This is a genomic window from Myxococcus sp. AB025B (assembly GCF_006518215.1).
Taxonomy (GTDB): Bacteria; Myxococcota; Myxococcia; order Myxococcales; family Myxococcaceae; genus Myxococcus; species Myxococcus fulvus.
In genome coordinates this window covers 1-41,069 of sequence record NZ_SRLW01000054.1, presented here as the reverse complement: position 1 = coordinate 41,069, position 41,069 = coordinate 1, and the positions used below count along the sequence as shown (strand labels likewise).

The following is a 41,069-nucleotide window of genomic DNA, read 5'->3' as shown; positions in this document are numbered from 1 at the left end:
GGGGAGGACGTGGCCGAGGAGGTGGAGGTGGAGGTGAAGTACGAGGGCTACATCGCCCAGGCCGCGCGGGCGGCGGCGCGCGAGTCGGAGGCCACGGACCGGTGGCGGATTCCGGAGGGCTTCCGCTTCGGCGAGGTGCGGGGGCTGAGCAAGGAGGCGGCGGAGAAGCTGGCCTCGCACCGGCCCTCGACGGTAGGGCAGGCCCGGAGGATTCCCGGGCTGACGCCCACCGCGGTGTCCCTGCTGCTGGTGGCGCTCAAGCGCGTCTCGGGGCCCTCGGGCGGCGGGGACGGACACCCCCTGGAGTGATCAGGACTGGGGGTGTGGATAACGTGTGGGAAACTTTGGGGATGAAAATCCCCTGAATGATTCCGGGGGGTTGCGACTCCGCCGGCTGTGGAGGGGCTGTGGATAACACGCGGTTCGACGATCTGCTGGCATCCGGTTGCCAGGCGCTGGGCGTGTCGGTGGGGCAGGACGTGGGGCCCCGGTTGCAGCAGCTGATGGCGGAGCTGCTCAAGTGGAACGCCAAGGTGAACCTGACGGCGATTACCGCGCCGGAGGAGGTGCTGGAGAAGCACTTCCTGGACTCGCTGGCGGTGCTGCCGGAGGTGACGGGCGCGGCGTCGCTGTTGGATTTGGGCGCGGGTGCGGGCTTCCCGGGACTGCCGTTGAAGATTGCGCTGCCGTCGCTCGGCGTGACGCTGGTGGACACGGTGGGTAAGAAGGTCGCGTTCATCAAGGCGGCGGCGGCGAGCCTGAGGTTGCAGGGCGTGCGCGGGCTGCATGCGCGCGCGGAGGGACAGCCGGAGACGGAGGGCATCCCCCGCGCGGAGCTGTTGATTGCCCGCGCGTTCATGGACCTGCCGGATTGGTTGGGATTGGCGCCCGCGTACGTGGCGGAGGGCGGGCGCGTGGTGGCGATGCTCGGCAAGGCGCAGACGGACGCGGAGCTGGCGGCGCGCGCGGAGGAGCGCGAGCTGCGCGTGGTGTCCTCCCGCGCGTACCGGCTGCCGTTCTCCGGCGCCGAGCGCCAGGTCGCGGTGTTCGCGCGGCGGTAGGGGAGGGGAGGCGAATGCGTTCGCCAACGCTCCCTCCCAGGTGAGCCGATTCCCTCGTCCAGAGGGAGAGGCTCACGACGAACGCCACGTTGGCCGGGTAACTCGCGAGCCACGGTGGTGTCGTCGGCACTGTCTTCGCGGCGGCGGCGATGGGTTTTCCCATCCACCCGCGGAGCTGGGAGTCGCTTCGGTGACGCGGGGTTCTCACCCTGCGCCCCGGAAGATGCGGGCCGTGCTCCTCGACTTGTGACGCCCTGGGAGATGGCTATCTCCCGGCGGACCGGAAGGAGGACGTGCTGGAGGTCTTCGAGCGCGCCATCCGACGGGTTCTCGAGGACGCCGTGAGCGACACCGGTTCCGGGCCTCGTTCCTCGTGGAACCCACCCGGAAGTGGAAGGCGCTGAACCCTTGAGCATGGTGGGGGAGGGGAGGGGTTGTGAGGCCCTTCTCCTGAGTCGTGTGCGTGAGTGGGCGCATCGGACAACGGTCATCGGGTTGCGATGGATTGGGGTGGACCGAGGGCTCATTCGAGCAACTGTTGTGAGGTTTCAGCGGTCGTCGCCGGAGTGAGGAGCCCCTACTGAAGACCGTGGATGTCGACGTTAGGTTCGAGGTGGAGGTGTCCTGGATGAAGCCGCTTCCGACGGACCGCCCCGTGGTGTGGGGCGATGACGAGCCCTCGAATCGTTTCATTGTCGCCGCCGCGGAAGTCCCGCTCGCGGACTTCGAGCGACGCTGGGGGCCCGCGCATCAGCGGGATGCGGATGGCGACGGATGGGGACCCACTCGTTATTGGGGTTGGCGCGCGGACTGTGGCTTCAAGTTCGTCGTCGCATACCTGGAAGTGAAGAACTTCTTCCAAGTCATCGCGCGAGAGGACGAACTGGACCATGCGCTCGCGCACCTCGACTGGTGGCGGGGTGAGGTGGTGTGGCGATTGGATGCCGACGAGCCTCGCGCAAAGGACGGTTGGGCGGTGTACCGGCAGGACGATACGGGCAATCGCCATGATGTCTGTGTGATGGGCCAGCGAAGTCATGCCGAGTGCCTGGCGCGCAGGTTGGAAGCGCGGGCGCACAAGCAGTGGTACGCGGTGGAGGCGCGTGGAACACCGCCGGTTCCTCCGCCGCGTCCGCGTGAGGGTTGGGCCGTGGTCCGACAGGATGAGCACGGCAATCGCGCGGAGGTGGCCGTGTTCTCGAGTGAGACGCGCGCCCGGGAGCTCGCCGCCGCATACGACGCGGAGCCTCGACACAAGCAGGCCTACTTCGTGGAGCACGTGCCCCCAGAGTCCTGAGCCGTGGGGAGGACCTTCAGGGTCGGATGCTCGCTCGCTGTTCTTCGCGAGCTGCGCTGATGATGGAGTGGATTCCTGCCAGCGCATTGCCGTTCGGGAACCTGGAGGCACCGGACAGCGCCAAGCTGCGTGCACCTCGTCGAGCGCGTGGTGCGCGCAGCAGCGCTGTCACGCGGATGGATGCCGTCCTCGACGAGAGGATGGAGCTGGCATGGACATGGGGAAGATGCGGGTGGCGCGTCCGACGAAGAGTCTCGCGCCCGTGGTGAGGTTCTATCGGGAGGGGCTCGGCTTCGAGCTGCGAGGTGGCTTCGAGGACCACGCGGGCTTCGACGGAGTGATGCTCGGTTGTCCGGGCCTGCCCTACCACTTGGAGTTCACGGTGGAGAGAGGCCATGAAGCTCCGCGTGCGCCGTCGAAGGAACACCTGCTGGTCTTCTACGTGCCGCAGCGGGACGAGTGGAAGGCGAGGGTGAAGCGCATGGTCCAAGCGGGCTTCGAACCGGTGCGCTCGCACAATCCCTATTGGGACGTGAATGGGATGACCTTCGAGGACCCGGATGGCTACTGTTAATGCGCACGCTATTTGATGGTTCCACGGCGTTCCACGGACCGGCTCGTTGATGGGCACCTTCAGCAAGCGTGCGGAACCACTGGAGTCCATCACGAGCGTGCGCGACCGGGTGTCACCGCCGATGATGGGCGCGTCTCCAGGCGATTCCCCTTGGGGAATCGACGGTTGCAGCCTGAGCCGGAGCACGAGGCGGCTCAAGGCTGCCCGGAGGGCACCGCCGCCAGGCGGCCGTAGGGCCTTGAACCGACTCGGGATTCCGGCCTCCATCAGCCAGTCGGCTCACTCGCCCATCAACAAGCGCGCTCGGTAACAGCTACCGCGTGGTGCTCTATCAAGGTGAGTGGACGCGGTAGTGCCGTGCATGCGTCGGCTCGGTGAAGCGTCACTGCTCGCGTGGGACGGGCTCCGGTACGAGTGCTCGCGAACGCGCGAGGTGTTCGTGTTCTTCGCGCGCCTCTGGTGAGCGAGGCTTGGACGCGCATCATCTCCGTGGTGATGAGGGCACGGGCCGTGGCGGAGCAGCCAAGGTGCCGAGCGCTCTCCGAAGTGAATCGGCGCACGTACGAGGAGCCCATGGGTCGCTGCAGCGACGCGCGCGCCAGCCAGTGCTCCATGGTGCCAGACAGAGCCTTGCTCCAACGCCAACACGTGAAGCGTGCGTGCATCCGCTCCGTTGGATTCGGCGGGGTGCGGTGTGCCTGGCGCAGCGTCGAACGGCATGCGTCGAGGGCATGCGAGCGTTGCCTGACTTCGCGTTGCCGAGAGGTTGACGTGGTCACACGATCACCGTCGATGCGGTGGTCTTGGATGAAGCCTCGAAGAGGGCGGTGGAGACTTCGTCAGCCAGCGCGGGCAGGGTGGCCGTGATGAGGTCCGCCTACCCGCACGCGTCGAGACATTGATGGGAGCACCACCGCGCGAGTTCTCCCATGAGGTCCTCGGGCGCGAGTGTGAGCGATGGCCACTGACTCATGCATGAGGCGATGCTCTCGCCGGACTGGAGAAATCAGCCGCGGGGTGATGGAGCTCTACGACTCCGTGGAGACGGTCCAGGGCCCGCTCGCACCACTGCATCGGGAGCAGTTGAATCCAGCGAGTTGTGCGGCCAGGTGCAACGCGTGTGAGCGAGCTTCGACCGTGTCGGATGCGTCAGCCCTTCGAGTGGCTGGGTCCATGCCTTCAACCAACCGATGATGGGCTCGGTCTGTTGCGCAGGGACCAGGCTTCCCGTGAATCGGATGTCCGCGGGCTCCGCGAGCTGTCGACGCGGAGCGATGGGTAACGCAGTCCCTTTCATCCTTGCCCGTGACGGGCGCCGCATGAACCGCTGTCGTGACGACACGACGAACTGATGCAGGTGAGTGCGCGGCCGATGACCGAGCTGGGTTCCACGTGGAACGCGGGTGAAGGCGGAGTCAGGTCCCACGCAGGAACAGTGAGCGGCTTCTCGATGGAAGCCCCTGTTCATGAAGTGGAGGTGGCGCGGAGTGGGGGAGGGGAGTTTTGGCGCTGCTGAGTGCACGCTGAAGCACTGCACCGGACGAGGTTGTCGACGTCAGCGGAGCAGCCGATGGCGTTGCGTGTGGCTCTCGGTTGGGCACCGAGCAGACAAGCCCCGCTTCCGTCGACGCACGCCTCTTCAAGGATGCGAGCCAGCAAGGAGTTGGGGGTGGTTCCTGGAGAAGGCACCCGAGCAGCGCCATGCCGCGGCGGAGGGTCGACGAGCCGTCGTGCGAGCTGAGCCCCGTTCCAGCCGGGAGCACTCCGGGCCCGAAGGGCGGCCCCCTTGCTTGCTCTCAGCGGTTTCGAAGTGCCGGCCGATGACAGGTCACCAGCCGCGGAGAGCGGACGCGGACCGAGACGCCCCCGAGCGGAGCCACCCATGCTTTCGCGTAGCGGTCCGGAATGTGTCGGCCGAAGGCTGGACGCCGCCCATGGGGAGCGCGGATGCGGACCGAGCCGCTGACCTGGCGTGGAGACCGCCGGGTCCCCATGCGTCGGGTCCGGGATGTCGGTCGGTGGATGCCAGCCTCGCTGCATGTGGAGCGAGGCCTCGGTCCATGAAGGGGAAGCGCGCCGTCAGTGCCTTCGGGTGACGATTCGAGATGTGGGCCGTTGCCAACTCACGTTCGACTGGGTCCGAGACTGCGGCACGGGTGGCAGCGACGTGCGGCTGGTGGTGGTCCCCACTCTCGCGATGCGCTTCAGTCGGATGAGGGAGTGCGAGTCGATGGTCGTCTTCGCGGAGGGCGCAGACACCGCAACGAAGACTCAGGCCACCACGGGGTGGATGCGAAGCAGGTCGGGCAGTCCGCCGATGACCACGAGGCGTTCCAAGTGGAACGCGATGTGGCCATGCAGGTGGGCCATTCGGTTGATGGAGGTCGAAGCCTTCGCGATGACCATCGACGGGATGAGGGACGGGCGACGGACTTCTTCATGGAAGGCGCCGGGCAGCAGGAGTCAGTCCTCACGCTGTCACCACGCTGGAAGTGACGAGGGCCGATTGGCAGCCGATGACCGCGTGGTGTTCCACGTGGAACGCGCACCTCCATGTGGCGTGTGCCAGCGGTCTCGCTGACCCCGAAGCCGCGAAGGTGAAGAGGTCCGCGCCGAAGCCATGCCGTGGTCCAGGTGGAAACCGCACATCCTCATGAAGCATGTGCAGACGCTCCGCGAGCCTCACTGCCACGAAGGTGGGGGCGTCCGCAGCGGTGCCATGTCCTGTTCCACGTGGAACGCGCATCCGCAGGCGGCGTATGCCGTCGCCTCGCGGGTCTCCCCGTAACGAAGGTGGAAGCGTCCGCAGCGGTGCCATGGCCTGTTCCACGTGGAACCGTGCATCCCCATGTGGCGTGTGCCGTCGCCTCGCGGGTCTCCCCGTTACCAAGGCGGAGGCGTCCGCAGCGGGACCGTGGCCTGTTCCACGTGGAACCGTGCATCCCCATGTGGCGTGTGCCGTCGCCTCGCGGGTCTCCCCGCCACGAAGGTGGAGGCTCCGCCGCGGTGCCATGGCCTGTTCCACGTGGAACCGCGCCGCTCCAGGTGGCGTATGCCGTCGCCTCGCGGGTCTCGCTGTTACGAAGGTGGAGGCGTCCGCAGCGGGACCGTGGCCTGTTCCACGTGGAACCCTGCATCCGCATGAAGCGGTGCTGTCGCCATGCTGGTAGCGCCGCCATGAAGGTGAATCGGTCCGCACCGAGCTCGTGCCGTGTTCCACGTGGAACCACGCACCCTCGTGCAGCGCGTGCCGGTACTGCCTCACCTGGTCCTGTCGCCACAACGCGAAGCGGTCCGAACCAAGGTCGTGCCGTGTTCCATGTGGAACGAGGATGAGCACCGCGAAGACGTCAGCCGAGGGTCTGACCGTTCCACGTGGAACGTGGACGCGGGCCATGAAGGCACGGGCCTGCCGAGCTCTCACCACGAACCAGGAAGAAGAGCAGGGGTGTCCTGTCCGCATCGCGGTTGAGCAAGGCGCAGCAACGTGAAGAACAGCGGACGGTGCACGTGGATGGAGAGCTGTGAAGGCGAGGCCTGTTCCACGTGGAACGTGGATGCACCGGTGAAGGTGGCATCACGTTCGAGGTCGCATCGTCATGAAGCACGAAGACGGATGCGGCGACCTCGCGTGTTCCACGTGGAACGTGGATGGGCTCCACGGGGGCCGCCCGCATCGATGTGGGGAGGCGCGGGATGCAGGTGGGGGGCCTGTTCGTGTTCCACGTGGAACAAGGACGGACTCCAGCCAGCGGGTGCGCGTACGCCCATCATGTGGAGCATCACGAGAAGCAGGTGGAGACCTGTTCGTGTTCCACGTGGAACGTGGAGGGCCATCACGGATGCACGCAGGCACCCCTTCGAAGTGGTGCAGCCTGGACAGCAGGCGGAGACCTGTTCGTGTTCCACGTGGAACGTGGATGCGCATCACGGATGCACGCAGGCACCCCTTCGAAGTGGCGCAGCCCGGGCTGCAGGCGGAGGCCTGTTCGTGTTCCACGTGGAACGTGGAGGGCCATCACGGATGCACGCAGGCACCCCTTCGAAGTAGCGCAGCCTGGGCAGCAGGTGGACGCATGTTCGTGTTCCACGTGGAGCTTGGGTGGCGCCTCAAGGGTGCACGCAGGCACCCCTTCGAAGTGGCGCGGCCTGGACAGCAGGTGGAGGCCGGTTCGTGTTCCACGTGGAACGTGGATGCGCATCACGATCGGGTGCTCGCACTGGTGTCACCAGGTCCGGAGCCGTGAAGGTTCGAGCCGTGTTCCACGTGGAACGTGGGCCGGACGTCATCTGGTTGAGCACCGCGAGGCGCTGCATCCATGAAGGCTGCGGTGGCCGCTCCGCCGTTCCACGTGGAACGGCGATGAGCGTCACGCGGCGGTGCTCGCGCAGGTCGTCATCTGGATTCGAGCGTTGAAAGGCAAGCCGTGTTCCGCGTGGAACGTGGCTCGGACGTCATCGGGTGGAGGACCACAAGGCGGCCTGGAGGAAGGCTTCGATGGTGGCTCCACCGTTCCACGTGGAACGTGGATGAGCGTCGCGCGGCAGTGGTCGCGCAGGTGGTCACCTGGGTTCGAACGTGGAGAGGCGTGGCGTGTTCCACGTGGAACGCGGGAGGGAGGCCGTCCGGTCGAACCCGGCACGCCACCACATCGATGAAGGCTCCGATGGTGGCTGCACCGTTCCACCTGGAACGTGGATGAGCGTCACGCGGCAGTGGTCGCGCAGGTCCTCACCTGGGTTCGAGTGTGAAGGGCATGCCGTGTTCCACGTGGAACGTGGATGAACATCACGCGGTTGTGCTGGCGCACGTCGCCAGCTGGGTTCGAGCGTGGGCGGCTGTGCCGTGTTCCATGTGGAACGGGGAACGAACACCCCCAGGTCGTGTGCGGCTCGAACGCAGCCATGAGGTTGGCGAGGAGGCGCTGATGGCGACTCCTCCGTTCCACGGGAACACGCATGGGCGTCGCGAAGCCACCGCATGCGTGGCGTGGCAGCCGTGTGGACTGGTTCGAGAAGTGGCGGAAGGTCGAACCCGCGTTCCACGTGGAACGCCGCGGGGTGAGTCCGCGCACGGCCCCGGCCATGGGCACGCCAGGAGCTGGCGATGTCAGGACGCGTTCCACGTGGAACCTGGATGCGCACCGCGAGGTGAGTGGATGACGACGTCGCAGCGGTGAGGCGCGACACGACACGCCAACGGGTGGCGGCACGGTTCCACGTGGAACGTGGAGGTTGGACCTGGAGCCACGCGGTGACCGAACGGCATCGGCGCGAAGTGACGATGGAGGGCCATCCCGGTCCCGGGCGGAGCGTGGCGCGGGCCCAGGCGTTTCGAGGCGCATCGCCGCGAAGCAGTGAGAAGCCAGTGGAGGCCCGTTCTTGTTCCATGTGGAACGCGGATGCCTTCGAAGCAGGTTCCGTGGTGCCGGCCGCGCATCGGTTGCTGAATGCGGCCAGGAGCAAGGTCGACGCTGCCCGGGCTTTGGTCCACGTGGACACATGGACGTGTGGATGTCCACGCGTGGCGCCGCATCAGGTCCTGAGCGGGACGTGAGGCCAACGAAGGCCGCGGTGTCTGCTCCTCGTGGAACGTGAACGAAGGCAGGGAGGCTCTGCCGCGCGCGCGTCGGCTGCGAAGCGGCAAGAGACGTCGACGGATGTCAGTCCACGGTCCAGGTGCAACGCGGGCCGCGGCATGAAGGTCCGGACCTGGGTGCCGGTGCATCGGTTCACATGCAGGGCCTGGGTCTGATGTCGGCGGGTGCCTGTTCCATCTGGAACGTGGACGAGGTCGTTGCAGGCCGTGGTTCGGATGCGACATCGGCGCGGAGTCCGAGCAAGGTCGGTGGAAGGTCAGTCCCTGCCTCCGTGGATGGAGCGCATGACAGCCCAGCCAGCGGCGAGGCGGCGGCGATGCGCGGCAGCGAAGGCGAGTGGGTCGCTGTCTCGCATGAACGTGGAGGAGGTGATGCAGGTCCGTGGCTCGGCTGCGGCATCGGCGCGAACCCGGGGGAGGGCGATGGGCGGTCGTTCCGCTCGAACGAGGTCGATGGAGGCGGGCTCCTGTCCCGTGTGGCCCCGGACCCGGAAGAAGGAAAGGAAGGTCCAGCCACGTGTGACCTTGCATCCGTGCGGCGCAACGAGAAGTCGATGGAGGTCGGTCCCTGCTCCACATCGAACGCGGATGCGCGGCATGAAGAAGGTCCAGCCCTCCATGACTCGGCATCGGCGCGACGCGGAAGCGAGGTCGATGGCGGTCGGTCCGTGGTCCATGTGGAGGGCCACTGGAAAGCGATGCGTTGCACGGCCTGGGAGCGAAGCGGCGTGAGCTCACGTCGACGCGCCGAACCGAGCTTCGCGGGGACGGGCCTCACCGAGGTCTGCGCGACCTGTCACGACATCGGTCTGAAACGCGGGTGGACGTCGCGAAGGCGGGTCCTCGTGGCGCCGCGTCGGTGAGACGCAGCTCGAGAAGCCGGCCGCGGGCTTCGTCGAACCTCACATGAACTCCCCTCAAGAGCCACGCTGCGCTGTTCACGTGATGAGGCCAGGCCCTCGTTCAGGAGGTGCTCGAGGTGCGCGCCGACAGGTCATCGTGTTCCGCGTGGAACGCCCGCCCGGTTCGCGTGACGGAAACACCCACCCACGCTCCACGCGGAACCTCGTGTCCGGACTCCTCCCGTCCCCGCGTCCACGCGCGGCCACCCGCTCCGGATGGAAGGAAGACCCCATGCCGCCCCACGACGACGCGACGCTGTCCGACATCTCCAAGCGATGGAAGTCCGCGCTGCTCATCGAGAGCTGGCGGTCACTCCCCGCCGCGTCGCGCGAAGAAGTCCTCGCCGACATGGAGGACTCAGCTCGCACGCTCCGCGACCACGACCCCAAGCTGTCCGAGTCCTACGTCGCCGCGATGGACGCACTCGATGTCGTCGGCCTCGATGGAACCCTGCTCCTCTGGACCCAGGCCACGGACGACGTGCGGCACCTGCTCGACGAAATCACGCGCCTGCGCGCCGAGCTCCAACGCGAACGCACCCGCCTCAAGTAACCCATGCGCCTCCTTATAAGGAGGGCATCCGAGCGAGCCCGTTGCGGCACCGTGGACCCAGGATGCCAGGGCACCGCTCGCCGGGTTCTCCAGCATGAAGACGGCTCTTCCAAGTCTTCGGAATCAGGCCGTTTGGAAGGCTGGCAGGCCCTCGGAGGAAGCGTTCGCGCAACGTGCGCCGCGAATTTGATCCGACACCGAGGCGCATGTTAGCAGCGGGATCAGCGTGCAACCGTGCACCGCATCACGCACGGCGCCTGGCTCTCGCCGGGCATGAGAGAGGATGGGGCTCGTGGGTCGAATCATCTGCATCTCCAATCAGAAGGGCGGCGTGGGCAAGACGACCACCGCCATCAACCTGGCCGCGAGCCTGGCCTCCGCCGAGCGCCGCACGCTCCTGGTGGACATGGACCCGCAGGGCAACGCCGGCAGCGGCCTGGGCCTCAAGCAGGACAAGCTCCACGGCACCATCTACGACGCGCTCCTCAACGGTCGCCCCATGAAGGAGCTGTTCCACCCCACTGAGCTGCGCTACCTCCAGGTCGTCCCCGCCACGCCCGACCTCACCGGCGCCGAGGTGGAGCTCGTCGGCCAGGAGAACCGCGAGTTCCGCCTGCGCGACGCCCTGCGCCCGCTCGCCGCCGAGTTCGACTACATCATCATCGACTGCCCGCCCTCGCTCGGGCTGCTCACCCTCAACGCGCTGTCCGCCGCGGACTCCGTCCTCATCCCGCTGCAGTGCGAGTACTACGCGCTCGAGGGCCTCTCCCAGCTGACGCACACCATCGACCTGGTGAAGCAGGGCCTCAACCCGGACCTGAAGATGGAGGGCATCCTGCTCACCATGTTCGACGCGCGCGCCAACATCGCCCACCAGGTGGTGGAAGAGGTGCGCGGCTACTTCAAGGACCAGGTCTTCCAGGTCGTCGTCCCGCGCAACGTGCGCCTGTCCGAGTGCCCGTCCTTCGGCAAGCCCATCATCCTCTATGACATCAAGTCGAAGGGCTGCGAGAGCTACCTGGCGCTCGGCCGCGAGTTGATGAAGCGCGACACCCCCAAGTCCCCCCGTCAGGCGCCTCGTCGTCGGGTGGCCTGAAACCTTGCCGCGCGTCGTGCGCCACCGTCACGCCCGGTCCGCTCGCGCCGCCCATGCCCGCCGTGAGTCGACTCACGGCGCCGGAGTCATGTCTTGGTGAAAGCAGACACGCAGAAACGCGCTCTCGGTCGCGGTCTCTCCGCGCTCATCCCCCAGGCCGCTCCCGGTGGCGGCAAGGCCGCCGAGCAGGCCGCGCTCAAGGCGGGCGTCCTCAAGCTCCCGATCGAGTCCATCCACCGGGACAAGGACCAGCCCCGCCATCACTTCGACGAGGAGAAGCTCAAGGAGCTCACCGAGTCCATCCGCGTGCAGGGCGTCATCCAGCCCATCCTCGTGCGCAAGGACCAGGACGGCTACCGCATCATCGCGGGTGAGCGCCGCTGGCGCGCGTCCCAGGCCGCGGGCCTCAAGGAGGTCCCCGCCATCGTCAAGGAGGTGACGGAGGTCCAGGCCTTCGAGCTGGCCCTGGTCGAGAACCTCCAGCGCGCGGACCTCAACCCGATTGAAGAGGCGGAGGGCTACAAGCGCCTCACCGACGAGTTCAAGCTGACGCAGGAGCAGATCAGCCAGCGCGTGGGCAAGGAGCGCTCCACGGTGGCCAACGCCCTGCGCCTGTTGGCCCTGCCCGCGGACGTCAAGGGCATGGTGGCCGACGGCTCGCTGAGCATGGGACACGCGCGCGCGCTGTTGGGCGTGCCCCGGCTGCCGGAGCTGCAGAACCTGGCCAGGCAGGTGGCCGAGAAGAAGCTGTCCGTGCGTGACACGGAGCGGCTGGTCCAGCAGAGTCGCTCCAACGGCAAGAAGGATGCGGGCAAGACGCCGCCGAAGCAGAGCCCGCAGGTGAAGTCCCTGGTGGAGGAGCTCCAACGTCGATTGGGGACGAAGGTCCGGTTGACCGAACGAAGCCCGGGAAAGGGCACCATCGAGGTGGACTTCTTCTCCTACGATGACCTGGACCGGCTGTTGAAGCTGCTCAGGAAGGAGTAGCGCGTGGCGCTCCTTGGCGGGAAGAAAGACGAAGCACCCAGCAGGCCCTTGTTCAAGCGGGAGGAGGAATCCGTGTCGCAGCGCTCTGGTGAGGTCCATACGCTTCTGGGCAAGGGAAGCGAGTTCGAGGGGAAGCTCACCTTCGAGGGGCAGGTCCGTATCGACGGGAAGTTCCAGGGGCAGATCATCACCAAGGACGTGCTCGTCATCGGGGATGGCGCCAAGGTCCAGGCCGAAATCCAGGCCGGCACCGTCATCATCAACGGGCAGGTCGAAGGCAACGTGAAGGCGACGCAGATCATCGAGCTCAAGACGCCCGGCCGCGTGAAGGGCAACCTGGAGACGCCGTCCCTGTCGATGGACCGGGGCGTCATCTTCGAGGGCTCGCTGAAGATGGAGAACCTGGGCGGCAACACCCGTCCTCCTCCTCCTGGCGGCGAGAAGAAGTAGCCGGTGCGGCGCGCCAGGCACATCGCGTCCGGCGTGGTGCTGGCGCTGCTGTCCGGGTGCAAGGGCTGCGACGGGGGGAAGGACTCCCCCGACGCGTCCCCCCCGGAGCAGACCTCACGCTCGGGCGTGAAGGTGCCGCTGCCGGAGGGCTGGTCCGCGCAGGTCGCTCCCGATGACAGCTTCCAGGCGGGCCCTCCCGGCCGCCCGGTGCTCCGGGTGGACCTGCGACGCGGCAAGGGTGAGGAGATGCCCTCCGTGGAGGACCTGGCCGACCGGGTGCGCGCGGAGTCGAAGAACTTCGAGGTGTCCCTCGACCAGGAAGAGGAGAAGGACACCTACGCGCTGCTGCGCGTGACGCTGGCGCCCAAGCAGGGTGACGGCGGCATCGGCGCCGCGGCGCCCGCGCTGTTCGGCGCGCGTCGCGTGGGCAACGACCTGTTCCTCTGCGCGACGCTGCCGGGGGCCACGCCGGAGGATGTGCGGCTGGCCACCGAGGCGTGCCGCGAAATCGAGGTCCAGGCGGCGCAGCCGCGCTGAGCCTCACGGCGCACCGGGGGCTCCCGGGCGCGCTGCCCACGCTCATCACCGCGAGCCTTCCTCCGACGCGCCGTCATGCCTCGGCGGGTGGGCGCATCGTGGCGCGCGGCTGTCTCCTCGCGGCGTGACCTCCGACGGAGCGTCCCCCTGCTCCTCGTGGAACAGCGGCCTCCGTGCCGGCTGTCCGACACAGGTGGCGACCCCTCTCGCCCCTTCGAGCAGGCGAGCGGCAGGGCCCCGCTCGGCTCGTATCCCCCACGAGCGCAACGCCGCCTGTCCTGGGGCGTCTGTGGCTGGGACTCGGCCCTCGCGGGTGCGCTGTTCCCCGAAGGTGGACGGCTTCGCGAGAATGGGCGCGTCGCTGCTCGCGGCCGATGTGGCACGGTGGCTCGTGGTGGAGGTGGTCATGGACTGGAGAGCGAATCTCATCGAGGACGACGCGGGCGTCTGGGACGTGCTCACGCGCTCCCGACGGGTGGCGGTGCTGGGCATCCGCCCGGAGAGTCACGCGCACAAGCCCGCGCACTCGGTGCCCGCGTATCTGCAGAAGCACGGCTACGACATCGTGCCCGTGCCCGTGCACGGCGAGACGGAGCCCATCCTCGGGCGGCCCGTGTACCGCGCGGTCGCGGACATCCCCGGACAGGTGGACCTGGTGCAGGTGTTCCGTCGCCCGGAGGACATCGACGCGCACGTGGCGGACCTGCTCGCCAAGAAGCCGCACGCGGTGTGGTTCCAGCTGGGCATCCGCAATGACGCCGCGGCCGAAAAGCTCGCGCGCGCGGGCATCCGCGTGGTGCAGGACCGGTGCATGAAGGTGGAGCTGGCGCGGCTGTCCCAGGAGCGGGAGCTGTCCGGAGCGAGTCCGGCGTGACGCCCGGGAGCAAGCAGGCGTGGCGCGGTCCTGAACATTCCGCGAGCGCCAAGCGTCCCACGCATTATGGAAGGATGGAGTGGGGACTTCCCCATTCCGTCGCGAGTCCTTAACCTTGTCGTTACCCCGGCCCGTGGTGGGTGAACACCCCGACCCATCCCAGGACCTCCACGCAGCGCCCAGCAAGGAGTCCCCGCATGTCGTTCACCGGAATGCTCCCCCTCCACCTTGCCACCGTGGACCTCAGCCCCGTGGGTGAGCGGCTGTTCGCCGCTGGCGGGCTGGCCGTCACCGTGCTGGCCGCGCTCTGGTACGCGTGGACGCGCCCCGTGGCGCAGCCCGTGCCCGTGCGCGTCTCCTCGCGTCGCAACCCGCGCCGTTAGTCGTCGCGCGGTGGTTGAAGCCCTCGGGCCCGAGGGCAGGGTGACACCCGACCCCAGGCCCGAGTCCGGACGTCTCAGCCGCGCTTGAGCGCGAGCGACAGGGCGAAGTCACCCGCCTCGTCCGTCCACCACGCGGCAAGCCCCAGCCCGGCCGCGTCCAGCTCCGCCTCCACGCGGTGCTGTTCGAACTTGCAGCTGACCTCCGTGCGCAGCACCTCGCCCGCGGCGAAGTCCACGCGGCGCTTGAGCGACTGCATCCACACGGACTGCTCGCGCCGCGACACCAGGCGCATCTCCACCCAGCGGTTGTGCTCGTCGAAGGGCGCGAAGTGCTCGAACCCGTTCGGGTCGAAGTCCGCGCCCAGCTCGCGGTTGAGCACGCGCAGCACGTTGCGGTTGAACTCCGCCGTCACGCCCGCGCTGTCGTTGTACGCGGCGTACAGCCGCTCGCGGTCCTTGATGAGGTCGGTGCCCAGCAAGAGGCCGTCACCCGGGCGCAGGCCCGAGGACAGCTCCGCGAGGAAGCGCGCGCGCTGCGCGGGCTTCAGGTTGCCGATGGTGCCTCCGAGGAAGGCCACCAGCCGCCGTCCGCCCTGGGGCAGCCGGTTGAGGTGGTGCTCGAAGTCGCCCACCACCGCGTGCACGCTGATACCCGGGTACTCGCGCGCCAGCGTCCCCGCCGCGCGGCGCAGGAAGGACTCGCTCACGTCGAAGGGCACGAAGCGCGACAGCTGCCCCGCCTCCTCCATCGCGTCCAGCAAGAGGCGCGTCTTCTCGCTGGTGCCGCTGCCCAGCTCGATGAGCGTCGTGGCGCCGCTCAGCCGCGCCACGTCCCCGGCGTGGGCGAGCAGGATTTCGCGCTCGCGCCGCGTGGGGTAGTACTCCGGCAGGCGGGTGATGTCGTCGAAGAGCTGGCTGCCGCGCTCGTCATAGAGCCACTTCGGCGACAGCTCCTTGGGCGTGTTGCACAGCCCCTCGAGCACCTCCTGCTTGAGCGCGCGCCGGGCGTCCCCCGGCCTCACGTAGACCTCCACCTTCACCCCGGGGAAGCCGTTCGGCTTCTCCTCGAGCGTCGTCGTCTCCACCGCCTCCACCATCGAGCTCATCGCCTCTCCTCACGCCTCTGACGCACAACGAAAGCCGGCGAAAATCTGCCGGCGGATGGGGTAGTCCCAGTTGCGGAATCCGTTGCGGACCGCCACCGGTGCGCTCGCCCACGCTCCTCCTCGCAGCACCTTGTAGTCCTCGCCGAAGAACACCTCCGAGTACTCGCGATACGGGAACGCGCCGAAGCCCGCGTAGGGCTGGAAGTCGCTCGCCGTCCATTCCCACACGTCGCCCAGCAGGCCCCAGACCCCCTCGGCGCTCACGCCCTGGGGGTGGCTGCCCACCGGCAACGGGCCCCACGTGTCTCCACCCAGGTTGGCGTGCGCGGCCGTGGGAGGTGCGTCACCCCACGGGTGCTCGCGTGTCACGTCGCAGGCGCCGTGCGCGGCGCGCTCCCACTCGGTCTCCGTGGGCAGGCGCTTGCCGGCCCAGCGTGCGTAGGCGTCCGCTTCGTACCAGCACACGTGCTGCACGGGCTCGTCCGCGGGCAGCGGCTCCACGTGAGCGAAGCGCCTGCGCAGCCACCGTCCTCCCCGCTGCGGCAGCCAGAACTGCGGATGGGCGAGCGCCTGTGCGCGCACGAAGTCCCAGCCCTTCGGGTGCCACCAGCGCGGCTCGGCGTAGCCACCGTCCTCGATGAAGGCCTGGTACTCGCCGTTGGTGACGGGGTGCGCGTCCAGCAAGAAGGGGCGCACCTCGCGGGTGTGCATGGGGCGCTCGTTGTCGAAGGCCCACGGGTGGGTGCTGCCCAGCCGCGCGACGCCGCCTGCGATGAGCACGGGGCGTCGCGAGACAGGCGCGGGCGCGGGGCGCGCGGGCACCGGCGGCAGGCGGTACTCCACCTCCGTCATCAACTGGAGCGTGGCCGCGAGCGTCTCCGCGTGCTGCTGCTCGTGCTGCGCCACCATGCCGAAGACGTAGCCCCCGGCGAGCAGCGGCGTGTCGCCGTCCTCGGGGACGTGCTCGGACAGGTGCTCGCGCACGGCCTCGCGCACGCGCGCGGCGTAGGCGAAGGCGGACTCGGGCGGGAGCAGCGGGAGCGTGGAGCGCGTGCTCCTGGGATGTCGGAAGGCGTCGTAGATGGTGTCGAAGGCCGGGTCCGTCAGGGCCGGGGCCCCGAGCGCGCGCAAGAGCCACTGCTCCTCGTAGTTGGCCACGTGCGCGACGTCCCAGATGAGCGGCGACATCAGCGGCGAGTGCTGGTTCATCAACACCCGCTCGGGAAGCCCGGCGAGCATGCGCAGCACCCGGGCGCGCGCGGCCTCCAACTGCGCCCACGCGCGCGCCTTCCACGCCGGCCTCGTTCCATCCCCTGTCGGTGCTGTCGTCGAGCGGCCCATCGTGCGGGACATGGCGGACTCAACCTAGGGAGTGCCTGGGCGAGGAGGTAAGTCCCAGGCCCCCCGGGCCCGAGTCCCCCGTGCTGGAATGTACGCTTCTGGAGCACGCGGGACGTCTGGCCTCCCCCGCGGGCCGTGCCGACTTCTGTCCACTATCCCCGCGTCGTACAGGACCCCCGGTCGCCGCGAGGGGGAGGGGGCCTCTATGCTGCGTGCCATGTCCAGTGCTGCGAAGCACCGCACCGTGCTCGTCGTGGAGGACGAGGACGACATCCGGGCCGCCATCGCGGAAATCCTCGAGGGCGAGGGCTACGACGTCACCGTGGCCTGCAACGGCCGCGAGGCGATGGAGGAGCTGACGGACGTGCGCTATGTCCCGAGCCTCATCCTGCTCGACCTGATGATGCCGGAGATGAACGGACACGAGTTCCTCGAGCGGCGCAAGGCCATCGCCAGGCTGCGCAACGTGCCGGTGATGGTGCTCACCGCGGTGACGACGGACATCCCCCCGGGGGCCAACGGCCTGTTGCGAAAGCCCTTCTCCGTGGAGGAGCTGCTGGACGCGGTGCGGAGCATGCTGCCCATCGCGGCGTGAACCCGGCTGTGCTCACGGCTCACGCTCCAGCGACAGGAGCGTCAGCGTGCGCGAGCGGTCCTCCCACGCGTAGCCCAGCACCAGCCCGTGGCGTGAGAGCCGGTGGCGTCCCGCCCCGCCGCCCTCCGGCAACGGCCCCCGGACGGACGCGTCCCCCAGCCGCTCCAGCGCGCCCTGGAGCTCGCCGAAGGCCTCCGCGCTCATACGGCCCACCTCTCGCCACGCTTGGGGCGAGTAGTGGATCCGATGAGGTCCTTGCGGACGATGGCGAAGCTGCGCGGGCATCGACCGGAGCCCCATGCCAATGCCGTGCCCACGCGATGTCGCCTGGGACTCGGAGCATGGGTGCGGGGGAGATGGTTTGAGCCTGAAGGAGTTACCGCTCAACACCCTGGGAGACGGAAGAAACGACAGGTGGCGAGCGGGCGTGGGCTCGCGAGTCCAGGTGGGGGCAGGGCGAGCGCCGGGGCCGCCCTGGAGCGCCGTCCGCGTGCCCGAGGGGGAGGCGACATCCCGAGCCGTCGCCGTGTGCTGGCTGCCCGTGGATGGCGAACGTGCTCAGGTTGACACAAGGGGCGGACAGCGGCCCCGGACAAGGAGAAGCCAATGGCGGCACGGAGGCGGTACACCCCCTGGTCTGCCACGAACGGGCTGCTGTTCGGAGTGGCCGCGGGCGTGGTGCTGGCGCTCGCGGAAGTGGTGATGGCCCTGGCCTCGGGTGACAGCCCGTGGCGGCCGGTGCGCATGTCCGCGAGCGTGGTGTTGGGGCCACGGGCCTTCGGCGAGGACTACCCGCTGGGGACGTTGGTGATGCTGGGCGTGGGGATGCACCTGGCGGTGTCCGCCATCGTCGGGGTGTTCTACTCGTTCCTGGACGCGATGCTGCCGCCGGATGGACGCGGGCGTTGGGAGTTCCAGGCCGCGGTGGGGATGCTGTTCGGCATCGGCGTGTGGCTGGTGGACTTCCAGTTCGTCGCGCGTGGCTACTACCCGTGGTTCCTCGACGTGCCGCAGTTCGCCCAAATCGTGTTGCACGCCGTCTTCCTGGGGCTGCCGCTGGCGATGCTCTTCACGGCGGCGGAGCGGCGTCGCGCGTTGATGGACATCGCGGAGAGCACACCGTCGTCGGCGCCGTGAGGCGGGGGCTCGCCAGAGCGCGTGGGAGGCGTGCCACAGAGGCGCGGGCGGGTGCGACGCGAGGCGTCGCGCGTGTTTGAAAAAACGCTGAAGGTATGGTGAAAGTACCCGACCTTCAGGGTTATCCAGGGGCCTTCGGGGTGCCTGGAGCACGGCCCCTCCTTTCGTGGACGACTGACACAGGCATGGACACAGAACTGGCGAGCATGCTGGGCGCGGCGGCGAGGGCCGCCCGGGTGCGGATGGGACTGACGCAGGCGGATGTGGCGGAGCGCATCGGCATGGCGTCGGAGGTGTACGGGCGCCTGGAGCGGGGCCACATGCTCCCCAGCGTGCAGAACCTGCGGCGACTGTGCGTGGTGCTCAACGTGCCGCCGCACCAGCTGCTGGGGTTGGGGGATGACCTGGCGGCGCCGCCTCCCGCGAAGGACAAGTCGGGCGCGAAGGCCCGCGAGGACGACACGCCGGAGATGCGGCGGCTGATGCGCAACCTGCGCAAGCTGTCCCCGGTGCAGCTCAAGCTGATGAACCTGGTCGCCTCGGCGATGCAGCAGAAGAAGAAGTGACGCCTCGCGGCCCCGGTGCACGGGGCCGTGGGTGACGGCGCCCTCCTCGCGAGCCTCGTGGGTTCGCTGGAGGAGGGGCCGAGGGGGGCTGCCGACCTGAATCGCCGAGGAGGTCGTCACGGGCGCCGGTCGCGGATCCGCTCGGGGCGGGGCGACTGGAGGGAGGCGCCGGGGTGCGCGGCGCTCTCCAGGGCGGACTCCAGGGTGCAGCGCAGGGCGGCGAAGGTGCCCCCGAACAGGAACAACAGGCCGAGCCACGTGCCCGCCACCCAGAGCTTCCGCGCGCGGCTCCAGTGGGCCGGGTCCACCCGGCGCAGCCACGCGAGCGCAAGGGCCTCTTCTGTCGGAGTGATGCGCCTGGGGAGCGCGCGGGTCCCTCGGGGTGGGGTGGAACGCGGGTGGGCGCGCCTCGCCTCGGAGGAGGGGCGCGGGTGCGAGTAGGCTCCCTCGGACGGCGTCCTCGTGCGACGACGCGCCGCCTCATGTGGATCCGCGGTGTGCCCGAAGGTCCCCTCGGAAGGGGTCCTCGGGCGCGGGCGTCCACCCGCGCGAGGCTCCGCGCCGCGCTCGTGTGAGTGGGCGCCCTCGGAAGGGGTTCTCGCGGGACGACGCGCCGCCCCGTGTGGCTCCTCGCCGCGCTCGTGCGAGTGGGCGTTCTCCGACGGGGGCCTCGAGTGGAGACGGGTCGCATCGTGCGGCTCCTCGCCGCGCTCGTGCGGGTGGGCGTTCTCCGCAGGGGGCCTTGCGTGGGGATGCACCGCCTCGTGTGAGTCCACGGAGTGCTCGTGAGGGAGTGCCTCCGCGGAAGAGGTCCTCGCCTGGAGATGCGCACCCTCGTGTGAGTCCACGGAGTGCTCGTGAGGGTGGGCCCCCGCGGAAGAGGCCCCCGCTTGGAGATGCGCACCCTCATGTGGATCCACGATGTACTCGTTAGGGTGGGGCCCCGCGGAAGAGGTCCTCGCCTGGAGATGCGCACCCTCGAGTGGATCCACGATGTGCTCGTGCGTCTGGGGGGCCTCGGATCCGAGGACCACACGGGAACCTCCCGACGAGGTCGCATGCCGCAGGTGCCGTCGAGCCAGTCGCACGGGCCACGGACTCTCGGAGGCGTCGTCCGGTGACACCTTCCTCCGTGTCGCCTCGGAGGCCGAGGGCGACGTCGTCCGTGGGAACAGCGGCCGGTCCCACTCGGGCGTCGCCGAGCGCAGCGCCGCCTCCAGCGCCGCGTGCAGCGAGCCGCCTTCCTGGAAGCGCTCCTCGGGCTTCTTGCGCAGCAGCCGCTGGGTGATGGCGTCCAGCTCCATCGGGACGCGCTCGTTCAGCGAGGACGCGGGCGCGGGCATGCGCGTCTCGATGTGCTCGGAGAGGACCTCGCGCGGCAGCGTGAGCGAGAACGCCGGCGCGCCCGTGAGCATCTCGTGCAGCGAGACGCCCAGCGCATAGAGGTCATCCGTGGCGCGGAAGGCATAGCGCGCGGCGCGCTGAGCGTGGTGCTCGCGGTGGAAGCGCAGGGCCTCCGGGCTCCGGTACTGGGGCGTGCCCGGAGGCAGCGGGCCTTCGGTGAGGGGCTGCGACTCCGCGTGGTTGGCGCTGCCGAAGTCCACCAGCACGGGCGACTCGTCCGAGGCGCGCACGAGGATGTTGGAGGGCTTGAGGTCCCGGTGGAAGACGTGGCGCGCGTGCAGCTCCCCCAGCGTCCACGCGAGCTGGGAGAACAGCCGGGCCACCCGCCGCGCGGAGGGGGCCTCGCGCTTCACCCACGTGGCCAGGGTGGCACCCTCCACGTAGTCGAGCACCACGTAGTGGTACCCCGTCCGTACATCCGGCCAGCGCCCGTGCGCCCAGACGCGCACGACATGTGGATGCACCGCGTGCAGCAGACACGCGAGCTCCCGGACGGCGCGCGCGTCCGTGCGGTCCAGGTCCTCGCTGCCCGGTCCTCGCAGCGCGAACTTGAGCGCGTGCAGGCGCCCGCCCTGCTCCACCTGGAACACCGCGCCGAAGGCGCCCTGGCCCAGCCGGGCCCGGACGCGCCACGGGCCCACCTTCATCCCGGGACGCAGCGCGAGGGGATGGCCCGTCGTCATGGCGTGCCTCGGGGGCTGTGGGCCATGCGGGTGACGGGGGATGCAACGGGCCACGGAGCAAAGGGGGCAATCATCGGCATGACCCGGGGGTAGGGTTGGAACACTGGGTGACGACCTCCTGGGTAACGAACCTAACAGGGAGGGACCACATTCAGTGATGGAACAGGTCGTGTCCTGTCACGCCGTGGATGAAACCCCCGGAAATCCCCGGGCTGTAACCCGCGGGTGCGCCCCGGCGTAGCGAGGGTGTCCCCGCGCGGGCCGGCTCCGGTCCGCGCCTCTGCTCACGAGGCCCCCCATGCGTCCCTCCTGCCTGCCGTGCACCGTGCTCCTGGCCCTGGTCGCCTGTGGACCCTCGTCCTCCGTCGACGAGGGCCTGGGGGAGGTGGGAGGCCTGGACACGTCCGAGGCGGGCATCACCGCCTTCGTGCGGGAGGGGCGCTATCGGGAGTGGCTCGCGGAGCCGGCGCCCCGTCGCTCGGTGCGCTCCCATGGCGACCGGGTGCGGGTGTTCTTCAACGACGTGCTGGCCCGCTCCATGGCGGAGGGCAACCGCGTCCACCCCGTGGGCAGCATCACCGTGAAGGAGCTGTTCGAGTCGGACGGCCGCACGACGCGAGGCCACGCCCTCGACATCAAGGTGGCCGAGGGCACCGGCAAGGACACCTGGGTCTTCTACGAGGGCTTCGGCCCCGACTACGACGACAACTACTACGGCCGGGGCCACGACACGTGCCACGGCTGCCACGCGGACCAGGGGACGGACTACGTGGCCACGCCCCTGCCGCGCTGACGTCGCGCTACGGCTGGTTGCGGGTGACGAAGGGGAAGGTCTGGATGATGAAGTTCCCCGCGGAGTCCTCCATCCACACCTCCACGGTGTGAGGGCCGTCCAGCAGCTCGCGCGTGTCCAGCTCCGCCGTCCACACGCCATCACCCTGGTCCGTCCCCGCGCGGATGCCCGAGCCGTCCCGCGTGAAGGCCACGCTCCTCACGCCGCTCACGTCGTCCGTCACCCGGGCCTCCAGCACCACGATGCCGGAGACGGCCTCGTCCGGTCCGGGTGAGAGCAGCTGGGCGCGCGGGGGCGTGTCGTCGTAGCGCACCGTGCGGGTGAGGGTGGTGCTCAGGCCCGTCTCGCTCGTCGCGACCATCGTGAAGACGTTGTCCCCAGGCACCAGGGGCAGCCGGGCCACGAAGACGCCTCCGCCGCGCGGCACCTCGTACGAGCCCCCGCCGGGCGTCACCTCCACCCGCGTGGCGGACTCCGAGTACACGGCCAGCTCGTAGTCCATCATGTCCCCGGGCTGCGGCCCCACGAGCCACCCGTCCGGAAGGCCCGCCACGAGCCACGGCGCCTCGGCGTCCACCCAGAAGGTGAGCACGTGCTCCGTGACGTGGCCCGCCGCGTCCGTCGCGCGAATCAGCACCTCGTTGGCCCCGGGGGTGAGCGCCAGCTCGTGCGCCACCAGTCCTCCGCCCGCGGGCACCTCCGTGACGTGCACCCAGTTGGTCTCCACGCGCACGGGGGAGGCATCGTCCACCCACACGCGGACCTCCGTCAGCAGCGAGCCCACCATCGAGCCCTCCGCGGGGTACAGCACGGTGATGCCAGGCGCCACCGCGTCCACGCGCACCGTGGCCTGCTGGCTGGAGCGTCCGCCGAACGTGTCGGTGGCCACCAGCTGGATGACGTTGAGGCCGTCGCGCAGCGGGAGCTCCGTCCACACGAAGCCGCCGCTTTCCTCGGGCACCACCGGGTACTGCTCACCGTGGAGGATGAACGCGGCGGACTCGATGGTGGCCCCGGGCGCCAGCGCCGTCACGAAGCCGCACACGCCCAGGCTCGTCTCGCCCATGAAGTCGGGCAGTCCGCACAGCGTCACCGAGGGCAGCGGGTCCGGCGATGGCAGAATCTCCACCGCGCGCGTCCCGCTGCTGCCCAGGCGGTTCGCCTCGCGAGGCTGGAGCGTCACGCCCGAGTACACCGCGCGCACCTCCGAGGCGCCCAGCATCTCCCAGCTCCCTCGCGGCCGCCACACCACCGAGTACACCCCATCCCCATCCGCGTCGTGGTCCGTCCCCACGGTGACGCCGGCCACCTGGAACGTCACCTGCCCCTGTCCCGGGCCCCGTGCGCGCCAGCCATCGGCGCTCGTCACGCGGGCCGACAGCGGGTTGTCCCGGCCCACCGTGAGCTGCGCACCCGCGAGCACCGTGGTGGTGGTCTCCAGGCCCTCGGTGGGAGGCGGAGGATTCGTGTACGCGGTGACCCACGTCGCGCCCGAAACGCCCGGCCTGCTCATCGACGTGGCCGTCACCTGGACCTCCGAGGTGAGGGATGGGGCGAGCTCGACGGGCGTTCCCACCGAGAGCGTCACGGAGGTCCGCTCACCCGGAGCGAGCGTCACGGTGGTGCGGTCCAGCGTCGCCGTCCAGCCCGGCAGCCCGCCCGAGGCCTCGAGCGTGAACGTGTCCGCGCGCGCGCCCTCGTGGAGGATCCAGAGCGTGTACATGACGCGCTGGGGATGGGGCAGGGCCTGGGCCACGGGTTTGTTCGCGGCGTCGTCCACGGTGACGCTGACGCCATCACCCTTGTCGGGGAAGCAGGACAGCGCGAGCGTGGCGAAGGTGGTGGGGATGTCCGGGTGGCGCGAGGTGCCCACGCCCCAGCCTCCGTCCTCGGCCTGCCGTGAGATGAGCCACTCGAGCGCCCGCGCGACGCGAGGCTCCTGCTCCGGCGTGCGGCCCGCGAGGCACAGCGCGTACAGGGCGAAGCTGGTGGAGGTCTCGTCCGGTGCCTCACCGTCGAGGCCGCCCCAGCCCGGCGCATCGCCGAGCGTGCGCGTGGCGAGCAGCCGTGTGGCCACGGACTCCAGCGCGGCCGTGTTCTCGCCCTGCTCACCGGGGCCCGCGGCCTTCAGGCCCACGGCCGTCCACGCCACCTGGTACGTGTAGCGCTGGGCGTCGTCGAAGGGCCCTTCCGACAGGTCGCTCAGGTGCTCGCGCAGGTACGCGGCGGCGCGGCGGAGCGCGTCCTGGTACCGGGCGGCGCGAGCCGGGTCGGCGTGCACGCGGGCCTGGGCGAGCGCCGTCATCAGCCGCGCGGTGACGCCCATGTTGGAGGCGCCTACGGGCCGGAGCGGATAGTCCTCCACCCAGCGCCCGCTCAGCTCCTGCGTGCTCACGGCCCAGTCCGCCGCGCGCGCGAGCGCCTCCGCGTGCCGGTGGCCCACCTTCGCGTCGTAGCCCGCGAGCCCGAAGGCCGCGTAGCTGGTGTACGCGTTGCGGTAGTGCACGCCCTCCAGGACCCACGAGCCGCTCGCGTCCTGGCCCACGAGCAAGTCGCGCGCGAGCCGCTCCATGTTCTCGCGGTTGGTGCGCCCGTTGGTCGTGACGGTGTCCAGGTCGAAGCCGTTGGCGCTGGCCTGGGTGAGGCCGAAGAGCGTGGCGCCGTGGCGGTGGCATGAGGTGCAGCCCTGGTCCTTCGTCCACGTGACGGCGTCCGCGCTGACGAAGTCGAGCGCGCGCTGGGCCGTCGCCACGCGCTCGTTCGCGCGAGAGGCCGTGGCCGACAGCAGCGTGACGAGCACGAGCCCCCAGAGCGAGGACGAGACGGAGCGAAGCGAGCGCGCGCGGATGGACATCGGACGTGTTCCCATGGAGCCGGGCCCGCGCGCGGTGCACGCCCAGAGACTCGGCGCCCGGGACGAATCATGACCGGCACGCGCTCAATCACAAACAAAGGAGCCCGCACTTTCGCGCCTGCCTGCAGGGCAGGTGTAGAAGGTGTCATCAGACCCAGCACCGGGTCATGAAGAGGGGGTCCGCGAGAGCGGCATACTGGGTGAACACAGGGGATTTGCTCGGGAATCCGCGAGTCGATTCCTCCTGTCCATGGAATCCCGAATGACAGTCATTGTGTAACGTGCCCGAGCCCCGCCTCGGTGGGCGAGCGAGGCGCCGGGCCCTGTGGCTCTCGCGGCTCGCGAGACGGGGCTCTCACAATGTCAGACTCCAGGGTGTGTCCAGTCTCGTGAGGTCCGTGTGCACTGCTCGCGGCGATGGATGCATCGTGTCATCGCGGTTGGCTGCTGACCGTGCACGCTGAAACATGCGAGGAAGGCGGCCTGTCTCACGCCTCTTCTCGTGGCCCATCCCGGTGCTCGTCGCTCTCGTGCGTGGGGACAGGAAGGAGAATCCTCGAATGTCTCAAGCGCTGCTCGAAGCCATCTCCCAGGACGATGTCGCCGCCGTGAAGACGCAGGTCGCGACGGCGGATTGGAGTGTCCGCGATGGGTTCGGTCGGGCGCCGCTCGCCGTGGCGGCCTCGCGCGAAGGCACGAAGGCGCGGGACATCCTGACGGTCCTGCTGGACGCGGGCGCGGACGTGAACGCGGCGCAGGGCGAGGAGGGTGACGAGGAGGAGGGCTGGACGGCGCTGCACCAGGCCTGTGTGCGCGGCACGTCGGCGGCGGCGCTGGGCGCGGTGGAGGTGCTGCTCGCGCGGGGGGCGAAGGCGGACGGGGTGAGCGCCAAGGCGTCGGTGACGCCGCTGGAGCTGGCGCTGCGCACGCACCACCTGGGCATCGCGGAGGCGCTGTTGAAGGCGGGGGCGAACCCGGACGCGGTGGGCACGTCCGGCATGGCGCCGCTGCACCTGCTGGTGCAGCTGTACCGCGAGCGCGAGGGGGACCGGTACAAGAAGGGCGAGCGCGAGCACATGGCGGGGGCGGCGGTGAAGCTGCTGCTCGCGCACGGCGCGAAGCCGGGCACGAAGGACCAGAAGGGTGAGACGGCGCTGGCGAAGGCGCTCCTGCACCGGCTGCCGGAGGAGTTCGTCCTGGCGCTCGTCGCCGCGGGCGCGCCGCTGGACGAGTGGGTGGACCTGGGCACGCCGCCGGAGCAGGTGCTCGTCACGCCCGCCTCCATGGCGGTGGGGCTGGGGCAGCCGCCCTCGGTCATCAAGGCGATGCTGGAGACGGGGCTCGACACCACGAGGCCCGTGGCGCCAGACCAGCAGAACCTGCTGCACTACGCGGCGATGAAGCGCTTCGCGGCGCTGGCGCTGGTGCTCGAGCACCGGCCCTCCCAGGACGTCGACGCGCGCGACGCGTCGGGCGCGACGCCCCTGTTCCTTGCGTCGTGGAAGGGGCTCGTGAGCAGCGTGCAGGCGCTGCTGGCGCGCAAGGCCAACCCGGACATCCCGGACCTGGATGGGAACACGCCCCTGCACACGGCGGCGCGCAACGGTCTGCAGGAGGTGGTGGAGGTGCTGCTCGCCGCGGGCGCGAACAAGTCGCTGCGCAACCTGGAGGGGGAGACGGCGGCGGACCGCGCCCGGCAGAAGGGCCACGCGACGCTGGCCGCGCTGCTGGGCTGAGCGGTCCGGCGTGGGGCCACGGGCGCGACGGCTCGGGGTGGCCTGGCGGACCACGCGTCGCGCCGCGGGCCTGAGACGGCCGCGCGGCCGGGCCCACCCGGAGCAACGGGGTGGCCTCCTGCGAAGAGGCCACCCCGGACCTACGGGGGCATCAGTTGTCGACGAAGAAGTTGAAGCGCTGGACGGTGGAGTTGCCCACGCCGTCGCTCATCCACACGTCGACGGTGTGCGAGCCATCCAGCAGCTCGGTGGTGTCGAGCGACGCGGTCCAGTCACCGTTCGCCTGCTGCGTGCCCGGGCGGATGCCGGACATGTCGCGGCTGAAGCCCACGTTGGTGATGGGGCCGAAGTTGTCGGTGACGCGCGCGCGCAGGGTGATGGTGCCGCTCACCGTGGTGCCCGAGGCGGGCGACAGCAGCGTGGCGGTGGGGGCCTGCACGTCGTAGTTCACCCGACGCGTGGTGGTGGTGGACACGCCCGTCTCGCTCAGCGTGACGATGGAGAGGTTGTTGACGCCCGGGCTGAGCGTCAGCGTGCTCTGCACCGCGCCACCGCCGCGCGCCACCGACAGCGCCGCGCCGCCGTTGATGCGCACCGTCGTGGCGGACAGGGACTGCACGTTGACCGTGTACGTCAGCTGGTGGTTGGGCTGCGCGCCGAAGGTCTGGTTGTCACCGGGGTTGGTGGAGACGACGGGCGTGCCCGGGTCCACCCAGATGAACACCAGCTTCTCCGTCACGTTGAAGGCGCTGTCCGTGGCGCGCACCAGGATGACCTGGTCGCCGTAGTTCATCGGCACCGTGTGCTCCACCGTGCCGTTGCCGAACTCCAGGATGGACGACGCCACCCACTGCGTCTCCACGCGCACCGGCGTCTGGTCCTGCACCGACGACGTCACCGTCACGTTGAGCTGCCCCAGCGCCGCGCCGTTCACCGGCGACTGCACCGTCAGGATGGGCGGCACGCGGTCCACCGTGAGGTTGACCTGCTTCGTCGTCACCCCGCCGAAGCTGTCGCGCGCGGTGAGCTGGATGATGTTGGGGCCTTCCTGCAGGGTGATGGTCGTGTAGATGAGGCCGCCGTTGCCCGGCGTGAGCGGGATGACGGTGGCGCCGTTGATGATGAAGGCCGCGTACGTGACGACCGCGCCCGGGGCGCGCGGCGTGGCGTAGCCCCAGATGTCCAGCGTCGTCTCGCGGGTGAAGGCGGGCGGGTTGCCGATGGTGACCGACGGCGTCAGGTGCGGGAACGGGTCGATGATGACGGTGCGTGAGTCGGTGCTGCCCAGCAGGTTGGACAGCGGCGCCTGACGCTCGATGCCCGAGTACACCGCGCGGAAGTCCTGCGCGCCCGTCACCGTCCACGCGTCGGAAGGCGGCACCCAGTCGAAGGTGAACAGGCCGTCCGCGTTGACGTCCGCGTCCGCGCCCACCGGGACGCCGGCCACGTAGAACGTCACGACGCCGTGGGTGGGGCCCACGACGGGGTTGTTGTTGGCGTCACGCACGCGCGCCGACAGCACGTTGCCCGTGCCGATGGTGATGTGCGCGTTGACCGCGGGCGCCTGGATGGTGGTCGTGGTGGCCAGGCCCGTGACGGGCGGCAGGGGCGGCGTGTACGCGTTGACGCGCGCGGAGCCGGACACGCCCGGGGCGCCGCCGGACGTGGCGGTGAGCGTGAACTCGGACGTGAGCGCGGGCAGCAGGTTCGCCGGCGCGTTGACGGTGACGGTGACGGTGCCCTCGCCGCCCGCGGGCAGGAAGACGCTGACGGGGTTGGGGAAGGAGGCCCAGCCGGGGAGCCCGCCCGACGTGCTCAGCGTGTACGTGTCCGCCTGGTAGCCGTGGTTCTTCACGTTGAAGGTGAACGTCGTCTGCTGGCCCTGCTGCGAGCCGATGACCAGCTCCTTGCGCGCCTCGCTCACCACCGTGACGTGCACGCTGAAGTCGCCGTAGCAGGACAGGCCCAGCGCCGCGAACGTCGTGGGGATGTCGAACGTGGCCGAGCCCGTGCGCCAGCTGCCGTCCGCGGACTGGCGCGTCTTGAGCCACTCGATGCTGCTGCGCACGCGCGGGTCCGTGGCGGGCTCGCGGCCGGCCAGGCACAGGGCGTAGATGGCGCTGCCGGTGGACATGTCGTTGGCGGCCGTGTTGGGCAGGTCACCCCAGCCCGGGTTGCCGGGCGAGGCGCGGGTGAGCAGCCGGTTGGCCAGCGTGTCGATGGCGGTGGTGTTCACGTTGGAGGGGCCAGGGCCCGCGGCCTTCAGGCCCACCACGGCCCAGGCCACCTGGAAGGTGTACGGCATGCCGTTGCCCGTGGCGGACTGGTCCGCGTTGTCCAGGTTGGCGCGCAGGTAGGCGGCGGCGCGGTCCAGGGCGGTCTGGTACTGCGCTGCCCGGGCCGGGTCCACGCGCTGCTTCGCCTGGGCGATGCCCACCATGATGCGCGCGGTGGTGGGCACGCTGCCGTGGTCCACCGGGAAGTTGGCGTGGTCCGACGGCCACCGGCCGCTGGCCTCCTGCGTGAGCAGCGCCCAGTTGGCCGCCGCCACCAGCCCCGCGCTGTACTGCGTGGACACGTACTGGTCGTACCCGGCCAGGCCGAACGTGGAGTAGGACGTCTTCTCGTTGCGGAACGACGTGCCCTCGTGAATCCACGAGCCGTTCGCCAGCTGCTCCGTCTTGATGCGCTGGCCGAGGAACTCCAGGTTGTACTGGTTGGTCCGCCCGTTCGAGACGACGACGCTCATGTCGTAGCCGTTGGCCCGCGCCGCGGCCAGGCCGAACGTCGATGCGCCCACGCGGTGGCATGCCGCGCAGCCGTTGGCCGACACCCACGTGGCCACATCCGAGCTCAGGAAGTTGATGGCCCGTTGGGTGGCCTGGGCGTTGGTCTGCGTCTGCGCGGCGGCAGGCGTGGACAGGAAGGCGAGCAGCAGCGTCACGAGGCCGACGAGGGCCGACGGACGCGCGACACGCCGCGACGAGGCGGGGTGGAACATGGGTCTCCGGACAGGCGAAGGGCCGGTGCCAGGCATTGGCACTGGGCGCGTCACCTCCGGGGCGCCTGGACACAATCCGGCCTCTCCGGGCGGATGACTCGAGGTCATCCTCCCAGGTCAGCTCCTCCAGGATGTCGTTTGGCCCCCCCACAGGCAGCGCGTATATGTGGAATACTCCACAGTGATTGAAATTGTCCAGTCACCGAAAATCAGACAGTTTCAGTGATAACGGGGTTTTAAGTGACACCCACCGTCCGTGGGAGAGTGGCGTGCCCGGATTGGTCTGGAAGGACCCGCAAGTGGGACTTCCGTGACGCCCCGTCACGAGGCCGCGAGCACACCGCCGGGCGGGGTGGGGGGCGCGCTCGAGCGGGTGTGTCGGCCTCACGGCCGTGAAGTGGGGGCGGCTCCGCGCGAGGAGAGGTGAGGACCACGGTGCGACACCGCGGTGCATCTCAGCGGGGCGCAGACCTCGCGCGGGGTGTCCGCTCGCGCGAGGTGGGACACGGCCTTCCCGGGCCGGGCTTCAGCCTCCGACGATGTCGAGCGTCTGGCCGACGCCCTTGGCCCGGGCGACGTCGTAGAGGGCGCGGGCGAGGGCCACGTCCTGCAGCGCGAGGCCGGTGGAGTCGAAGATGGTGAGCTCCTCCCCGGAGCGGCCGGGCTTCTTGCCGGCGACGACCTCGCCGAGGGTGCCGGCAATCTGCTCGGCGCGCAGCACGCCGTCGTGCAGGGGGACGTTGACCTCGCCGGAGTGCAGGGCCTGCTCGGTGTCGTCGATGAAGACGCGGCCCTCGGTGAGGATGCGCGGGTCCAGCTCCTGCTTGCCGGGGGCGTCCGCGCCCATCGCGTTGATGTGGACGCCGGCCTTGAGCCACTCGCGCTTCACCACCGGGGTGCGCGAGGGCGTGGAGGTGCAGACGATGTCCGCGCCGGAGGCCTCCTGGAGGCTGACCACGCGGCCGCCCTTCTCGGCCTGGAGCGCCTTCGCGGCGGCGTCGGACGCATCGGCGAGCAGCAGCTCCAGCTCCCCGAACAGGGCGCGGTGCGCGTCGATGAGGACGCGGGCCTGCACGCCGCAGCCGACGAGCCCGAGCGTGCGGGGCTTGGGCCTGGCCAGGTACTTGGACGCGACGCCGCCGGCGCAGCCGGTGCGCCACGCGGTGAGCCAGGTGCCGTCGAGGATGGCGAGCGGGGACGCGGTGTCCGGGTCGCTGAGGATGTAGAGGGCGCGCACGGTGGGCAGGCCGTGCTTCTTGGGGTTCTGGGGATGGGCGTTGACCCACTTCACGCCGGCCGCGCCGTCGAGGAACGCGGGCATGGCGCGGAAGTCGCCGTCGTACCGCGGCAGGGAGAGGTACACCTTGGGCGGCATGAGGGACTCGCCACGGCCATGGGCCCGGAAGGCCTTCTCGACGGCCTGGAGGCCGAGCTCGACGGTGTAGAGACCGCGCAGCTCTTTCGCGCTGAGGATGAGGGTGGACATGGCGGCGCTATATACCGGAGGTGTCGGTACGCCGCCCTGTGGGTGATGCTCCAGGGCCCGGTGAAGGGAGCTCCCGTCGTGGACTTGTGCACTTCTCCGCTGTTCGAGCGACTCGCCTCCGCCCGCCACGTGCTCATCGCCGGGGGCGGTGGAGGCTTCGACGTGTTCAGCGGGCTGCCGCTGTACTTCCGCCTGCGCGCGCAGGGCAAGACGGTGTCGCTGGCGAACATGAGCTTCACGCGGCTGGAGGCCGTCCAGGGGGAGTGGACGGCGCCAGGGGTGGTCCGCGTGGACGCCACCACGGCGGGGCCGGAGCACTACTTCCCGGAGGGGTGGCTGGCGCGCTGGTTCGCGCGTCAGGGGGAGGCGGTGTCCATCCACTGCCTGGACCGGGGCGGCGTGGCGCCGGTGCGGGAGGCGTACGCGTCCCTGCACGCGCGGCTCGGGTTCGACGCGGTGGCGCTGGTGGATGGGGGCACGGACATCCTGATGCGCGGGGATGAGGTCGGACTGGGCACGCCGGTGGAGGACATCTCCAGCCTGGGCGCGGTGCAGGCGCTGCCGGAGATGACGAAGCTGGTGGTGTGTCTGGGCTTCGGCGTGGACCGGCACCACGGGGTCTGTCACGCGCACTTCCTGGAGTCGGTGGCCGCGCTCAGCAAGGACGGGGGCTACCTGGGCGTCACCGCGCTGCTGGAGTCGATGCCGGAGGTGGCGCGGTACAAGGACGCGGTGTCGTTCGTGTGTGAGCGGATGCCGAGGGCCCCGAGCATCGTCTCGCTCTCCGTGGTGTCCGCGCTGGAGGGCGAGTACGGCGACGTGCACCGCACGGTGCGGACGCAGGGCAGCACGCTGTGGATCAACCCGCTGATGAGCATGTACTGGGCGTTCGACTTGTCGGCGGTGGCGCGCAGGTGCCTGTACCTGGAGGCGCTCGCGGACACGCGGACGCCGTGGGAGATGAGCGAGGTCATCGAGAAGTTCCGCGAGGAGCGTCCCATCCGGCCGTGGATGGACATCCCGGTGTGACGCGCGAGGCGTGCGCGCATTTCGGTAGGCTCGCGGGGAGGGCCTCGGGCCCGAGGAGCGCGCCAGCGTGAGCGAGCAGGACGAAGCGCAGCTGCGGCAGGCGGTCGCCGAGGGACTCCTCGCTCGCGACGAGGTGGAGGTGCTGCGCGCCGAGGCCGCGCGGCTGGGACAGCGCCCCCTGGAGTTGCTCCGCGCGCGAGGCCGACTCTCCGAGGACACGTATGCGTCCCTGGTGCGGATGTGCGAGCCGGTGGAGTCGCGGGAGGGCGCGCTCGCGGCGCCGGGCGGGCGGGCCACGTCCGGGCTCGGGCGCGCCGGAGCGGACGGTGTGCCCTCGGCGATGAACGGGCGCGAGGCGGCGGTGACCCCAGGGGCCTCCCCGGTTGCGTCCGTGACTCCCGCGCTCGAGCGTCGCGAGCCGTTGACGCCAGGGGCTCCCGTGGCGGGCGCTGTCGCTGTCGCGGCGGAGGTCGTCCACGTACGCCCTGGAGGCGCGCCGGCCGCTGACGACACGCTCAGCCTCCCAGGCGGGAGCCCGCCGGGTGCCTCGGACAGGCTCGGCGCGGAGGTGCCACCCGGGCGGGTGCCCGCCGACGCCGACGTCGACGTGCCCGCGTTCCCGGTGCCGGGCTGGGAGCGCTACTCGCCCGTGCGCTTCCTCGGCCAGGGCGGCATGGGCCGCGTGTTCCTCGCGTGGGACGCGCGGCTGCATCGTCACGTGGCGCTGAAGTTCGTGCGCGGGGACGAGCCGGAGCTCGCGCGTCGGTTCGTCGCGGAGGCCCGTGCGCAGGCGCGCGTCTCCCACCCCCGGGTCTGCGAGGTGTACGAGGTCGGCGAGGTCCAGGGGCGCGTCTACATCGCCATGCGCTACGTGGACGGGCTGCCGCTCCAGTCGCTGGTGGAGTCGCTCGGCGTCGAGCAGAAGGCCCGCGTCCTGCGCGACGCCGCCGAGGGGGTGCACGCCGCGCATCGCGCCGGGCTCATCCATCGCGACCTCAAGCCCTCCAACCTCCTGGTCGAGCGCTCCGCCGACGGCGAGCTGTCCGTGTACGTCATGGACTTCGGGCTCGCGCGCGACTGGAAGGAGAGCGCCACCGCGACGGGCACCGTGCTCGGCACGCCGCACTTCATGTCGCCCGAGCAGGCCCGAGGGGAGGTCACCCGACTGGACCGCCGCGCGGACGTGTACGGCCTGGGCGCCACGCTCTACGCGCTGTTGACGGGGCGCGCGCCCATCCCGGGTGAGAACGGGCTGGAGGTGCTCGGCAACATCGCCACCGTGGAGCCGCGTCCTCCGCGGGCCCTGGACGCGGACATCCCCGTGGACCTGGAGGCCATCACCCTCAAGTGCCTGGAGAAGGACCGCTCCGCGCGGTACGGCTCGGCGCGTGAGCTGGCGGAGGACCTGTCCCGCTTCCTCGATGGCGCGCCCGTGCTCGCGCGCACCGGTCCGGGCTACCGCGCGCGCAAGTGGCTGCGCAGGCACCGTCGCTCCGTGGCCTTGGGGACGGGGGCGCTCGTCGTGGTGTCGCTCGCGCTGGGGCAGGGGGTGCTCGCCCGTCGCGAGGTCTCCCAGCGCGAGGCCCTGGCCCGCCGGTTCACGGAGCAGGTGGAGCGCATCGAGGCCCAGGTCCGTTACACGGGCATCGCTCCCGCGCACGACACGCGCGCGGACCGCGAGGCCCTGCGCCAGCGCATGCGCGAGCTGGAGGCCGCGATGCGCGAGGCGGGGCCCATGGCGGATGGCCCCGGACACTATGCGCTGGGGCGCGCACACCTCGCGCTCGGGGACGACCTGCTCGCGCACCATCACCTGGATGCGGCGTGGCGGGCGGGCAACACCGAGCCGCGCGTGGCGTACTCGCTGGCCCTGGTCCTGAGCCACCTGTACCAGCGCGCGCGACTGGACGCCGAGCGGACCCGGGACGAGACGACCCGCGCGAAGCGGCTCCACGACGCCACCCGTCGGTTCGGTGAGACGGCGCGTGACTTCCTGCGCCGGAGCGAAGGGGCCCAGGTCCCCTCTCCGGAGTACGTGGCCGCGCTGCTCGCGTTCCTGGAGAACCGCCTCGACGAGGCGCTGGCGAAGCTGGAGGCGCCGGGCTCGCGACCGCCCTGGTTCCACGAGGCCCCGTTGCTGCGCGGGGACATCCTGGTGACGCGGGCCGCGAGTCGCTGGAACACGGGACAGCGGGAGGGCGCGCTCGCGGACCTGGAGGAGGCACGGCGCGCCTATGCACACGCGGCGGACATCGGTCGCAGCGTGCCCGCCGTGGCGCTCGCGCGGGCGCGCCTGGAGGGCTGGGCGCTGTTGCTCGCGCTGTATGGCCAGGGCGAGGTGGCGCCTCACTACGAGCGGGGCATGGTGGCGGTGTCCCAGGCGCTGTTGCTCGCGCCGGATGATGCGGAGGCCCATGAGCTGGAGGCGGGCTTCCACCGGCGCCTCGCCGAGCATCACGCCCGGCGGGGCGGTGAGGTGGAGCCGCTGTTGGACAAGGCCCTGGCCTCGGCGCGTCGGGCGATGGCGCTGTCGCCGCTGCGACTCCAGGGCTTGCATGAGCTGGCCCTGGTGCACTGGCAGCGGGCCCGGCTGCGGCAGGAGAAGGGGCTGGACCCTCGGGACTCCCTGCGCGAGGCCGTCGCCGCCTTCGACCGCGCGAGCCCCGAGACGTGGGACTACGACTTCCACGCCGACCACGGGCAGGTGTTCCGCGTGTGGGCGGACCACGAGGACGGCGTGGGGGGCGACTCGCTGCCCTATCGGCAGCGGGCCATCGACTCGCACGAGCGCGCGGTCGCGTTGGACGCGAAGCGGCCCGAGGCGTGGATCAACCTGGGGACCGAGTACCTCGCGCGCGCCACGAATCCCCGGGCGCCGAGCCCCGTGGAGGACCTGGACAGGGCCGCCTCCGCCCTGGAGCGCGCGCGGACCCTCAACCCCGCGCACGTGGTGCCCTGGTTCTACGAGGGTGAGGTGCACCTGGCCCGGGCCACGAGGCAGCGCGACTCGGGCGCGGACGCGAGACCGACGTTGTTGCGGGCCCGTGAGGCGTATCTGCGCGGTGTGGCCATCAACCCGAGGCTGCCTCCGCTGCACAACGGCCTGGGCACGGTGGGGTTCGAGCAGGCGAAGGACACCTGGGAACGAGGGGGAGACCCGGAGCCGTCGCTGCGCGAGGCCCTGGAGTCGTTCGAGCAGGCCATCGCGCTGGCGCCGGCCCAGGGCTACGGACAGAACAACGTGGGCGAGGTCCACGCGTGGCGTGCGCGGATGCGAGTGCTGGAGGGGCGCTCTCCCGAGGCCGAGGTGAAGGCGGCGCGCGTCGCGCTGAAGGACGCGCTGGAGAAGGTGCCGGACCTGGCCCCGCCGTGGATGAACCTGGGCACGGCGCTCCTGGCGGAGGCCGAGTGGAGGCGCGCGCGGCGACGGCCGGTGGAGCCCGTGCTGACGGAGGCCGTCCAGGCCCTGCGTCGCGCGCTGACGCTGAATCCGAAGCAGGCCCAGGCGTGGCGGGAGCTGGGCGAGGCGCTGGCCCTCGAGGCGCTCGCGAAGGGAGACGCGGAGTCGCTCACGCAGGTCGAGCATGCGTTCGAACAGGCCCTCGCGTTGGAGCCCACCCAGCCCGAGCACCGCCTGGCCTTCGCGCGCTTCTGTCTGGCATGGGGACAGCGGCCCGGTGCGAGTGACGCCAGGCGGCTGGAGCGTGGGCGGGTGCTCACGCAGGAGGTCCTCGCGGCGAGGCCCACGTGGCCACGGGCGCGGGCCTTGCGCGCCGGGTTGCTCCTGGCCTCGACGGAGACGGGGAGCTCCCATCCCGAGGCGCGCGAGCTGTTGTCCCGCGCGCTCGGCGACAATCCGCACCTCACGCGCGCGTGGAGTCCGCTGCTCTCCGTGGCGGAGTCGCGGTGAGGGGGCGCGTCAGTCGGATTCCCCGGTGGGCTCGGGCACCTTGGTGACGACATCGAGGTTGCCGCGGATGGTCTGGTCATCCGTGACGCAGTCGGAGTCCTTGCAGCCCTGCGCGCAGTGGTCGTCCTTGTCGTCACAGATGCTCAGGCAGTACTCGCCCGAGGGCAGGTTGGGGTCGGACCATGAGCCCTTGCTCCGCAGCTTCGTCAGGGCGACGACGCCTCCATCCGCGGTCGAGCGCACGTCGCGCAGGTCGATGCACAGGTCCTTGTCCAGGTCGGAGGTGATTTCGAGTCCCTGGCCGGAGCACAGCGTCCAGCCCTTCGCGCCGGGCCTCGGGTCGAACCGCTTCCCCACGCTCCCGGTCTCCACGGCGATGTCCAGACAGCCCGAGTCTCCCGCCAGGCACGGGTCCACCGCGCAGCCTCCATCGGTCTGCTGCAAGCGGGGCAGGTCGTCCACCTGCGCTTGCCGTGAGCTCGACTCCGGCGCGCCCACCGTCTCACGCGTCCGTGACGCGCACGCCGCCCAGCCCGCAACGAGCAACACTCCCAGGACCCAGCTTCCGTTCCTCACGTTCCCTCCCATCGACACATGTCGCGATGCGCGTGGAGACAGCATGCCTTGTGCCACGCGGGAGCGTGTCACTCACCGCGAGGCGTCAGGCCCAGCTCCTTCATGCGCCGGCCCAGCGCCTTGCGAGACACCTCCAGCGCTCGGGCCATCGCGTCCAGGTCACCGCCGTGTGCCTCGTGGGCCCGGGCAATCTCCTCCGAGCGAAGGTCGCCCGCGGTGCGCAGGTTCGGGCTCTTGTCGATGAGGTCGTAGAGCGACGGCCGGGGAATGCCCAGCGCCTCGGCGGTGGCCTTCAGGTCCCACGCATGCTCGCGCAGCGCGGCCAGCAGCTCCTGCTCCGTCACCTGTGAGGCCTTGCGACGCGGTGTCGCCGGAGTCCGGGCCTCCGCGGCGGGCTCGGGCGAAGACACCGAGGCCCCAGGGGTCGAGGCCGCGGCCACCTCCAGCTCATGCTCCAGCCGAGGCTCGGCCTGGAGCGTCGGCTCACCCCGGCTGCCGATGACGAGCTGCCGCGCGAGGTTGCGAAGCTGTCGGATGTTGCCTGGCCACGGAAAGCGCACCAGCCGCGTCGCCAGCGGCGCGGGCAGCCACGGCGCCGCATACGCGTCCTCGTTGTCCAGCCGATGCGCCTCGCCCAGCGCCGCCAGCTCCTCGCGGGCGAAGTGGAAGAACAGCCGGCCCAGGTCCTCGCGCCGCTCGCGCAGCGGAGGCACGTGCACCTCGTAGCCCGCGAGCCGGTGCAGCAGCGGCGCCTTGAAGCGCCCATCACGGATGCGCTCGTCCAGGTCCGCATCCGTGGCGGCGAGCAGCCGCACGTCCACGGCCACCGGCGTGGTGCCTCCGACGGGATACAGCTCGCCCGTCTCCAGCACGCGCAGCAGCATCACCTGGACCTCGGGCGGCGCCTCGCCTACTTCGTCGAGGAAGAGGGTGCCCCCATGCGCCGCGCGGAAGAAGCCCTCACGGCTCTGCGCCGCGCCCGTGTACGCGCCCTTCTGCGTACCGAACAGCTCCGCCGCGGCCAGCTCCTTCGGGATGGCGCCCAGGTTGACACTGAGGAAGCGGCCGTCGCGTCGACGGCTGCGCTGATGGATGGCCTGGGCCACGCGCTCCTTGCCCGTCCCCGTCTCGCCGCGGATGAGCACGGGCACATCCAGGTCCGCCACGCGCTCGATGTGTCGACGCAGCCGGCGCACCCCGGTGCTCTCGCCCACCATGCCGAGCGTGTCCACCGTGGCCGAGTCCTCCGCCGCGTCCATGAGGTGCAGCAGCACCACCACGCGCCCGCCCAGCTCGAGCGGCACCCCCTGGAGGAGCTCCGCCTCCGACAGCTCCCAGGTGCCCTCCAGCGCCGAGCCGGCGATGACCACGCGCTCGCCACCGGCCGTGCACGTCAGCCGCACGCTCCCCGGCTTCGAGCCCGGGGCGAACGTCAACGGCTTGCGACTGATGAACGGGTCGTTCAGCGGCTGTCCCAGCGCGGACCCGGGACGCGTGAAGTCCGGTGCGTTGCGAGACAGCGCCACCTCGCGTCCCGCCACGAGCGCATCCAGTCGGAGCCGCTCTCCGACGCGCGCGGGCACGGGATGCGAGACGAGCGTCAGCGCGGGCACGAGGCGAGGCCCCTGCGGACCTCCACCGCGTTGGGGCATGGCGGCGGTGGACACATCGGCGAGCGTCGGAGACATGGTGGCCGGGGCCTCATGCTAGCCGAGTCGGGAGCATGAGGCCCGCGGCCCCGCCCGCGCGCTTCAGCCCGCGCTGACGAACCAGGACGCGGAGATGTTCCAGCCGCTCAGCGAGCCGCTCTCGTTCGCGACCAGCCCCGGGCTCGTCGGCCAGCTGAAGCTGTTGGGGCCCACCGAGGGGATGGTCCAGTTCAGCGTGAAGGTGGCGTTGTTCACCGCGGACGCCTGGTACACGACATAGCCCGCGGACGGGTTGCTGAAGTCCCCGGGGCTGATGAAGCGCCCGGACTGGCCGGCGGGGATGACGCTCGGGGGCGCCAGCGTCCACTGCTCGTCCGTGGCGGACTTCAGCAGCACCAGGTCGCCCGAGGTCTGGTTGACGATGGTGGCGGTGAGGCTCTCGGTGGACTCGGGGCCGGGCTTCGTCTGGGTCGGCTTCTCGACGCTCACTTCGGGCATGGCGCACTCCTGTGGGAAGGGATGGGCCAGGGGCCTCGCGTGCCCCCGGTGCCTGCCCTCAGTGCAGCGCGCGTGCCGCGCGCCCCGAGCCCGGTCCTCCGAGGGAGAGCCCCGTCGACACGGCCTCCGACAGCCGGGTCGACACGGCTTCCGACACGTCGGAGCGCGAGCCCGACATGTCGACACGGGCGCGTGGGGCCTCAGCGCTTCGCGCGCGAGTCCAGCCAGGACACCAGCACGTCGGCGTGACAGGGGCCGGGCTTGCACCAGCACCCCAGGCGCTTGCCGCGCAGGGCGAGCACGTCCTCGCGCCAGGCGGCGTCATGGCGGGAGCGCAGCTCCAGGTACCAGCGGAAGGACTCGAAGGCGTCCACGTCCGGCCCCATGCGGTGGAGGGCCTCCTCGTGGATGCGCTGTGGCTCCGCGCCCGGCAGCCCGGCGACCCAGGGGGCGAAGTACTTCTTCCACAGGGCGCCCGGGGTGCCGACGCCACCGGGCTTGAAGGGGTTGCCGAAGCGACCGGGCACGGGGTTGGTGGGGCCAGGCTTCGCCCACGCGCGGAAGGCCCGGCCCACGTACACGTCGCAGCCGTCGTGGACATGGACCGCCTGGGTGCGCGCCCCGGTCATCGGCGGGTCCCCCGACTACTTCTTGCGCTTCTTGCCGGCGGACTGGGCAGCGGCGGCGGCCTCGGCGGCGGCCTGCTCGACGGCGGCCTTCAGGTCATCGCGCTCCTTGGTGACGCTGGCCACCTCGCCCTCCAGCTCGGTCACCTTGGTCTTCAGCGCCTCGTTCTCCGAGCGCAGCTCCTCCGTGGTCTTCTTCAGCACGTTCGTCTCGGCGCGCGCGCGGTTCAGCTCACGCGAGCCACCGCATCCGACGAGGGGAACCACCGCCAGCATCGCCACGGCCATCCAAGCCTTCATCTGAGTCTGCTCCTGTGGGGCCCAGGAAGGGGGAGGTCCGGGGCCCGGGTCATCCGGCACGGAAAGAGGGACGCACCGCTCCCGGGTCCCGCCGGCCGGTATCGGACCGGCGAGACTAGACAGTAAGGCCCACGAGAGGAAGCCACTGGAGGGTCGGGTGCACCCACTCCCTCGGACGGGCGGGGATTCTCAAGCGGTGGAAGTCGGGACCTGGGCGGCGGAGTCCGGGACTTCGTGAATCCAGACGGGCTCGAGGCCCCAGGTGAAGAGGGCGCGGTGTCGGGAGCGCACGGTGAAGCCCGGGGCCTCGATGGGGCGCGTCACCGTGAGGACGCGGGTGCCGGGGCGGCAGGTGCGCAGGCGGGCGACGAGTCGGGTGCGCGTCTGGGGGGACAGGGCCGTCCAGTTGACGAGGACATGGGTGGCCTCGCCCAGGTCGGCCAGGGCCGCGTCGCCCTGACGCAGCACGGCGCCGGCTCGGGACAGGGGGGCGGAGGCGAGGGTGACGTGCTCCTCGAGCAGCTCGATGCCCGTGGCCCGGGCGCCCAGCCAGCGCGCGGCGAGCAGGGCCCGGCCGCGTCCGGCGCCCAGGTCCACCAGGTGGCCATGGGCGGTGAGCCCGGCCTGCCGGAAGAGCGACAGGGCGGTGTGCACGGGCGCCTCGCCGTACATCAGCTCGTCGAAGCCCTGGCCGCTGGACTGGAGGAGGCGGACCACCTCGAAGGAGCGACGCGGCCGGTAGGGCGACACGAGCAGCTCGCGCAGCCACAGGGACAGCGCGGGTCCGAGCAGTCGTGGGCGCCATACGAGGACGGCCAGGTCCGCCGCCCGGTTCACCGCGTCCAGCCACAGGCTCCAGAGGCGCACGAGCAGGAGCCGGGGGAAGGACAGCCGGGGGGATGTCGTCGGGGTGGAGGCGTCCTCGGCCATGGCGCGTGCGGCGGAGGTTAGCCGAATCCGCGCGAGGGGCCGTGGGCGTCGGGCGGGGCGGATGGGCGTGGGTCACGCAGACGCTCGGGTGACGAGGGAGCGTGGGGGCATGAGGACGCACCCCGGTGACGAGGATGCAAGTCGTTGCGCGGGTGCGGCAGGGCTTCTTCCGGCCGCCAGGGTCGAGGCCCGTGGGCCCGATGTGCTGACACGGGTGCTGGCTTTGGACCCTGGAGGATCGCGATGAGCCCGACGCCGCTCCCGCTCGCCCGGTGAGCGACCGGCACCGGGGGCATCTTCCCCTCGGAGGGACCGCCGTGGGGAATGGCTTTCCCTGTCATTCCCTTGTCACTCCTGGTGAGGGAAATGAAACACCTGTCCGCGCGGGATGTGAGGCCTTGAGGCTGTGCGGATATGGGACTGCGAGCATGTCTGGCATTGGCATCACAGATGCAATCCAGATGTGACGGTAGTTCAACTGGGAGAGGCGGAAGGTCATGGCGATGCGGTGGTGGAGCAGGGGCTGGGGGCTGTTG

The 41,069-nt window shown here is 70.5% G+C and carries 30 protein-coding genes and 1 pseudogene; 18 read left to right on the top strand and 13 right to left on the bottom strand.

All coding sequences use genetic code 11. From position 1 onward, the window contains the following. From FL311_RS11740 to FL311_RS11690, 11 genes and pseudogenes are all read left to right on the top strand, one after another. A pseudogene (locus tag FL311_RS11740) lies at positions 1–309 on the top strand (tRNA uridine-5-carboxymethylaminomethyl(34) synthesis enzyme MnmG); the annotation flags it as partial. 98 nt (positions 310–407) lie between these two features. Next, positions 408–1,061 (top strand): 16S rRNA (guanine(527)-N(7))-methyltransferase RsmG, encoded by a 654-nt coding sequence (gene rsmG / locus FL311_RS11735; protein ID WP_141325125.1) that lies wholly within the window; start codon positions 408–410, stop codon positions 1,059–1,061. Between the two features lie 628 nt (positions 1,062–1,689). Beyond that, the gene (locus FL311_RS11730; RefSeq protein WP_141325124.1) at positions 1,690–2,358 is read left to right on the top strand and encodes a hypothetical protein; all 669 of its coding nucleotides are present in this window, start codon (positions 1,690–1,692) and stop codon (positions 2,356–2,358) included. A 211-nt stretch (positions 2,359–2,569) separates the two neighbouring features. After that, a complete protein-coding gene (locus FL311_RS11725) occupies positions 2,570–2,932 on the top strand; it encodes a VOC family protein (protein WP_141325123.1) in 363 nt (120 codons plus the stop codon). Positions 2,933–9,665: 6,733 nt separating this feature from the next. After that, positions 9,666–9,986, top strand: a complete 321-nt coding sequence (locus tag FL311_RS11720; RefSeq protein ID WP_141325122.1) for a hypothetical protein — start codon at positions 9,666–9,668, stop codon at positions 9,984–9,986. 292 nt (positions 9,987–10,278) lie between these two features. Next, on the top strand, positions 10,279–11,082 hold the full coding sequence (locus FL311_RS11715) for a ParA family protein (RefSeq protein WP_046718730.1): 804 nt from the start codon (positions 10,279–10,281) through the stop codon (positions 11,080–11,082). Positions 11,083–11,175: 93 nt separating this feature from the next. After that, entirely contained in the window at positions 11,176–12,069 is an 894-nt protein-coding gene (locus tag FL311_RS11710; protein ID WP_141325121.1) for a ParB/RepB/Spo0J family partition protein, read from the top strand. Between the two features lie 3 nt (positions 12,070–12,072). Continuing rightward, a complete protein-coding gene (gene bacM, locus FL311_RS11705) occupies positions 12,073–12,519 on the top strand; it encodes a bactofilin BacM (protein WP_141325120.1) in 447 nt (148 codons plus the stop codon). A 3-nt stretch (positions 12,520–12,522) separates the two neighbouring features. Next, complete coding sequence (locus FL311_RS11700) at positions 12,523–13,056, top strand: hypothetical protein (RefSeq protein WP_141325119.1); 534 nt, start codon at positions 12,523–12,525, stop codon at positions 13,054–13,056. Positions 13,057–13,462: 406 nt separating this feature from the next. Then, the gene (locus FL311_RS11695; protein ID WP_141325118.1) at positions 13,463–13,930 is read left to right on the top strand and encodes a CoA-binding protein; all 468 of its coding nucleotides are present in this window, start codon (positions 13,463–13,465) and stop codon (positions 13,928–13,930) included. Between the two features lie 197 nt (positions 13,931–14,127). After that, positions 14,128–14,313, top strand: coding sequence for a hypothetical protein (locus FL311_RS11690; RefSeq protein ID WP_141325117.1), 186 nt, complete (start codon positions 14,128–14,130; stop codon positions 14,311–14,313). 74 nt (positions 14,314–14,387) lie between these two features. Here the strand turns inward: FL311_RS11690 and egtD are convergent, their stop codons facing one another. Then, a complete protein-coding gene (gene egtD / locus FL311_RS11685; protein WP_141325129.1) occupies positions 14,388–15,410 on the bottom strand; it encodes an L-histidine N(alpha)-methyltransferase in 1,023 nt (340 codons plus the stop codon). 18 nt (positions 15,411–15,428) lie between these two features. After that, on the bottom strand, positions 15,429–16,772 hold the full coding sequence (egtB, locus tag FL311_RS11680; RefSeq protein ID WP_141325116.1) for an ergothioneine biosynthesis protein EgtB: 1,344 nt from the start codon (positions 16,770–16,772) through the stop codon (positions 15,429–15,431). Between the two features lie 193 nt (positions 16,773–16,965). Between egtB and FL311_RS11675 the strand changes: the two genes are divergently transcribed. Further along, on the top strand, positions 16,966–17,355 hold the full coding sequence (locus FL311_RS11675) for a response regulator (protein ID WP_228556823.1): 390 nt from the start codon (positions 16,966–16,968) through the stop codon (positions 17,353–17,355). 12 nt (positions 17,356–17,367) lie between these two features. Here the strand turns inward: FL311_RS11675 and FL311_RS11670 are convergent, their stop codons facing one another. Further along, positions 17,368–17,559 (bottom strand): hypothetical protein, encoded by a 192-nt coding sequence (locus tag FL311_RS11670; protein WP_141325115.1) that lies wholly within the window; start codon positions 17,557–17,559, stop codon positions 17,368–17,370. Positions 17,560–17,961: 402 nt separating this feature from the next. On the opposite strand from FL311_RS11670, the gene FL311_RS11665 reads away from it, so the two are divergent. Together FL311_RS11665 and FL311_RS11660 are read left to right on the top strand one after the other, a co-directional pair. After that, on the top strand, positions 17,962–18,492 hold the full coding sequence (locus FL311_RS11665) for a hypothetical protein (protein ID WP_046717225.1): 531 nt from the start codon (positions 17,962–17,964) through the stop codon (positions 18,490–18,492). A gap of 185 nt (positions 18,493–18,677) precedes the next feature. After that, complete coding sequence (locus FL311_RS11660) at positions 18,678–19,058, top strand: helix-turn-helix domain-containing protein (protein WP_046717224.1); 381 nt, start codon at positions 18,678–18,680, stop codon at positions 19,056–19,058. Between the two features lie 116 nt (positions 19,059–19,174). Here the strand turns inward: FL311_RS11660 and FL311_RS11655 are convergent, their stop codons facing one another. Continuing rightward, positions 19,175–21,145: a serine/threonine-protein kinase gene (locus FL311_RS11655; protein WP_141325114.1), complete on the bottom strand. Its 1,971-nt coding sequence runs from the start codon at positions 21,143–21,145 to the stop codon at positions 19,175–19,177. Between the two features lie 298 nt (positions 21,146–21,443). Here FL311_RS11655 and FL311_RS11650 point away from each other — a divergent pair, with 298 nt between their 5' ends. Then, positions 21,444–21,938, top strand: coding sequence for a hypothetical protein (locus tag FL311_RS11650; protein ID WP_141325113.1), 495 nt, complete (start codon positions 21,444–21,446; stop codon positions 21,936–21,938). 7 nt (positions 21,939–21,945) lie between these two features. Here FL311_RS11650 and FL311_RS11645 read toward each other — a convergent pair whose 3' ends face one another. Continuing rightward, positions 21,946–24,792 (bottom strand): Ig-like domain-containing protein, encoded by a 2,847-nt coding sequence (locus FL311_RS11645; RefSeq protein ID WP_141325112.1) that lies wholly within the window; start codon positions 24,790–24,792, stop codon positions 21,946–21,948. A gap of 560 nt (positions 24,793–25,352) precedes the next feature. Here FL311_RS11645 and FL311_RS45020 point away from each other — a divergent pair. After that, positions 25,353–26,528 carry an ankyrin repeat domain-containing protein gene (locus FL311_RS45020; protein ID WP_228556822.1) on the top strand — a complete coding sequence of 392 codons (1,176 nt, stop codon included), beginning with the start codon at positions 25,353–25,355 and terminating at the stop codon, positions 26,526–26,528. A 151-nt stretch (positions 26,529–26,679) separates the two neighbouring features. Here FL311_RS45020 and FL311_RS11635 read toward each other — a convergent pair whose 3' ends face one another. Both FL311_RS11635 and FL311_RS11630 read right to left on the bottom strand, forming a co-directional pair. Next, a complete protein-coding gene (locus FL311_RS11635) occupies positions 26,680–29,529 on the bottom strand; it encodes an Ig-like domain-containing protein (RefSeq protein ID WP_194869168.1) in 2,850 nt (949 codons plus the stop codon). Between the two features lie 526 nt (positions 29,530–30,055). After that, positions 30,056–31,015 (bottom strand): ornithine cyclodeaminase family protein, encoded by a 960-nt coding sequence (locus FL311_RS11630; protein ID WP_141325109.1) that lies wholly within the window; start codon positions 31,013–31,015, stop codon positions 30,056–30,058. Between the two features lie 78 nt (positions 31,016–31,093). Between FL311_RS11630 and FL311_RS11625 the strand changes: the two genes are divergently transcribed. Together FL311_RS11625 and FL311_RS11620 are read left to right on the top strand one after the other, a co-directional pair. Further along, entirely contained in the window at positions 31,094–32,044 is a 951-nt protein-coding gene (locus tag FL311_RS11625; protein ID WP_141325108.1) for a DUF1152 domain-containing protein, read from the top strand. A 67-nt stretch (positions 32,045–32,111) separates the two neighbouring features. Next, a complete protein-coding gene (locus FL311_RS11620) occupies positions 32,112–35,954 on the top strand; it encodes a protein kinase (protein WP_305036147.1) in 3,843 nt (1,280 codons plus the stop codon). 9 nt (positions 35,955–35,963) lie between these two features. Here the strand turns inward: FL311_RS11620 and FL311_RS11615 are convergent, their stop codons facing one another. The 6 genes from FL311_RS11615 to FL311_RS11590 all read right to left on the bottom strand — a co-directional run bounded on the left by FL311_RS11615 (position 35,964) and on the right by FL311_RS11590 (position 40,533). Further along, positions 35,964–36,530, bottom strand: a complete 567-nt coding sequence (locus tag FL311_RS11615; RefSeq protein ID WP_141325107.1) for a hypothetical protein — start codon at positions 36,528–36,530, stop codon at positions 35,964–35,966. A 68-nt stretch (positions 36,531–36,598) separates the two neighbouring features. Beyond that, a complete protein-coding gene (locus FL311_RS11610) occupies positions 36,599–38,218 on the bottom strand; it encodes a sigma 54-interacting transcriptional regulator (RefSeq protein WP_141325106.1) in 1,620 nt (539 codons plus the stop codon). Positions 38,219–38,281: 63 nt separating this feature from the next. Further along, positions 38,282–38,677 (bottom strand): hypothetical protein, encoded by a 396-nt coding sequence (locus FL311_RS11605; protein WP_141325105.1) that lies wholly within the window; start codon positions 38,675–38,677, stop codon positions 38,282–38,284. A gap of 200 nt (positions 38,678–38,877) precedes the next feature. Continuing rightward, positions 38,878–39,306, bottom strand: a complete 429-nt coding sequence (locus FL311_RS11600) for a DUF4326 domain-containing protein (protein WP_141325104.1) — start codon at positions 39,304–39,306, stop codon at positions 38,878–38,880. A 15-nt stretch (positions 39,307–39,321) separates the two neighbouring features. Next, positions 39,322–39,603, bottom strand: coding sequence for a hypothetical protein (locus tag FL311_RS11595; protein WP_141325103.1), 282 nt, complete (start codon positions 39,601–39,603; stop codon positions 39,322–39,324). Positions 39,604–39,792: 189 nt separating this feature from the next. Further along, positions 39,793–40,533 carry a cyclopropane-fatty-acyl-phospholipid synthase family protein gene (locus tag FL311_RS11590; protein WP_228556820.1) on the bottom strand — a complete coding sequence of 247 codons (741 nt, stop codon included), beginning with the start codon at positions 40,531–40,533 and terminating at the stop codon, positions 39,793–39,795. Positions 40,534–41,069: the final 536 nt, after the last annotated feature.

Excerpts from the sequence above, each read along its gene's own strand:
- FL311_RS11660 (WP_046717224.1), top strand. The coding sequence starts at position 18,678 with ATGGACACAGAACTGGCGAGCATGCTGGGCGCGGCGGCGAGGGCCGCC.
- FL311_RS11720 (WP_141325122.1), top strand. The coding sequence starts at position 9,666 with ATGCCGCCCCACGACGACGCGACGCTGTCCGACATCTCCAAGCGATGG.
- FL311_RS11610 (WP_141325106.1), bottom strand. The coding sequence starts at position 38,218 with ATGTCTCCGACGCTCGCCGATGTGTCCACCGCCGCCATGCCCCAACGC.
- FL311_RS11590 (WP_228556820.1), bottom strand. The coding sequence starts at position 40,533 with ATGGCCGAGGACGCCTCCACCCCGACGACATCCCCCCGGCTGTCCTTC.
- FL311_RS11605 (WP_141325105.1), bottom strand. The coding sequence starts at position 38,677 with ATGCCCGAAGTGAGCGTCGAGAAGCCGACCCAGACGAAGCCCGGCCCC.
- FL311_RS11645 (WP_141325112.1), bottom strand. The coding sequence starts at position 24,792 with ATGTCCATCCGCGCGCGCTCGCTTCGCTCCGTCTCGTCCTCGCTCTGG.
- FL311_RS11630 (WP_141325109.1), bottom strand. The coding sequence starts at position 31,015 with ATGTCCACCCTCATCCTCAGCGCGAAAGAGCTGCGCGGTCTCTACACC.
- FL311_RS11725 (WP_141325123.1), top strand. The coding sequence starts at position 2,570 with ATGGACATGGGGAAGATGCGGGTGGCGCGTCCGACGAAGAGTCTCGCG.
- egtB (WP_141325116.1), bottom strand. The coding sequence starts at position 16,772 with ATGTCCCGCACGATGGGCCGCTCGACGACAGCACCGACAGGGGATGGA.
- egtD (WP_141325129.1), bottom strand. The coding sequence starts at position 15,410 with ATGGTGGAGGCGGTGGAGACGACGACGCTCGAGGAGAAGCCGAACGGC.
- FL311_RS45020 (WP_228556822.1), top strand. The coding sequence starts at position 25,353 with ATGTCTCAAGCGCTGCTCGAAGCCATCTCCCAGGACGATGTCGCCGCC.
- FL311_RS11655 (WP_141325114.1), bottom strand. The coding sequence starts at position 21,145 with ATGACGACGGGCCATCCCCTCGCGCTGCGTCCCGGGATGAAGGTGGGC.
- FL311_RS11600 (WP_141325104.1), bottom strand. The coding sequence starts at position 39,306 with ATGACCGGGGCGCGCACCCAGGCGGTCCATGTCCACGACGGCTGCGAC.
- FL311_RS11695 (WP_141325118.1), top strand. The coding sequence starts at position 13,463 with ATGGACTGGAGAGCGAATCTCATCGAGGACGACGCGGGCGTCTGGGAC.
- FL311_RS11670 (WP_141325115.1), bottom strand. The coding sequence starts at position 17,559 with ATGAGCGCGGAGGCCTTCGGCGAGCTCCAGGGCGCGCTGGAGCGGCTG.
- FL311_RS11675 (WP_228556823.1), top strand. The coding sequence starts at position 16,966 with ATGCTGCGTGCCATGTCCAGTGCTGCGAAGCACCGCACCGTGCTCGTC.
- FL311_RS11730 (WP_141325124.1), top strand. The coding sequence starts at position 1,690 with ATGAAGCCGCTTCCGACGGACCGCCCCGTGGTGTGGGGCGATGACGAG.
- FL311_RS11650 (WP_141325113.1), top strand. The coding sequence starts at position 21,444 with ATGCGTCCCTCCTGCCTGCCGTGCACCGTGCTCCTGGCCCTGGTCGCC.
- FL311_RS11635 (WP_194869168.1), bottom strand. The coding sequence starts at position 29,529 with ATGTTCCACCCCGCCTCGTCGCGGCGTGTCGCGCGTCCGTCGGCCCTC.
- FL311_RS11690 (WP_141325117.1), top strand. The coding sequence starts at position 14,128 with ATGTCGTTCACCGGAATGCTCCCCCTCCACCTTGCCACCGTGGACCTC.
- FL311_RS11665 (WP_046717225.1), top strand. The coding sequence starts at position 17,962 with ATGGCGGCACGGAGGCGGTACACCCCCTGGTCTGCCACGAACGGGCTG.
- FL311_RS11595 (WP_141325103.1), bottom strand. The coding sequence starts at position 39,603 with ATGAAGGCTTGGATGGCCGTGGCGATGCTGGCGGTGGTTCCCCTCGTC.